The organism is Lysinibacillus sp. NPDC098008 (assembly GCF_044760715.1).
In the GTDB taxonomy this organism is placed as follows: Bacteria; Bacillota; Bacilli; order Bacillales_A; family Planococcaceae; genus Lysinibacillus.
The window spans coordinates 1-57,671 of record NZ_JBIWBA010000022.1 but is presented as its reverse complement, the minus strand read 5'-3'; the positions used below and the strand labels follow the sequence as shown (position 1 = coordinate 57,671).

Sequence of the window (57,671 nt, the reverse complement as noted above, 5' to 3'; positions counted from 1 at the left end):
TTTACTTTTATTAAATTTACCGTTAAATAATACACTTGTTATGCCTCTAGCATGTAAATACCATTGCAAATAAATTTGAGTGGCACGATATTCTGTAAAAATAATAACCTTATCCTTCACCTGCTCAATAATTTCAAGTGTCTTTTCTGCCTTTGCATTGACCTCTAAAGCCATTAATTTTGTTAAAATTGCTTCAATGTCCTGTGGTTGTGCATAGTCTTCCAGCATATTTGTTAATGTAAGAGCTGTCGCTTCCTTACTGCTACACATTTCCTTTTGTAATGTAATTAATGCAAAGGAGCCTGTGCCTGTTAGTGTGCCAAGCATATCGTAAACCTCTTGCTCTTCCTTCGTAAATGTAATCGGCACAATTTGCACACAGCGGTTTGTCCATTCAATACCTGTATCTTCTCGCAGGTTTCTAACCATTACTTGATTGACCAGCTCCTTTAAATAATCATTATGCTCTAAATGATGCTTGCTGGCTGAAAAGGCGGATTGGAATGTATCATAATTTCCTAAATGACCAGGCTTTAATAAGGAAATTAAATAATATAATTCAAAAACATCATTTTGAATTGGTGTAGCTGTAAGTAATAAGCAAAACTTTTTCTTTAAGCCTTGTACAAATTCATAAATTTGCGTTTTATTATTTTTTAATTTATGTGCCTCATCAATAATAATCATGTCATAATCCTGCTCATAAATACGTTCTTTATGTGGGCTCTTTTTGGCAGTATCCATGCTCATAATTAAGACATCATAGCGCTCAATTGGACAATTTTTTTTATAAGCAACGGCTGGTATATGAAATTTAGTATTTAGCTCTTCAATCCATTGATTAATAAGAGAGGCAGGGGCTAAAATTAAGGCTCTTTTAACAAGCCCTCGAATAAGGTATTCCTTTAAAATTAAGCCCGCTTCAATCGTTTTCCCTAGACCTACTTCATCTGCTAAAATAGCCTTGCCATTCATGCGCTCAATAACCGTTTCAGCAGCTTCTAGCTGGTGCTTTAGCGGCTTTAAATTAGGCAAATAGTTGGTTGCCTGTAATCCTGTAAAATCAGGAATCAATTTCATTTTTACTGTATCATAGCTCATCTTATATAATGTCCAGCTCTGCCATTGTTCAAGATGATTTAATCGATTAATAAAGCCTTCTTCCCAGTCAGATGACCTTTCGATTATCATAATCATCACCTCATATTATTATTTCTAGCTTAGGTTATCCAAAAAAGAGAAAGCTATGTTCTTTCTATATAAAAAAACACCGAATGAACATTATTTTTTCATTCGGTGTTTTTCAATATGATCATTTATTTTAAGCTTTCTTGTAGTAGCTTGCGATTACGTTGTTTGAAAATATCGTTATGCGAGGATACAATACCGCCCTCAGAGGCATCCGGTTGAATATACTTTTTCGCACTATTTACAGCATGAAGTGCATCATGGAAGGCTGCGGCGATTAAATGAATTTTTCCATCATGATGTAAAATATCTCCTGCAGCAAAAAGACCGGGAATAGAAGATTCACTATTAATGGAGCCTGCAATAAAATAGTCATTTTGACGCTCAATGGCTAACGGGCTATTGTCTAACAGCTCCTTATCACGTACATAACCATGACTAATAACTACTTCATCAATAGGAATTTCTGTGACAGTACCCGTTTTATGATTTGTTAAAGCAACAGCCTTAATCATGCCTGCTTGATCATCTGCAATTAATTTTGTAATTTCAGAGTTATAATGACACTCAATTGTACTATTTATTAGCTCTGTAATTTGAGCTTCATGGGCAGATAACTGATCTTTACGATATGTTAAATAGACCTTTGAGGCTACTTCCATTAGCTCTAGTGCCCAATCAACAGCTGTATTACCACCACCCGAAATAATAACAGCTTTATCCTTAAATTTTTCATAGGATTTGATTGTGTAGTTTAAATTGGATACTTCAAAGCGCTCGGCACCTTCAATTTCAATTTTTTGTGGATTTAAAATACCACCACCAATAGCAACAATAACTGTTTTTGAATAATGAATATTTCCCGATTCAGCCGTGATTATAAAAATACCCTCTTCGTTTTTAGCAATGGACAGCACTTTCTCATCTGTATAAATAGCAGGATTAAATGTTAATGCCTGCTCTACTAATTGCTGAATTAATTGCCCTCCTGAAATAGGTGTAACACCACCAACATCCCAAATCATTTTTTCTGGATACACATGAATTTTCCCACCAAGCTGTGACTGTGATTCAATAAGCTTTGTTTTCATTTCACGTAAACCACAATAAAAGCTTGAATATAACCCCGCTGGCCCTCCCCCAATTATCGTTACATCATATAGTTCTTGTTCTAACAACGCTAAGCACACCCTTCGTTTGATTTATAGTTATTTCAACAGCAGCTCTTGCATTACTGTACTTATTGATTCCTTCTATTTTCATTATACGATAATGATAATCATTATCAACTATTTTTATGAACAATATAGCTATATTTTGAAGATATTTAATAAGTTTAATGCTTTTTGATACACTATTAGAAAAAGATGCGAGCAAGAAAACTACAGGGGGAACATTATAAAATGGCAGAAAACATTAAAATTCTAGTCGATCCTTATATCGAAGGAGGCAATGTTATTTATTCTAGCTTCCATCTTTCCTTACAAATTGGCGCGATTATTGGTATCTATACAGATGTTTCAAAAATACATACATTAATGCACTGGTTTCTAAAACGACAAGATACCTTTACCTCTTTTCGTGAAAGTGCCTTATATGAACGTCTTACTGTATACGAATATATCCAGTTTTTTGTAAAGCTTTTTCATTATAAAAATGATGAAATAGAAAATTTATTAAAGCTTTTTAACCTTACCAAGCAAAAAAATAATCGTATTCATAAGCTTACTTATAGTGAAAAGCAACGATTAAAGCTATTAAATACCTATCTTAATCAAGCACCTATTCAAGTTTTAGAGGAACCATTCCAAAATATTGATGAATTTTCTAAGCAAAATATTTTGGAAATATTCGAGGTTATTCAAGCACAACAAAAAAGCATCCTTTTATTATCAAATAATTTAGAGGACTTAATGATGTCATGTAGTGAAATTTATCGATTAGATACAACAGGTTTACATATTTTAGATGTGAAAGAAGAGGACTCTGAACAAGCACCTCAACCTCCTGAGCATATACCTATTCGCTTTGATAAAATCCCTACAAAGAAAAACGACAAAATTATTTTATTTAACCCACCTGAAATTGATTATATTGAAAGTGTTGAGGGAGTTGTTTTGGTGTATGTTGTGGGAGAGGCATATCCATGCACTTTATCCCTTAATGAATTAGAGCAAAAATTGACAGCATTTGGCTTTTTTAGAAGCCATCGTTCCTATATTGTCAACCTACAAAAGGTTCGAGAAATTATTACTTGGACACGCAATAGCTATAGTTTGGCACTCAATAGTACTGACAAGACTGTTGTGCCATTGTCGAAAAATAAACTAGCCAATTTAAAGAAAATACTCGGAATTTAGTAGATTTCCCAGGAAATAATCGACTCCTGTTACCTTCATTATTGTTTCATTGAAGATCAATTTTCTGCCTTTCAACTGAAATTTACTGTAAGGCTCTTATTTGTTGTTTATAGTGTAGACATCCACAACAAACAGGAGGTTTACCTATGAACACAATAGTCAATGTACAGCATTTGAAAAAAACATTTCAGAAAGAAACAGCATTACAAGATGTTTCTTTCACCATTCAAAAAGGAGAAATATTTGGCTTTCTTGGACCCAGTGGCTCTGGTAAAACAACTACCATTAAAATATTAACTGCTCAAACTGATAAAACATCTGGAAATGTTTTACTGTTCGGGCAGCCAGCTAAAAATATGAAGCAACAGCAAAATCGTCAACGGTTTGGCATTTTATCAGATAATAGTGGTTTATATACAAGGCTTTCAATTGAGGAAAATTTGCAGCTTTATCATGAACTCTACCAGCTACCAGCAACTGCTGTAAAAGAGGCTTTAGATTTTGTAAACTTATATGCTGATCGTAAAAAGAAGGTCAGTCAGCTTTCAAAGGGAATGATTCAACGTGTTACACTTGCCCGTGCTATTATGCATAAGCCTGAATTATTATTTTTAGACGAGCCTACCTCTGCTCTCGACCCTGTGAATACGCAGCATATCTACAATGGCTTGCGCAAATTAAATGCTATGGGAACAACAATTTTTTTAACAACACATGATATGAGTGAAGCTGAAATACTGTGTGATCGTGTAGCTTTCCTGCATAATGGGAAAATTCAAGCAATTGGTGCACCAAAAGCTTTAAAGCAGGAGTTTGGTGATGACTCCATTACAGTAGAGCTTAAAAATGGTACACAGCAGATAATTCATAACGGTGCACAGGATGCAGAGAAGCTGTATCAATGGATGCAAGCGAACGAAATTTCTCGCATCTATACAAATGAGCCAACATTAGGTGATATTTTTATGCAAATAACAGGGAGTGATTTAGTATGAATCTTTCAATAACACGTATTCAGGCAATTTTTAAAAAGGATTATAAGGAATTTTCACGTAATTATGCTGTATCCCTAATGGTATTGCTGCCATTAATGCTAGCTTTTATCTACAATAAAACTGGTACTCATACAATGGATACTCTTTTTCTGCCAATAAATATGGCCTTCGCAGTCGTAACAGCCTATGTACAATGCTGCCTGATTGCTGAGGAAAAGGAGAAAAATACACTTCGTGGTTTAATGCTCTCCCCTGCTTCACTTGGTGATATTTTAATTGGCAAAAGCTTATTTACATTTATTTTAACAATTATTGTTATAGCCTTAACAGCCTTTCTGGTAGGCTATGAGCCAGCTAATCTGCTGCTTATCGCTCTTGCATTCGTCCTTTCAACAGTGTTTTATATTGCATTAGGTACTATGTGCGGCTTATTCGCTAAATCGACAATGGAGGCATCCATTATTGTTTTGCCTGTTATTATTATTTTCTCCATAGGACCACTTGCTATGCTGCTTTCTTCTACTTATCCGATTCTAAAGATAGCAGAGTGGCTACCTAGCTCGCAATTATTACTACTAGCAGAAGCATTAGAAGGTCAATATTCCATGTTAGACGTCATCATTCCTATCATAACAATTATCGTTTGGTCACTGGTTACTTGGTTTATAACAGCAATTATCTATAAAAAAAGAATGGTCGATTAATGACCATTCTTTTTTAGTAATTGCTTTTCAAGCTGCTCAATCTCCTCTAATGTATCTGCATACCAAATCCCAACAAACCTAGAAGCAACGGGTTGTTCGAAGTAGTCACCATCATAGAAGGATAATGGTAATAAGATTCCCTGCTCCACCAATGCTTTAATGGTTCGATAAAAGGCGCTATTCTCCTCTGGTCTTTGTGCTGCATATGTCGCAAATTTATTGATAGGCTTGCCTAAAGCATCATGGAACATCAGCATTGAGGTAGAGCCATTTTGACGGAAATTCAAATCTATTGCCTGAACATCGCCAGCCTCTGTAACAATTAAATCAAAGCCTGCTACTCCCACAAAGCCTTCTGCAACGCCACGCTCCATAATATGGTGTCCCGCTTCAATTACTTTTTCAGGCACTTTTTCTACCATAATATTTCCTTCATAAATACCGTTATCATCAGTAATTTGCTGTGAAGCGCCTAAGTATTGAACACCTAGCTCCTCCGAATAAATAAATTGACAGCTATAATTATCCTTTGTCTGTAAAAGCTCCTCAATAATAATACTTTCTGTACCAGCCATTCGAAATTGCCGTAAACCTTCAGTCAGCTCTTCTTTATTATGACAAATAATTACTCCATAGCCTCCTGATGTTGGAGAGTCATCCCCTGGCTTCAAAACAACAGGCGGCTGCCAATTTTTAATGGCGTCTGACAGTCTATATGTTTCCACATTGACACGACTTGGTACAAATTTGCTATCAATTAAATGATCAATATATGCTTTTGTATTTAATTCATTAAACTTCTCTGCATCCATCCAATAGCATTGGCGCTCCATATGCTCTGGATCATGTATATACTGACAAACAATGGTCTTGCCCTCTGCACACCAAGCTTGAAGCTGTGCTGTATATTCTTCCTCTGTATCATAGCTATAAGACTGCTCAATCCATGGCAGCCCTGCTAATTGATGAAGCTCCTGTGCTTTTGCAGTTTGTGTGGCTCTATGCACCAATACAGGTATATCAGCAATCGCTACTTCCCTTGCGGTTAAAGCATCCAGTTTATGCTGATTGTCCATCATCCATGGATTATCACTATATGGTGTTCTAGGCGTGTAAACAGCATTATCACCATAAATTTGTCTTAATGTAAACTTTGGTTTCAAGTAGATTACCCTCTTTCAAGTTTTAGATACTCTACCCTACATGCTATTTTTTGACACTTTTCAAGCCGAAAAAAAGCCTTAAGTATTAATAAAATTCCATTTTAATCCTATTCATTGATATATTGCTGGAAGGCCTTTTGTAAATGCTGCTTTATCTGTGGCCATTCTTCCTTTGTTACACTATACATCACTGTATGCCGAGTGGTGCCATCCTTGCGTACCATATGATTGCGTAAAACGCCTTCTTTTATAGCACCAATACGTTCAATCGCCTGTTGCGAACGTCTATTATTATGGTCTGTTTTAATTTGCACTCGTTGTAAATGAAGCTGTTCAAAACAATATTGCAATAATAAATATTTACAGTTTGTATTTATCGCTGTACGCCAATAAGCAGGTGTTAGCCATGTATAGCCGATTTCAAGGCGCTGATGCTTCTTATCTATATCCATAAATCGAGTAGACCCTACAATGTCACCTGATTGTTTATCCACAATGACGAACGGAAATTCCTTTTGTTGTTGTTTTGCTATTAATGCATTTTCCACGAAGTTATCCACATCTTCCCTTTTTTCAATTGCTATGGGCATATAAGACCAAATTTCTGGATAACTCCCTGCCGTTAATAACCCTTCGCTATCGTTTAATTCCAAAGGCTTTAATTTAACAATATCATTTTCTAATGTAATAAATTCCATAATTCCTCACTCCTTCTTTATCTATTACACGATAAAATTGATATGATACATATAACCAATTTCAAAAAAACAAACCATACCAGAGGAGGTTTTCATTGTGGAATTACCTATTGTATTTACTGGCAAATCACCAAAATATATAGAAATCTATCAAGCAATCAAGCAGACAATTTTAAAGAAAAGGCTGCTTGCTCATGAACAATTACCTTCTAAACGGACACTTGCTCAAACGCTAAATGTGAGTGTACATACGATTAAGGAAGCCTATGAACAACTACTTGCTGAAGGTTATATTTACAGTAAGGAACGCGCTGGCTATTTTATCGCTCCCTTTGAGGTTGATTGGCTACAGCAAAAGCAACAGCCCCCCTCTATATCCGTGATGCCCACCGTGAATCATATTCAATTTGATTTTAATAATGGGCATGTGGATAACGAGGCTTTTCCTTATGCTATTTGGTATAAGCTAATAAAAAGGCATTTTACTGTGGATAATTTAACAATAAGCCCTTGGCAGGGAGAGGATGCTTTACGGACAGCCATCGCTCGGTATGTAGAACGCTCTCGTGGCGTTACTTGTGATGCTTCACAAGTCTTTATTTATAGCGGCACACAAAGTCAGCTTCAAGCCCTTTGTCACTTCTTTGGTCCAAAAACATGTGTTGGATTAGAGGAGCCTGGCTTTAAACGAGTACGTGCGGTTTTACAGCAATGTGGTCTGTCCACTAAGGCTATTTCTGTGGATGATGCAGGTATCACTATTCCGTCCGAAAATATCCACCTACTATACACAACACCAGCCCATCAATTTCCTTTAGGTATGATTATGACCATAGAAAGACGAGCGGCATTATTACACTGGGCTAGCTTAAACCAAGCATATATTATAGAGGATGACTATGATGCTGAATTTCGTTATAAGGGACTCCCTATTCCCTCTTTAGCTAAAATGGATCAGCTTCAGCACGTGATTTATTTTGGAACATTTTCAAAAACATTGCTACCAGCTTTACGAATTAGCTATATGATTCTACCAACATCACTCGTAGCGCCATTTACAGCCTTTTATCATGAACAAAAATCGGTCGTTTCAAGGGTTGATCAGCTTGTCTTAGCAGATTTTATGGAGCAGGGCTTGTTTGATAAGCATTTAGCTAAAATGCGGACAATTTATCGTAAAAAGCAGCAAGCATTACTAACAGCTATTTCAAGTTATTTTTCAGCGGAATTTCAAGTAATTGGGGAAAAATCAGGGCTGCATATTGTGATAAAGCTTCCTGATAGATTGTTAGAAACGAAGGCTATCGAGCTTGCCAAAGAAGCTGGAATTCGTGTCTATCCATGCGCTACCTCCTATCAGCATAAAACGGAGGAGGCAATGGTTATTATCGGCTATGGTGGGCTAACACTTCAGCAAATTAATGATGGCATTGCTCGTCTTGCATCTGTTTGGCAATAGCCTCTGTCATATCAAAATGTAAAGGGAGGAATTGAAATGAGGAAAGAAAATGAACTAATTACACTTTTCGATACTATTATTATGGACGATGATCGAATTAGACTAGCTGTTCTTGAAGGTTCAAGAACTAATACAAATATTCCAAAAGATAACTTTCAAGATTATGATATTTCATTCTTTGTCACAAATATAGAGCCCTATAAGAAAAGTGACCATTGGCTAAATGTATTTGGGGACATAATATTTATGCAAAAACCAGAAGATATGGAGCTATACCCATCAGAGTTAGGGAATTGGTTCAGCTATATTATGTATTTTAGCGATGGTATAAAAATAGATTTGACATTGATTCCTGTAAATGAAGTAGATCAATATTTCTCTGATTCAGATGGTTTAGTAGAAGTATTGATGGATAAAGATAAACGAATAAAAGAAAAAATTATTCCAAGTGATAAGAAATATTGGATTAAAAAGCCATCCGAGCGAGAGTTTGATGATTGTTGCAATGAGTTTTGGAACGTATCAGCTTATGTAGCAAAAGGCTTACTTAGAAAAGAGCTACTTTTTGCATTGGACCATTTCAACCAAATTCTTCGACCTGAGCTTTTACGGATGATGTCATGGGATATTGGAATAAGACAAGGATGTCATTTTAGTGTAGGTAAGAACTATAAATTTATTGGTAAATATCTTCCCGAAAAAGAGTTAGAGAAACTGGTTCAAACCTTTTCCCTAGCTGGTTATACAGATGCTTGGGATTCCTTTAATCTATGCTGTGAAATGTTTAGATTTTATTCTAAAAAAGTCGCATCCTTACTAGATTATACTTACCCTGATTATGATGAGAAAATGACGAATATTATCCAAAAATATTTATATGAATCTCCGTGAAGATGTTAGCTTATATCATCAATGAAACTTTCCTGCTATTTTTTCGTATGTACAGTTAAATGAACAAATAAGGGGATTTGATAACCATGGAGAATCGTGAGCTATTACAACAGCATTTACAAGAAATCAATGCATGGGAAAATGATCAAAAGGGTTTATGGTTTTGGGAGAAGCTAGGAAGAATACCGTTTAAAATACTCGATAAAATGACACCTGCCTTTATTCAAAATAAAATTGCCCTATTAGTCGATGAATTAGGCAGTTATATTCAGTCAGGTGGAAAATATTTAATTAGTGAACAAGCCATGCTACAAAGGATTCGCAAGCATTCCTCAACAGAGCATCTTTTAACCATTTCTGATGTTGGACAAATACCGTTAGAGGATATGATAGCGCTTAGTGAGCAATTACAAAGTGAGCGTGTGAAATTTGCGACAGTTCAAGGAGCTTCTACTGGCTTTGGTGGTATTTTTACATTAGCCATTGATATCCCTATGATTCTAGGCACAGCATTAAAAACATTGCAGGAAATTGCGATGATCCATGGCTATGATCCTAACGATAAAATGGAACGGATTTTTATTGTCAAATGCCTCCAGTTTACCTCTGCTGATATTGTTGGAAAAGAGGCGATTTTACAGGAGCTTTCAACGATGAATAGCTACGAAAAGACATCAGAAAATATGATTTCTCAGCTTCAAGGCTGGCAGGAGGTCTTTTATACGTATCGCGATCAGCTAGGCTGGAAAAAGCTGTTTCAAATGATTCCAATCGCTGGCATGATTTTTGGTGCTTATGCTAATAAAGGCATGATTCAGGATATTGCTGAAACAGGCATTATGCTCTACCGCAAAAGGCGTATTGTTGAAAGGTTAACTGAATTAGAAAATTAATAAAGAACGATGATGCTCTCATAAGTATGGAGCATCATCTTTCCTTAATTTATATTTTTATTAGTATTTTACCTTGATGCTGACGACTTTCCATGAATTCATGAGCCTGTCGCATTTCCTCTAGGGTAAAAATTTTAGCAATTGGCACTTGAAAGCCTTCTTCTTTTACAATAGCAAAAATAGCCTGCGCCACTTGCTGTAGCATTTCAGGTCTTTTCGCTCTTGTTGTACCCAAGCTGAAGCCTTTCATATTGCGACAGCTGCTATGTAAATCCGATGTTTTAATCGTTCCTGCCCTACCCCCGCTATTGCCAAATTGGACAAGTGTGCCATATGGTGCTAAACAATGTAAGCTTTCCTCTGTAATTACGCCTGCAATCGAATCAAAAACAATATCAACACCATTTGTATAATTATTAATAGATGCACTGAAGCTATCATAAGTAAATACTTGATGCGCCCCAAGCTCGTAAGCAATGGCTGCTTTGTCTAAATGACTTACTGTGCCTATGATTTGCCTTGCCCCAAGTCTTTTTGCCATTTGAATTAGCATTGCCCCGACTCCGCCAGAGGCAGCATGAATTAATACACTATCCTGCTCAGTAATGGCTGCTACTTGATGTGTTAAGATATACGACAAAAATAGCACAGTCGGTACAGCGGCTACTTTTTCTATAGGAACATCTTGTGGAATTTTAAATACTAGCTGTTCCTTTGCTACAACATACTCTGCATATGCTCCATTTTTCGGAAAGGCAATTACTTGATCACCCTTTTGAAAAGGACTATTTATATCGAATACGTCCTCTACAATACCTGCGACATCTAAACCAAGAATCATTGGAAAATTTGCCTTGGCTTTATTGCCTGTACGATTTTTAATATCAGCAAAATTTACGCTTGTAAAGGTTGTACGTATCAATACCTCGCCTTTTGCAATCGTAGGCTTTGGACATTCACAATATGTTAAAACATCCGCTGATCCAAATTCATTGATCATGATAGCTTTCATAAAGTTCGCCTCCTTATTATAGTAAAATTATAAACCAATAGATAGAACAAATGGAGTAATTTACATAAAAATCAAACCTCAGCAAAACATTTACAACGGCATTTCCTATGATTTTTTTGACAAGAATAGTAATAAAATCTGCTTTATGTTCTCTGGTACAGGCTATAGCTATAATAAGCCTATCCTTTATTATGCAAAATCCCTAATGCCTGAGCTTGGCTATGATGTTATACAGATCAACTACACGTTTGAACAGCAACAGTTTGAGCAGGAACCACTAGCTATTTCCAATATGGTATACAACAGCGTTAATACTATTGTAGAATATTGCTTGCAAACAAAGTCCTATACAAATGCAGTGTATCTAGGAAAATCATTAGGCACTATGCCGATTATAGATTTTTATATGCAGCAGCCTTCTGTGATTCCTGCTTACTATGTGCTATTCACACCAATGTTATCGCTGGAGCATACGATGGAAAACTTATGCAATAAGCAAGCATTTATAGCTATTGGTACAGCAGACCCCCACTACTCACAAGAAAAGCTAGCACAGCTTACGAATCATCATCTAGTCATATTAGAAGGAGCAGATTATTCTCTTGAAATTACAGATAATACAATGTTATCTCTACAACTTTGCCAATCTGCTTTCACACAATTACAAACATTCCTTCGAAAATATTAAATGCACTCTTTACCAAGTTTCCATACATATGCTACACTAGCAAAAATACAATGAAGAGAAGAGTACATAAGGCTGTTCCTCCCAGAGAGCTCAGGGTGCTGCAAATGAGCAGGAACGAATTATCGAAACAAGTCTCGGAGTAGCGCATTGGATTTCGGTTGAATGATGGTGTGACGGGAACTCCCGTTATAGAGTTACAGTATAAGCATGGAAGTTATGCCGTACTGAAAAGGCTATTATGGTAACATAATAGTGAACTAGGGTGGCACCACGTGACGATAAATTCCACAATCTCGTCCCTAAGACTATAGGTCTTGGAGGTGAGATTTTTTATTTTGCCAAAATAAAAGGAGGAATTTATGATGAAGAAAGCATGGCGCTATCCTGTTATTTTATTATGTAGTATTGGTATTTCTAGTGTTGGTGAATGGGTTTATTTTATTGCTTTAAACCTTATTGTGCTAAACCTTACACAATCCGCTCTTGCTGTATCTGGCTTATATATTGTGAGAGCTACTTCTTCTCTATTAACAAATTTTTGGGCAGGCAGCTTGATAGATCGTTTCAACAAAAAATATCTCATGATTCTTCTCAATATTTTTCAAGCTTTATTAATTGTGCTACTGCCCCTCTTTTCTAGCTTAGGATGGATTTATAGCTTAGTCTTTTCGATTACGGCCGCAAGTGCTATGTATCAGCCAACATCTACAGCCTATATCACAAAATTAATACCGGCTGCACAACGAAAACGCTTTAACTCACTGCGTAGCTTATTGGATTCGGGCGCATTTCTTACAGGACCGGCTATTGCGGGCTTACTTTTTACGCTTGGCACACCCCATATAGCCATCTACCTAAATGCAGTAGCTTTATTGTTATCCGCCTGCTTTACTATAAAAATGCCGAATATAGAAGTACACGAGCAATTTATTCGTCATACAACGAAAAAATTATTTTATCAATTATGGCTTGATGATTGGAAAATGGTGATACGCTTTAGTGTTAGTAACCCGTATGTCATGATAATCTGTTTGCTATTTAGTATGATGATTGTCTTTATGACAGCAACCGATTCTTTAGAGGCTGCTTTTGCTACTCAGATACTTGCTTTGTCTGAGGGGGAATATGGGGTTTTAGTTAGTATCGCAGGAGTTGGTGTCCTTATTGGCTCTGTTATCAATTCTGCTGTTGTTGAAAGAATTTCTACTGCTTGGCTTATTGGCATGGGGTCTGTTTTAACAGCTTTGGGCTATGTTATTTTTACCGCATCCTGGACATTCACTATCGCAACTTTTGGTTGCTTTCTTTTAGCATTTGCAACTGCCTTTGCGAATACAGGCTTTTATACATTTTATCAAAATAATATTCCACCTGAAAGCATGGGACGTATCGGCAGCATGTATAGCTTTTTTGAAGCATTTTTTAGTATTATCTTAACAATACTGTTTGGCATTGTTGCTGAATGGATAACCATTCGTCTTGTTATCGTTAGTGCCTCTTGGGTTATGTTAGTGGTGGCTGTTATTTTATTATGCTGCAATATACAGCCTGCAAAGAGGCACTTTTATCAAAATTCTTTTTAAAGCTTTAGCCAGATTGTGGCATACAATCTGGTGTTTTTTACTGCTCTGTTGGAAAATGCTTTACTTGCTCTACTGCCTCTAATAATTTTTTCGTTACAATTTCGGATTCATCAATATGGCTTGTTAACACACGGTTTGTTTCATCAAATAAGGCAGTCGTTGTCTTAAATTTATGCATCACATCTTCATTTGATAATTTTTGATCTTTAATATAGTCTAATAGCTCATTAATGCCTGTTTGCACATTCGTCATAATTTGCAATAAATTATCAATTTGAGTGGACGTTTTAGCACTTTTTTCAATTCCCTCAGATACTAGCTGCATATTATTTTTATTATCCTCATAGGCTAGTCCAATTTGTTCTTCAATTTTCTTTGTTAAATTAGCAATATCCTCTGTACTTGTTTTTGTACTTTCCGCTAATTTTCGAACTTCCTCAGCCACAACGGAAAAACCTTTACCATGCTCTCCTGCTCTTGCCGCCTCAATGGATGCATTTAAAGCTAGTAAATTCGTTTGATTTGAAATTTCACCAATAACGTTTACAATTTCTGCAATTTGTTTGGAGCGTTCGCTTAAATTGCTCATGCTTAACGACGTTTTTTGCGATTGCTCCCCTAATGCATCAATCAATTGCTCCACCTCATGAACAGCCTGTTTACTTTCCACTGATAATGTCATCATTTGATTAGAGGAAGAAATTAATGAGTTGCCCTTATCCAGCGCGCTTTCTGAAATTCTATTGGATTGAATTGTGCTATTTTCTACTTTATTAAATTCTCCTACGATTTCGCCAACCATTTTACCTAAAACAGCATGCTGATCATTGACCTTATTATGCTGTTCAATCGTTTCAATGATTTCTTTATGTAGCTCGTTTAAAAATATTTGAAATTCATGGTCCTTTTTATCCAGCTTTGCATTTAATTCATCAATTTTTGTTTTAAATTGCTCAACGTCCTCTTTTTTAGATTGAAATACTGTGAACATAGCCCTATCACCTCAAGTAAAATTTTCCTGTCTAATTAATTTTACTTATTTTCTTACTATTAATCAATGATGCCTATTTTAGATGACCGAAAAAATCCCCTTAAACGCAAAATTGCATTTAAGAGGATTTACTATTTTAGTATGCTAAGCCAAATAAAGCTTTAATATGTGTTAAGTAACGAATATTCGATGCTTCTTTCATTAATGTAGCAGGAAGACCTTTTAGCTCTGTGTTGCTAGCGCCAATTGTAGCTACAGCATCTTTACGACCTAGACTTGCAAGTGTACCAGAGTTTACTGCTGAGAATTGCTTCATATCTTGGTTTTTGTATTGTGCAAATACATTGTAGCCTGCACATTCACCCATTTGCCATGCAACTTGTGCTGTTGGCGCATATAATGGACGTCCGCCGTCAGCTGGTAATGCTACAGATGCGTCACCAATAACAAATACATCCTCATGTGATGTAGATTGTAGGAATTCATTAATTGTTGCCTTACCGCGGTCAACAGCAAGACCTGATTCACCTACGATTGGCAGTGGTGCTACCCCACCTGTCCAAACAAGTGTATTTGCTACAATTGGTTCACGGTCTTTTAGGGAAATCACATTACCCTCAACACCTGTAACAGGCGTACCTGTAATAAATTCTACACCGCGTTTTGTTAAGCTTTCAGTAGCACGCTGGATAAGAGTATCTGGCAGTACAGGTAAAATTTTCGGACCAGCCTCAACAAGCTTAATTTTAAGATCAGCAAAATTAACACCGTGTTTGGCAGCGATTTTCGGGAAGTTGTCCACGATTTCACCAACAAGCTCAACACCTGTTAAACCGCCACCACCGATAACGATTGTTGCATCTGCTTCATTTTTAGATTGTGCATATGCTTTAATGCGATCTTCGATATGTTTGTTAATTTTATTTGCATCATCAACTGATTTAAGAACCATTGAGTTTTCTTCTAAGCCAGGGATACCGAAGAATCCTGTTTGGCTACCTAAAGATACAACAAGTGTATCGTATGTTAATGTATAGCCATTATCTAAATCAACTTTTTTTGTATCTACATTGAAGTTTGTTACTTTTGCAATGTGTAAATCAATATCTAAACCTTTAAAGATTTTTTTAAGCGGCAATGCAACAGCACCTTCTGCAATTGTACCACCAGCTAAACGGTGAAGCTCAGTGATAATTTGGTGTGTTGGAAATTGGTTAACGACAGTAATTTTAGCTTCATCAGCTGATAGGTATTTACGTGCTGTTAGTGCAGTTAACACACCAGCGTAACCAGCACCTAGGATGACGATTTCTTTTGACATGATTAATTGATCCTCCGTCCTTACGAATTGAATTTACCTTTAGTCTTATTTACCTTTACGTTCTGCGTTTACTTGTAAGAAAGCATTAACAAAACGGAAAATATTTTGAACTTGCGGGTCCTTTAACATTTTCATAAGACCGAATAAACCAATTACTTCCTGGCTTTCAGATGCACGGTCTTTCGCTTCAATCGCAGTTGCTGCAAGGTTTTTGGCAGAACCTACTACAGGTCCAGCAATTTCTGATACTGCTCCAACAGTATCATTTTTAAGCACTTCGTCTGTTGCAACAGCTTGAGCAAACTCATATGATTTTGTTACTAATGTCATCATTTCAGTTAGCTTTGGTAATTGCTCAACTAATGTTGTAAGTGACTCCTGAACTTCAGGCTTTAATAATTGATCTAGTACATCTAATTGCTCTTTACTCACAGTTACTTGCTCAGCCTGTGTTTGGTTATTCGTTTCTGACATTTTGAACTCTCCTTTGCCATCACTAGTACTATTTTTTATTACTTACATGTAAAAAAGACCATTAAGGTAAAACTTAACAGTCGTTACAGCGTATATCTTACACATTCACCAGTCACAAGGGCTGGATAGCAATCGTATGACTTGTTATTAGCGTGTTTAACTTTATCGTGCAAAAAGCGCATCATAATACCATCCTTATCTTGTCTTGGTGACATTACAACCTTCATTATAAGACTGTTTGCCCATTATTTCAATGCGCTAATACACAAATTCGACAATATTTTCAAGCTCCTTTGTTTTGGTCAACGATTTGCTATTAAACTATCATAAATTTGACTTATTATGCAGCATCAAAGCTTGAACATTATGCTTGTTGATAAACCTTTATTTTACAGAGCATACTGTTCCCACATATAGATAAGATTGCCCTATATTAGAGCGCTATTAAAGTTAATCAATTGTACCGTCATTGGAACTTTACTTAAAAAACCCCCTAGAGATAACTAATTTATCTTAAGGGAGTTTCTACATATTATTTAGTTGGCTTTTTTAAATCCATAGTATTTGCTGCACTTTCAACTTTTACACGTTTTAAGAAGAATGCCAGCACTATGGCAACCGCTGTTAAAGCTGTCGCGATTAAGAAGGAATGTGTAATACCATCTAATAAAGCCGTTTGCATAATTTGGTCTTGCATTTGCTGCATCTGCTCTGGCGTAGGCGCAGCCCCTGATTGTGCTGCATTTGCTTTTGCCTCTGCCACTAATTCCTCTGCTTTCACCTTTGTACGATTATTCATAAATGTTACTAATATTGCACTACCAATAGCGCCTGACACTTGCTGCAATGTATTGTTAATCGCTGTACCGTGCGGATTCATAATTTGTGGTAGTTGATTTAAGCCATTTGTCATAATTGGCATCATAATCATCGACATACCAAACATACGAATTGTGTACATTGATACAATATATGTGTAGCTTGAATCAATCTCCAATTTTGTTAAACCGAATGTCGCGGCTGTTGTGATTACCAAACCAATAATTGCTAACACTCGTGGACCAAACTTATCAAATAATTTACCAGTGATTGGCGACATAATCCCCATTACAAGTGCCCCTGGCAGCATCATTAAACCAGCCTCAAACGGTTCAATACCACGAATAGATTGGACATAAGCTGGCGTTAAAATCATTCCTGAGAACATTGCCATCGAAATAATAACGGAAATCACAGATCCTAATGCAAACATTGGATATTTATAAATACGTAGCTCCAGTAGCGGTTCATCCATTTTCAACTGTTTAATAATGAAAATAATTAATGCGATAAAGCCAATTGTAATTGTGCCGTATACCCAAGGACTTGACCATCCTTTATCACCTGCTGTACTAAAGCCGTATAAAATACCACCGAATGCAACTGTTGATAACAGGACTGAAGGGAAATCTAAGTGTACTTCACGTGTTTCCATAACATTTCGTAGTTTCCAAACGCCAAATAATAAGCTAAGAATAGCAAATGGAATAATCATTTGGAAAAGCATACGCCAATCGTGATGTTCCACAATATAGCCTGATAATGTAGGACCAATTGCTGGCGCCATAATCATTACTAAACCAAAAATCCCCATTGCTGCCCCACGTTTTTCTTTCGGGAAGCTCGTTAGCATCACATTCATTAAAAGTGGTGACATACTAGAAGCACCTGCTGCTTGCACCATACGACCTGCTAGCAGCATACCAAAGTTCGGTGCGAAACCTGCCATAATTGTACCAATTGTAAAGATAGACATCGCTGTAATAAATAAATGTCTATTTTTAAAGCGTGTAACAAAGAATGCTGAAGCAGGAACCAAAATACCGCTAACAAGCATATAGCCTGTTGCAAGCCATTGTACCTTTGCATATGTGATACCAAAATCGTTCATAATTGTTGGTAATGCTACATTCAACAGTGTGTTATTTAGAAAAGCAACAAAAGCACCCACAAATAAAATGGCTATCATGCCATATGGGGGCTTTTTCATTATTTGCTCACTATCCATTTTTATCCCTCAATTCTTTCTTATGTTTTGCGATAAAATTTATTTTATACTCGTAGTCTATTTTTTTCAACAAATAAGTTTATAAATTTTATAAATGTTGATGTATAAGCGTTTATACTATAGAATAAGAGTATAATACTTTAAAAAAGGTGAGGTTATGAATAAAAGAAAACGACAAATTATTACAGCAGCCCGTGAACTTTTTATAAAAAAAGGATTCGTTGATACATCCATTAATGACATTATTAGTGCTGCTAAAATTTCAAAGGGTACATTTTATAATCACTTTGCTTCTAAAAACGAATGCTTAATCGCCATTCTAGATGAGGGACGTGAAGAAGCAAGCAATCGTCGCCATGAACTGCTTTATGGAAAGGACCCAACGGATTTAGAGGTACTAACACAGCAAGTTGCGGTGCTTATGCATGTCAATAAAGAGCTAAATTTAGTACAAATTTTCGAATCTATCTTCCATTCACGTGATGCCGAGCTAAAAAAAATTATTATTAACTACCATTTACAAGAAGTAGAATGGCTTGCTAATCGCCTTGTACAAGTATTTGGAGAAGAGATTAGCCCTATTAGCTATGAATGTGCTGTGCAAACATTTGGCATGATTAACCTCACATTACGTGCAGTCTTTATTGCTGATTATAAATACATCAATCGAGAAGCCATTGTACGTGTAGCATTACGCAATATTAGCGTAATTATACCTACTATGCTGGAATCAAAAGAAATTCTGATTAGTGTGGAAATGATTAATACCATTCAAAATGTCGTGAACTATAAAAATGTGACAAAGGAAATGGTGATTGAGCAATTACAAGGCTTCACAAAAGGGCTATCAAGTACAGATACACCAGAGGGCTTAGAATATGCACAGTTTTTATTAGAGGAATTACAGCAAGAAAAACCAAAGCTCTTTATTGTTGAATCATTGCTTACACCTTTCCGTAAAGCTTTCGCAGGCACAGAGCATGTAGGTGAAGCACGCGATATCGCCAACAGCTTATGGCGCTATGTCAAAATTGAACAACCGGCTGAGCGTTCACAAAATAGATAATCAATAAAAGGCGTTAAGATGACTTCTCTAAGGTAATTGAGGTCATCTTTTTTATGGTTAATGTCAAATATTCTAGTGCAGAGAAAAGAGGTTTCCACAGGCTTTCTTTATACCTGTCATCATTTTTACTTATTTAGAGTAGTTAATATTGTCAGTTGTTCCTATTAAATTATATAATAATTAAAAACTTTCAAATAAAGAGGCAATGGCTGATGAAAAAAGAATGGAATTTAATATTAACTCTAGTTGTTGTTTTAATTATTGCGGCTTTTTCAGTAATCAACGTAGATCGTGTAACCGTTAATTATTTATTTGGAGAAGCAGAATGGCCATTAATCCTTGTTATTATTGGCTCTGTTTTATTGGGCGCATTACTAGGTGGATTAATTAGTATGCTTAAAGTTTATCAGCTTCAAAAGGCTTTAAAAAAGGCTCAAGCTGAAATAGACCGTCTATCTTAAATACACATTGAACAATAGCGATGTTATTTCCTATTTAACCTTATAAATCGTTTTCATCTGTCCCCTACTGTATACTATTAGTACAACTATACAGCTTAGGGGGCATTTTGTTGTTACAGCGAATTATGATTACTGGCTATCGACCACATGAACTTGGTATTTTTAATGATAAGCATCCGGGCATTGCCATTATTAAAAAAGCAGTAGAGGATCGCTTACGTGTATTATTAGATGAAGGACTTGAATGGGTGATTATCAGTGGACAGCAGGGCGTGGAAACATGGAGTGCTGAAGTAATATGGATGCTACAAAAGGAATTTCCTCACTTGAAATATTCGGTTATTACCCCTTTTTTAGAACAAGAGAAAAATTGGCAGGACCCTAAAAAGGAAAAATATCAAACAATACTTGCCCAAGCCGATTTTGTGACAAGCGTTACCAAAAGACCCTATGAAGCACCTTGGCAATTTATTGAGAAGGATAAATTTATTATTCAAAATACAGATGGACTACTGCTTATTTATGATGAGGAAAATGAAGGATCACCAAAATATATTAAGCGTTTGACTGAAAAATATATGGAAACACATGACTATACGCTTTTCATTATTAATGCCTATGATTTACAAATTGTAGCGGAGGAAATACAGCAGCAGGATTGGTAGAAAAATATTGCTATAATTTTCTGATAATTATATACTAGAACCATAAAAACTTTCGCGAAGTTTTAGTTTTCATCAATTGTTCTTAATGGATGCTACTAATAATTCGAAAGGAGTTGTTGTCATTTGAATAAACAAATTGAAATGATTTTTGAAGCGTCTCCAGTGAATGTCGCTCACGATACGTATCGCAGAGAGTGTAGATATACACGTGGTATTCATATTGAAGAACAAGAGTTTCTGGCTATTTTAAAGACAATGAGCCCTGATGCACGTTTATATTTTGACTTCCATAACCCACGTAAAGAAATTAAAAAAGGCACATATTTAAATGGACACTCCGGTTTAGCCTACAATATTTATCATTACTACAAGCAAAATTATCATATCGAGGTTGCCGAGTTAATTAATGGTCAAGATTTTTATGTAAAAATAATATAACCTACACAAAAAAGCCCCTTTAAAGTTTTTTACTTTAAAAGAGGCTTCTTTTTATGTTATAGGTCTGATACTTGCGCACCTAATTCTTTATTATTATACATAGCTGTATCCAATTCTTTTGTTACACGTGCTGTTGTCACACCAGCAGTCATTGAACCACTAACATTTAAAGCTGTACGCCCCATATCGATTAAAGGCTCCACAGAGATTAATACACCCGCAAGCGCAACTGGTAAATCAAGCGCTGATAATACTAGAATTGCTGCAAATGTCGCACCACCACCAACACCTGCTACACCAAACGAGCTAATCGCTACTACTGCAATAACCGTAATAAGAAAGACGGGATCAAGCGGATTAATGCCAACAGTTGGTGCAATCATAATGGCTAGCATAGCAGGATAGACGCCTGCACAGCCATTTTGACCAATAGATAAGCCGAAGGAAGCAGAGAAGTTTGCAATACCTTCAGATACCCCAAGACGTCCTGTTTGCGTTTGAATATTCATAGGCAATGTGCCCGCACTTGAACGTGATGTAAAAGCAAATAACAATGTTTCTGCAGATTTTTTTACATACGTAATTGGGTTTAAGCCACTAAATGTCAAAATTAATAAATGTACAATAAATACAATAATTAATGCTACATAGGACGCAATGACAAATTTACCTAAGTTATAAATAGCACTAAAATCAGATGTTGCCACAGTACGAGCCATAATCGCTAAAATACCGTATGGTGTTAAACGTAAAATAATTGTTACAACACCCATGACAAGCGCATAAATAGCATCCAAGCCTTTTTTAATAGTAGCTGCTGTCCCCTCATCCTTACGTGCTACACGTAAATAGGCAAAACCTAAAAATGCGGAGAAAATAACAACTGCAATGGTAGATGTAGAACGTGCACCTGTTAAATCGAAGAATGGGTTTGCTGGGAATAGCTCAATAATTTGTGTTGGTAAATCTGGTGCTGCTAAGCCTGTTGCTCTTTCCTCAATATATTGACCACGTGCAGCTTCTGCATCCCCCTGCAAAATTTGCGTTGCATCTAAATCAAATACAGTTGCTGAAAAAATACCTACCGCTGCTGAAACAGCCGTTGTACCAATTAAAATCGCTAAAATAAGTGCCGCCATTTTCCCAAAGTTTTTGCCAATCTTCATTTTTGTAAAGGCAATTAAAATAGAGATAAATACCAATGGCATAGCAATCATTTGTAGTAATTTTACATAACCTGTACCGATAATATTGTACCAAGATGTTGTTTTCGTCAGTACCTCCGAATCAATACCATAGATAAAGTGAAGCCCTAGCCCAAGTACAATCCCTAAGCCTAGACCTGCAAAAACACGATTAGAAAATTTAACGTGCTTTTTGTTCATAACATATAAAATTCCAACGAACACAAGCAACACTGCTACGTTCAGAATGATTTGTAAGTTTGACACTGAAAGTCCCCCTAAGATGTTTTATCATAACGTATTCGAATTATATACCCTTAATTCCTATAATTCAAGTATGTTTTATTGAGATTAATAAATTTCTAAAATAAAACGCTTCCTTGCCTATGAGTATACCCGGAAAATTCAGTAACAATCACCCTATTGTAAAGAATTAGTTTTAGAGAAAATCATCTAAATATCCTTTTGAATGTATAGATAGTTTAATCACTAACACTGCAATTGGTGACAAATTATAAACTGCCCCTAGATTTTTTAATAATCTAGGGGCAGTTTATAGACATCCATTTTAAGCTTTATTTCTAGTCACAAACCTCATTTTAAAATCCTTAATTATGGTAAAAATTCAATTATTATAATAAATATAATATTCAACGATCGATATTTCTTCATAGGAGCTGCTCAAGCTATTCTATATAATCCAAATTGCTATAAAGCCATTTTGTTGACAAATTAAAAGTATTTCTTAAGGTCATACGTAGTTTTCTTTAATGCACGAAGTAGGTTTGTTGTTTATTAATTAAATAACAGCTACCTGTTATTTTTTTACACTGTTTTTTTACGTGTGTTACTACATTCGACAATTGTTCAACCGTGTCAAAGCATTGATATTCATTCGTAATAACAGCAATCGATAAAGAAGTGCATGTTAAAGGCTGTAGCTCCCCTGCTCTATTGGCTACCTGCACATATGTTAAATCCTCTAAATGATAAAAGCTTGAAATATTGGCATCAAAGTCAGCTATAATGTTTTGGCAAATTTTCTCTATATTATGATGCGGAAGAATAGCAACAAAATCATCGCCACCAATATGCCCTAAAAAATCTTCAGCATCGCATATATGCCTTTTTAAAATATCTGTTAAATACAATAAAATTTTATCACCCTTATTAAAACCGTATGTGTCATTGTATGATTTAAAATGATCTAAATCAAAGTATATTAAACTATATTCTGATAACTGTAATGCTTCCTCTAGCTTTTCATCGATTAATTTATTGCCTGGAAGACTGCTTAAAGGATTTAAGAAGCTTGCGATCGTTACCTGTATATCTACTAGCCTTAATAGTAATTCTCGAATACTAACTATTCCATTATATAAGCCATTTTTGGTGACAATAATATCATCATATAAATCTTCTGGAGGCCTAGACATTGCGAGCGTGCTAACTTCTGTAATAAGCATATTACGATCTACTATTAAAAAGTTTTCTTTAATAACAAGCTTGTTTTGCCGTTCCATAAATAAATTATAGCCATAGCGAGTGCCTATTTTTTGATAGAAATGTGTACGTGTAATATATCCAATTGGTTTTTCATCACGAACGACTACTACACTACGCAATGAAGGATTGCTTGTAAAAAGTTTGTCCACTTCTTTATTTTTCATAAATTCGTTTATACATGGACCTTTTTCAATGACTTCTCCTATCTTCATAGTCACCCATCCTTATTCTCCCTAATTGTATTTCCTCCGCGGGCTTTCCTATCATATAACCCTGTGCATAGTGGATACCTATACGGGATAAATATTCAAGTTCTTCATATCGTTCAATTCCTTCAGCAATAATTTTAGTGTTCGCCTGCTCCGCATATTCCATCAACAGGGTAACAAGCTGCTGTTGCTCCCTATTTTTATCAATAAACTGAATTAACGAACGATCCAGCTTAATAAATTCTGGCTTTAAATAAATAAGCGTTTTTAAGCTATTATAGCCTGAGCCTACATCATCTACAGCAATACGATAGCCTTGAGAGCGGTAATGAGATAACACACGTTCAAATTCCACAAAATCTACTACAGCACTACGCTCAGTTAATTCGAAAACTACTTGCTGAGGTTTAATACCAAGTTCTTTTAATAATTGTAATGTTTCCCCACTGTGATATTTTTTATCTATCAATACATTCGGATGGATATTAAGAAACACTAAAAAGCTTCTGTCCATCTTCTTTTCAGATAACCGCTCCTTGAAACGTTGTAAGGAAAGATTTCTACAAAAGCACTCAAATAGAAATACGCAATTTGTTTGTCCTACAAACTCATAAAATTTATCCACGCTAGAAAATAATTGTGAAGGTGTGGGACGATTTAATGCTTCAAATCCTATCGTTTGCTTTGCTTGTAAATCTACAATAGGCTGAAAGTATGTCTGCAAATCATTATGTTGAATAATTTGCTTTAATGCTTTTAAACGTTTTATATATAATGTGTTATGTCGATATTTTTCATATAAATATTTCAATAGGGAAACTATATTACTAGTTTTTATCCTATACCTTATAGCAGACTCCATTTTTGCACCTCTCCAATTAGTTATTATGGTTCATTGTACGCTTTCATTGTAAACAGACTGTGAATCAAGTGTAAAAAAGAAGTCTTCAGCACTATTTCTTACCTTACTTTTTCATAAATCCCTTTCAGGAAACATGCTTTTTATACTATTTCATTAGTATTAATAAAAAGTCTACTTATGTGGGACTGTCCGTTAAACAAGCAAATTTTTTATTTAGCATAGCTCATAATACTATTGGTCTTTTACTCATCAGTCCTTTTATAATAGGGAATAGCAGTTTATCTTAGTTCAGCAAATTCTTTTTGTATCGAAAGCATTAGCGACAGGTACAATTACGCTGAGGCGTAATTGATTACAGGAAAGGCTTGGTTTCATTATGAATGTAGAAAATTTTTTACAACTCCCCATTACAAAAAATTTTACTGTTGTTGCAGGTCACAATGGGTTACATAGAGCTGTTCACAATGTAGAAATTTTAGACTTTGAATTTTCACCAGATATTGACCCTGTACGAGAAACGATTTTCACACCAAATAGCGTTGTGCTAAGCAGCTTGCTATTCGCTAAGCAACAGCCTGACTATTTATTGAATGCTGTTAAAAATTTGGTGGAGCTTGGGGCGAGTGCCCTAGCCTATAAGCCTGTTATTTTTCAGCATTTGCCTGACGAGGTTTTAGCCTATGCAGAGGAGCAAAATTTCCCGATATTAAAATTTGGTGGAGATGAGTTTTTTGAGAAAATTATTTTAGAAACGATGGCCTATGCTAAAACACAGGATTATTCGTTCTTTTTAGAAACTATATTACGAAGGCTAATCGAAGAGGATATTACACAAGAGCAAGTTCAATCTATTTTACAGCAACTTAATAAACCCTTTGAAAAATATGTATTTGTAGCAAATTTACGAGCAGATACCTTATCTCACCCTAGCTGGATGCAACCCTTTTTCTCGTTAGAGTCACTCTTAAAATCAGGTCTGGTATGTACCTATAAACAGAGCATTTTTATTATTATGACGCACTCATCCCAGCAGTTTCAATTTGACAAGGTTTTACATGAATGGTTAGCATTATACGCCATCCCTACGGATACAATCACTTTCGGCTATAGTAGCTGTTATAATAGCCAAACTGGATTTCCTGTCGCTTTACGGGAAGCCTTTTTTGCTAGTATTCTAGCTAAAATTGATATGCTACCAAGCTATCATTATAAAAGCCTTGCATCTGATCGTTTATTTATTGAGCTTTATCGAAAAGAGCCAGCATTTGCAATGGAATATGTTACAGAGTTTTTAGACCCTTTACTGAATCATAAGGCAGACCCAGATTTAATGGAAACAGCTATCAACTATATTATTAAAAAGGGAAATATTAAGGAAGTAGCTGTAGCACAATTTTGCCATCCCAATACAATTCGCTATCGCATGACAAAAATACGTCAGCTAGTGGCACCTATAGATAATGATCATGTTTTTTATGAACGCCTTTCCGCAGCCGTTAAATTGTACTTATTACATAGCCTATTAAATGTTGAGTAATTGCTTTGGAATAAGTACAAAAAAAACGCCTGAATATTTAGAAATAAAATTAAATTATTTCCCTCTTTCTTATGCTATTCTAGTGAAGTTAGGAGGAAAGAAGAAAAATGAAAACCTATATAGCTGATGGTATGCTGCTGATTACTGCAATCGTTTGGGGTAGTGGATTTGTCGTAACAGCCATTGCCTTAGAATATTTCACAGCCTATCAATTGATGGCTGCTCGCTTTGCTTTAGCAACACTGATTTTAATTTTATTATTCGGTAAAAGATTAAAAAAAGCTTCGAAATCAGTTATTTGGAAAGGTGCGATATTAGGCGCAATTTTATATACAGCATTCGCGCTACAAACCGTTGGACTCGAATATACAACACCATCAAAAAATGCCTTTCTAACCGCTGTGAATGTTATTATTGTGCCGCTAATTGCGCTTGCGGTGTATAAACGCCGTATTGATGGCTATGAGATTATCGGTGCTTTTATGGCAATTTTCGGAATTGGACTTTTATCGCTTGAAGGCTCATTGACAATCAATATAGGCGACCTGTTATCATTGGCCTGTGCTGTTGGCTTTGCCTTTGATATTTTCTATACAAATCTCTTTGTAAAAAAAGAGGACCCTATTACATTAACCATTATCCAATTTATATCCGCTTCGATCATAGGGATAATCATTGTGATTGGACAAGGGGATATACCAACAAGCATCGAAAAAGAAGGTATGCTATCCATTGTATATTTAGCGATTTTCTCAACAGTCATTGCTTATTTATGTCAAAATATAGCCTATAAACATACATCCGCTACAAAGGGTGCTATTATCTTATCAATGGAATCATTCTTCGGCATGGCATTTTCCGTGCTCTTTTTACATGAGCTATTAACAGGACGTATGATTGCAGGTGCAGCGCTTATTTTACTTGCGATACTCCTTGCAGAAGTAAAGCCTGCACACCCGAAAAAGAAGCTGATGAAAATATAGTTTCAGTGTATACTGGAGCTATTTTTTTATATGCGGCTTGTCATCATACTTGTTGTAAGCCCTACAACTAACACCGTAATAATTGATAACAAAAACGTTGTTGAGGATAAAAGAAGTCCACCAATTACAATAACAATGGAATCAATAAAAAAGATAAGAACACCTACATTGATGCCTGTTTTGTCACAGATAAATTGAGCAATTAAATCTGTCCCACCAGTGCTTGTCTGAAATCGAAGCATTAAGCCAATACCAAAGCCTACGAGAATACCTCCACATATGGCACTATAAAGAGCATCTATTTGTACAATATTCCTTACTGGCTTTAGCAAATCAATAATAAAGGAAGAAGTAATTAAGCCATGCACACTATTGTAAAAATAGGCTCTATATTTAAACCAAGCAATAATAAAAATTGGAATACTAATGAGAATAATCATTAAACCAATTTTTAGCTTATATAAATAATGTAAAATAAGCGCTAGTCCCACAACACCCCCATCTAAAATTTCATGGGGTGTTAAAAACACATTAATGCCTAATGATAAAGCAATACTTCCTATTATAATAACAAGGCTTTTGGTCAAAAAATACATATTACCCCCCTCTGCAACTAAGCATGTCTTATAGTATGAAAGCAAATTATTGAACATGTTATAAAATCGCATAAGATACATAGACATTTTTTGAATGGTTTTGAAACCTATTGCTATATCTTCCGTATATACTTAAAAACAAAGGGAGCTGATAAAAATGGGACATGCTTTATTAGAGCAAGTTAAACAAACAAGGGTACATTTAAGAGAACAGCTATTAGCAACGATTTTTGAGGAATTTGATGGTCAACGTATGAGTTTAACAGAGGCTCAACGCTTGGAGAAATATCGAAAAATGCTGGAAAGTCCATTTCGTTTTTTCCGTGGTAGTGCATACTTATTTTATTTTGATGTGACAAAGATTGCTTCTATCTTCCACACACCTGATATAAAACCAACTTGGATTCAGGGCGATATGCATATGGACAACTTTGGCGCTTTTCAAAATGAAACAGGCAATATTGTATTTGATGTGAATGATTTTGATGAGGGCTATGTTGGCTCCTATTTATACGACCTTACACGTATGAGTGTTAGCATTGCACTTTATTTAGAGGAACAAGGTTTACATAACGCAGCCCAGGAAACAGCGATTCAAAGCTTTCTGAGCAGCTACCTTCAGCAGCTGAAACGTTTTCAGCGTCAGCAGGATGACCCAATGACAATGCTCTTTACAAAGGATAATACAAAGGGGCCTATTAAAAAGATGCTGAAAAAGCTGGAGAAACGCCAAAGCACTCAATTTGTGCAAGATATTACACAAATTAACGAGGATGGCAAGCATGTTTTTCAATGGAAGGAGGAAATACAGCCTGTTTCAGCAGAGGAATATGAAGCGATTTCAAATGCTTTAACCAACTATACAATTAAGGACATCGCCATTAAATATGGCTCTGGCACCGCCTCCATTGGTTTAAAACGCTACTATATTTTAGTAGAGGGTGATATTGTGCTAGAAATGAAGGAGGTTCGCACAGCTATTCCAGCTTACTTCCTACCATATCACGAGGATTTTTGGAATATATATAGTCATCAAGGTGCACGTGTTGTCGGTACACAAAAGGCTATGCACCATTTAGAAGATCCTCACCTTGCCTATGTAACACTGGATGGGCAAGAATTTTATATTCGTGAACGTTCACCATTTAAGAAAAAGGTAAAGCCAAAAAACTACAAAAGCTTAGAGGATTACTATACAACAACTGCAATTATGGGACAAATTGCTGCCAAAATCCATGCCAGAGCCGATATCGACTACTCACATGTGTTCACATATCATAGTGAAGATGAAATTTTAAAAGCTATTGGTAAAAACCATACAATTTTTATAGAGCATATTCTATTACAGGCTATGCACTACAAGCAAGTTGTCTATACAGACTTTGAGTTATTTAAAAACTGGGTCGAAGCTAATGCGTCAATTAATGCAGAGGAGTATTCACCCAATTCCTTAAGCTAGTCGCTCAATAACAAAGGAAAAGGGAGTCTAGATGTAGCGACTCCCTTTCTGCTAGTTATTTTTGTCTTGCCTTCATACGAGCAACTAAGAAGCCACCTTTAAATGATTTAGGCTCATAGGAAATAATAAAGGCATTCGGCTCAAATTGTTCGACGATTTGAAAAAGCTCCGCTTCACGATTTCGTTTAGTAAGGATTTCGTATTTATAGCGATTACTATCTCGCCCCTCACCAACATAGATTGTAACGGCAAACCCCTCACTACGTAGAAATTGTACAAGTTCTTCATTTTTATTTTGCGTATTAATGGTTGCATAGACATAGCCGATTGCTAGCTTACGTTCGATTTTAGCTCCTAAAAATATACCTAATCCAAAGCCAAATGCGTAAACAACCATCGCAAGCATACTTTGCTTTCCACTAAAAACAAGCGAAAGGCCAAATACATACACCAACATCTCCAGCATACCAAATATCGCAGCAAGGAAGGTGATGTTCTTTACCAAAAAGATGGTACGTAATGTTAAAAAAGGTACATAAACTAGCTGAAGAATTAAAATTAAAATTATACTTTGCATTGGCATAAGACCTTTCTAAAAGTAATGATTGTCTCAATTAGGCATGTTGATTAGCCTGTATTTTTATGTTCATTTCCGTTGTGGGAGACGCTTTTCGCAGGTGCAGGCTCCAATGAACAAGAATAGACTATCAAATAAAGCATTTTCTTGCAAACCCCACCTTTTCACAACTAGTATTTGTATCATTCACACATCTAGGTTTCAATGTATACAAGCTTCAATGATTTTATTCCATTCTCTTGTTACTAAACAATTAAAACGCTAAATTCCTTATTCCCCCTATCAATAATACAATTTATAACTAGGCGTGTTGATTAACCTTTATTTTAAAGAGGATACGAAAACCTTGTTCATTTCAGTTGCGGGCGCAGGCTCCAACTCATTTTTTCAGCGAGGGCTGAAAAAAATGGATGTTCCGTCTATGCTATTTTGCCTGAGTCGCTCCCTCCACTTCAGTGTTTACTTGCAACACACGCCTTTTTACAACCAATAGTGGTATCATCAACACGTCTGATTTGTAGCGTATCTATTTATTTCACATCCTCCCCCTTGTCTTTCTTATCGCATATATTTCTATATACACTAAAGCAATACCTTTATTTTTAGTTCATCCCGCAGCATTATATTTAGAATTTTCTACGTAAAAATACCACCTCCTTAATTATTAGGAGATGGTATAATTTTTCTTTGAATTTCCCATATAATAGGTCTTTCTATTTAGAAGCCTCAGCAGTTCCATCTTTAAAAATATATTGGGCAAATAATAATATGGTTATTCTATCCTATTAAAATAAACGAGCTTTCACTTTAAGATTTACTTTCATAGATTTAGCTCAAGCTATCAATTTAAGCGTCTCATATAGTTACTGAAACTATATAATTATATTAAAATAATAAATAATCATATTGGCTCATTTAGAATTTTTCATTCTTAATAGCTTTATGGTCTTTTACACGCAAAATTATATCCACCAATTTTTTGAGCTGCCATGGCATCAGTTGTTCCATCTAAACCAGCATTATCTCTTGAGTCAATTACTGGGTTCCCCCCCTGAGCAAAGCATTTATTCATATAATTCATTTTTTCTTTATGTGTAAGATATCGATCCCAGAAAAAATATCCAACAATAGAAACAAAACCAATTCCTACAAGCCATGCGACTACACCATATTTTGTAAGTTCCCCTTCTTCATCTTCTTTGTAGATTACATCACCATCATAATTCTCCATGTCTATTCCTAATTCTAAAAATTTAGTATTAACCTCTTCAGAAGTTAAGGTTTCTAAATATTCGTAGTAATTTATTTCTTCATTTGTAAAATTATACTTTTCTTGAGCGATTTTATCATCAAATTCTAATTTTTTTGTGTTAAAATTATACAATATTAGTTCTGTTAGAGCTTCTCCTTTACTATTTAGTTCACTAGCATGTGCAAAGTTTGGTAAAGCTGTAGAGATAATCAAAGTGAATATCAAACTACAAATAAAAATATTAACTTTTTTCATTGAACATTCATCTCCTTTAGTTTTTAACCCAATATAATACATATAAGTATAATAAAGGGTTTAATTTATTATACATAAATTCCAAATAAATGTATATTATATATAAACCTAAATTATTTACTAATTCCTTTAACATTTCTTAAAAAACTGTTAAATTTGATTTTGATAGAGATCTCTTATAAAAAGATGAATCTTATAGCAACATTTATGAATCAGCTTGGATGTCGGTAAATAATTCGGTATAAAGTTGAAAGCGAGGTGTTTTATTTGTATTTCTCAAATATTCAAATTTTAATGCTTGTATTTGCTTTTATTATTGGAGTTCTGGGAGCTATAAAAATGTATCAAATTAAAAAAGAATATTTAGTGAGGCAGAAAGAATTAGAGGTAGAATCTGAAAAAATTGAATTGGAGAGGCTAAAAATAACAGCTACACCTGAGGAAATTTCCAAATAATCTATTTTATTTTTAGGTATTGTTATGCTATTAAACCTTCCATATAGAAACATACTAACATTAGTAGTACAAACCAATGCCATGGTTTGTGCTACTATTTTTTTATAGTAGAAGTGAAGAAAAGCCGACCAGCCTCTGGGACCAATTAGGAGGCCATATATAAAACTGGCTAACTTCACACCCTTATAGGAATCAGTTTAGTATGTTGGGTCCTAAGAGATTGTGTATAAAAAAGTGGAAACGATAAGGTACTGTGAAGACTGCTATGATTGGTAAGAAGGAGGCTGGGACAAAAGGAAAAATGTTAGACCATTTCCAAGTTTGGTCTAACATTTTTTTGCGTTATTAGAACGCATATACTTTAATAAATCACAAAAATAACATTCATTTTTTACTTTTTCTCAATAAAATGAGTTATGTCCTAGCCTCTATTTTTTAAGCTTCCCCATGCATCGGGTCTTTTTTATGCTTAGGCCCAATCATGTTGAATAAAATATTTAGGATAATCGCTGTGACTGAACCACAAACAATACCGTTAGATGTTAAAATAGACACTTTTTCTGGTAGTGCATCAAAAATGCCAGGAACAACGGATACACCGACACCTAAACTTACTGCAATCGCTGCAATCATCGCGTTTTCTGCTGATTCGTTCATAACTGGTACAAGCATGCCCATACCTTGTGTAATGACCATGCCAAACATCGCAAGCATCGCCGCACCTAGTACGGATGTTGGAATAATTGTTGTTAACGCTGCGATTTTTGGTAGGAAGCCAAGTGCTACTAGTAATCCACCTGTAATGTAAATGACTTTACGATCTTTAACACCTGACATACGTGTAAGTCCCACGTTTTGTGAGAATGTTGTATATGGAAAGGCATTGAAAATACCACCAATTACAGAAGCAAGACCCTCTGAACGATAGCCACGTGCTAAATCTTTAGAGTCTAATTTTTTATTACAAATATCACTTAATGCAAAATAAACACCTGATGATTCCACTAGAGATACCATTGCTACAAGCGTCATTGTTAAAATAGCTGTTACATCAAATGTTGGCATACCGAAGTAGAATGGCTGTACCATATGGAAGACGTCTGCCTCTGCTACTGGATTAAAATCAACTTTGCCCATAACTGCACCTAAAATTGTACCAGCCACTAAGCCGATAAGGATAGAAACAGCACGGACAAATCCTGTAGAAAAGCGATAGACAACTAAAATAATGACTAATGTAATAAATGCTAGGGCGATATTAGAGCCTGATGCAAAATCCTCTGCACCTTGCCCCCCTGCCATATTATTTAAAGCTACTGGCAATAAGGAAATACCAATAATGGAAACGACTGACCCTGTTACAACTGGTGGGAAAAATTTCACAAGCTTTCCAAAGAAGCCTGCAATAATCATAACAATTACCCCTGAAGCAATTATAGAACCATAAATATCCGTAATACCTTGCTCAGGATTTGTACCAATTGCGATAATTGGACTCACTGCTGTAAATGTACAGCCTAGCACTACTGGCAAACCAATACCAATAAATTTCCCTGAATAAACTTGTAACAGTGTTGCAACACCACACATCATAATATCAATTGCCACTAAGTAAGTCATTTGCGCTGCATCAAAGCCAATCGCTCCACCAATAATTAATGGTACTAAAATGGCGCCAGCATACATGGCAAGCAAATGTTGAATCGCTAGCGTTGTGGATTTAAAGGTATTCATTACGCACGGGCCTCCGTAGCGAATGTCACTTTACCATCTTCAAGAGAATTTATAATGGCCAATGACTCTACACGCACACCTTGCTCACGCAATAATTTACCGCCATCTTGGAAGCCCTTTTCAATCACAATTCCAACACCAACAACATGAGCGCCAGCTTGTGCAGCAATATCCAATAAACCTTTTACCGCTTCTCCATTTGCTAAGAAATCATCAATAATTAAAACATTGTCATCTTCATTTAAGAAATTACGAGATACTGAAATATCATTTGTTTCATTTTTTGTGAATGAATGTACCTTTGATGAAAAAAGATTATCTGATAATGTTAAAGATTTACGCTTACGTGCAAATACAACAGGTGCTCCGATCTCTAAGCCAAGCATAACAGATGGCGCAATTCCTGAAGATTCGATTGTTAAAACCTTTGTAATGACTTGATCAGAAAAACGATTTGCAAACTCATGACCGATTTCCTTCATTAGCATTGGGTCAATTTGGTGGTTTAAAAATGAATCAACCTTTAATACGGATGAGGATAATACTTTACCCTCTTGCATAATTTTGTCGTGTAGTAATTTCATAATTTGTTATGTCCTTCTTTCCTTCAAATTAATAAAAAACGCTGAATACTTAGTTCCATTCAGCTACGAGTGGAGCAAAGCATTCAGCGTCAAAACGTCGAAACGAATAGAAAACATCAGCTATCTGTGAAGTTCTCTAAACACATTGCTACCCATAGTCGATTTATTTACGGTAAATCGGTAGAAACTCGCGAGCCTTATTCTCGCTATTATATGAGTGAATTTGTATAAAAAATGAGAATGGCCAATTTCTGATATAATCTTTTATCTTCTATGAAAAAGAGTTTGATTTTTCGGAATTTAATGGCATTCTACAACTTTTGAATTGTAAACGTTCGTGTTTTCAATCAACGTACTGATTATAGCAGACTCTTTTCTAGCTTGCTAGTATTATTTTGATAAATAGAAAGGTATGTTCATAATGACGGCATTTTTGTGAAATAACAACAAAAACAAAGGGCTATTAGAAAAGACAAATGCCTTCCCAACAGCCCACTTTCTATATTAATCGTCAATATCTTGCTCAAAATCTATAATTTTTCCTGTAATTGCATCCACGTCTACATCATATTCATATTGACCATCTCTAAATTCAATTTCATAAATACCATCATCATCTAGCTCAATTTTTGTTACTGTACCTTTTGCTTTTGTTTGTGCAGCTTTAATCGCCTGCTCTTGTGTAATTGTTTTGGTAGATGCTGGGAGAGTATCGTGATCATCCCAGTCATCGTGATCATCATCATCTCGGCGCTCTTTTTTCTGTTTTAATAGTTCTCCACTATAGGCATCAAATTTCAAGTCATGCTCTTCTGTATCAGTGTGCACCTCTACCTCATAAATAGAACGATCAAGCTCAATATCTGTTACCGCCCCATCAACTACTGCTAAAGCCTTTTTCTCTATTTCCTGCATAGATAATACCTTTTTTTCCTCTGCGTTACCTGATAATAATGTTGTAGACCCAATAGCCGCTCCAATACCAAGAGTAGCCACTAATGCTGGAATTACAATTATTTTTTTCATGTCCATCTCTCCTTTGTTTTATCTATTCTTAGCTTAGCAAGCAAAGATGATAAGACTATAAGAGAAACATTAGAATTTCATGAGAATGGCTCATTGGTCGTCATCCCATGTAATTGACATAACCTTCCCTGAGATTGCATGAATTTGAAAAGTAGCTTCATCATTCTCTGTTTCAATCTCGATTAAATAGTAACCACCGTCTGCTGTTTCTTCAAAATCAACCGAATCCACTTCCCCATTTAATTGCTGCTGTGCGATTTGAATGGCTTGCTGTTGTGAAATAATATGTTCTGCTACAGGCTGCTTAGATGGTTCTATAGCTCGTTCTGCTACAATTTCACCTGAATAGGCATCCACTGTTAATTCCTTTTGCTTGTCCTCTTGTTCAACACGTACTGTATATATATTATCTGTTAATATAATGCTTTCTACATCGCTATATTCTTTTTTCACTAGCTGCCTTATTTCATTTTCTGTTAGCAACAATGGCCGTTGCGCTTCTTTCATGCTTAAATCTATTACTTGCTGTGTTATGGCATCAAACGTCACTGCGTATATTACTTGCTCTCGTGTCAACAGCATTTTATAAGTATCCCCTTGCTTTTCCACATCTGTTACTTGTGCATGGTAAATTGTTTCGATATGCCCAACAGCCTCAGCTTCACTCAGTGGTTCATTATGAAAATAACGATATTGAATAAGCCAAATAATTCCGCCACCCAAAAGAATAATAACAGCAATTATCAAAAGCCATTTTTTCATTGCTGTCCCTCCTTTGGTATACATAGGGTAAAGCTTGAGCCTTCTCCTAGTGTACTTTTTACATCTATTGTAATACCTAGCTGCTCTGCAAGCTCATAAGCAATCGCAAGCCCCAATCCTGAGCCACCCGTCTTACGATTACGATCTTCTGCTACTCGATAAAAACGCTCAAATAAATGCGGGATATGCTCTGCTGGAATACCAGCACCAAAATCCTGAATCGTAATATAGACGTGGTCAGTCGTTTCCTTAGCCAAAATACGAACTTCATCCTCACTATATTTCCGTGCATTATCCAGTAAGATAAATAGTAGTTGCTTTAATATTTTTTCATCACTATCAATAAATTTTGGAATATGTGTATCGACTACAAATGTTCGATGATAAGCCTGCTGCATTTGTATAGCTACTTTATTTAAAAATGGTGCAAGCTCAATCCTTGTAATATCAACATCTAAATGCTCACTATTTTTAGCTAGCTCTAACAATTGCAGCACCATTTCATGCATACGAGCGGATTCATTCACAATCGCTTGTAAGGATTCCTGTGCAACCTCCCGATTGTCAAAACCTCTTCTTAGCAGTAATTTTGCATAGCTTTCAATAACCGTTATGGGTGTCTTTAATTCATGAGAGGCATTTGATACGAAGTCTTGTTGTTTTTGATAGTGCTGCTCAAGCTTCTCCATCATCATATTGAAGGTACGGTTAATATTCGTTAATTCATCACCGCCTTTAGCTGGAATGTCCATTTTTTCATATTTTCCTGTCATTGCACTTTTACGCATTGTAGTATTTAAACGCTCTAATGGTAATAAAATCAGTCGCCCAAGCATTAAGCTTGCTAAAAAAATTGGCATCGCTGCAATAACGGATACAACGACCAATATTACCTTTAATAACTCCAATGTGCTTGCTACTGCTTCCATAGATTGTTGCAATGTTATCGCCACAACTGTACCATCAACCCAAATAGCTGGCATTGTGTAGGTGATGGAAGGAGCATCAGGCATTTCGAGTGTAGCCTGAACCTTTGTTTTTAAACGCTCTCCCTCATAAATATAAACAGCACCATCTGTTGGCATATAGGCTCGTAATACTTGCTGTAGATTTGTTTCGGCATTTAGTTGACTTAATGTGGAGCTTAGCTCATTTGCACGCGCTTGGAGCTGCTGATATTCTGTTTGATAGGCAAATTTCTCATATAAAAAATAAATGCCACTATTCGTTGCTATTAAAATAACAAGCATTAGCAATGTTGTGAGCAGATGAATCTTTGTTTTAAGTTTCATGACTTTGTTCCTTTAGCACATACCCAACACCACGAACAGTTTGAATAAGCGGTGTTACATTTGCTGCCTCAAGCTTTTGACGAACATAACGAATATAAACATCCACAACATTTGTATCTCCGTAATAATCGTAGCCCCAAACAGCCTCTAGTAGTTGCTCCCTCGTTAGCACCTGCCTTGGATGTTTTAGTAAATGTAGCAATAAATCATACTCACGAGGGGTTAGTTGAATTTCCTTACTATAATAAAACACCTCTCTTGTTTGTACATTGATAGTTAGCTTGCCAAATGTAAGAGCGTCTTGCTTAGGACGAGCGTTTTGGGAAAAGCGTAAAGCATTGCGAATACGAGCAAGTAATTCCTCAATTTCAAAAGGCTTTGTTACATAATCATTTGCTCCTAAATCCAAGCCCTTTACCTTATCCTCTACCTCACTTTTAGCAGTTAGCATAATAACAGGTGTCTGTGATTCTGTTGCACGAATACGTTTTAGTACATCAATCCCACTCATTTCAGGCAGCATAATATCTAGTAAGATTAAATCCCACTGCTGCTCACGGTATAGCAGCAATCCTTCTGTCCCTGTATGTGCCATTTCTGCCTCATAGCCTTCAAATTGAAGCTCAAGCTGTAGCACTCTCGCAATATTTTCTTCATCCTCTATAATTAAAATTCGATGGGTCATGTCGAATCAGTCCTTCTTCTTTTCTTTCATCGTAAACGATGCAAGAGGTCAAAGTCTAATTAAAAAATGATGAGAAATAAATTAAGCTTCTGTATCTAAAAATCTCATCCAAATAGCTCTGGATGAGATTTTTCGTTATAGCTTTAAGGCTCTATATAAAAATGTTGCAAATTCTGCACGTGTCACAGGGTCATTCGGTCTAAAATTACCTTGATCACCTATCGTGATACCATTGGCTGCGAGAATGGCAATATAATCATATGCCCAATGTGTTGGTGGCACATCGTTAAATGCCTCTTTTTCATCAGCTGTTAAATCAAAAGCCAGTACCAATACTTTTGCCATTTGAGCACGTGTCATATTAGCTGTTGGCTGGAAGCTGCCATCTATACCATCAAACAGCCCTGCCTGTTGCACCTGATTGATTACCTCAAAATAGCGATGACCTTCAGGAATATCATGAAATGCTAGTGCCTCTTTTTTTGGTTCTAGCTTCAATGCTCTTGTTAGCATAAGAGCGACATGCTGACGCTGAATCGGCGCATTTGGCTGGAATGTGCCATCTGGATAGCCTGTAATAATGCTCTTCTTTGCCATCTCCTGAATCATCGTCCATGCCCAATGCTCCTGAGAAATATCTGAGAAGCTAATAGCTACCTCTGGCTGGGGTGTGGGCTCTGGTAGTTGTGGCTCTACTGGCTCTTCTGGTATAGGCTCTGGCTGTTCAGGTGCTGGTGTGGGCTCTTTAGGAATTGGCTCTGTTGGTGTTGGAGTTGGATTACCGCTTCCCCCACCACCCGATGAACTATTCGCTAACCATTTAGCATATAACGTAAGATTGGCTGTTACTACATCTGTGTTAAAATTCCATGGTGTTGTGAATTGGGCATCCTTATACCAGCCTACAAATGCATGTCCTGCTTTTGTTGGAGCTGCTGGTTTACTTATTTGCTGGTTGTATATTGCTGTTATAGGAGGGATAGCTGTACCTCCATTTACTTGAAAGGTGATAGTATAGTCATTCGCTGTCCATTTTCCATACAAAGTGAGAGGCTCTGTCACTTTATCTATCTCGAAGTTCCATGGTATTGTCAGCTCTTTATCCTTATACCAGCCTGTAAATGTATAGCCTGCTTTAACTGAAGAGATAGGTTTTTCCAGCCTATCTCCATATTGCACATTACTAGTGAGTAATTCAAAGTTTGTTTGAAATTGCACAGTATAGATATTTTTCACCCATTGTCCGTATAGCATGATATCCTCTGTTACCTTATCCTCCGCAAAATTCCACAGTGCCGTGAATTCTTTATCTTTATACCAACCTGTAAATGTATGCCCTATATTCCTCAAGGGTACAGGCTCTTCTAGCTTATCACCATATCGTACATAACTAACGATGGATTCAAAATCTGTGCGAAATTGCACAGTATAGGTATTTTTCAGCCATTTTGCATATAAGCTTATATCCTCCATTACCTTATCTACTGCAAAATCCCACGGTGAGCTAAATTCCTCATCCTTATACCAGCCTAAAAATGTATAGCCTGCTTTAGTTGGGTCTAGCGGCTTTGTTAGCAGCTCTCCATCTAATACTTCAACTGTTGTTATGTCTGGGTCTGTATGAAATACGACAGTATGTGGTTTTTTCGTCCATTTTCCATATAAAATTAGATGCTCTGTTACCACATCTGTATCAAAGTTCCATGGCACAGTTAGCTCTTCATCTTTATACCAGCCCACAAATAAAGAGCCTTTTTTTATTGGGGCTGCTGGTGCCGACGCTTTTTCTCCAGCAAGTATTTTCTGTTCATCAAGGGCTGTACCGCCATTTGTGTCAAACATCAGTGTATATGTTAGCGCATTTCCCTTTGCATAAATTCTTGTCGGTTGTGTAATATTGCCATCCCACGGCGTAGCCCATACTAAATCCTTATACCAACCATCAAATGTGCTACCTTGGTTTCCAAATGTATTAGGTTGCAACACTAATGGATGATAAAAGCGAACCCACTGTAACTGATTATAGGCAAATGTCCAATCCCCTATATGTGTAACTGCTTCAGGAATAGTTACATCTTTTAAAGAATTACCATAAAAAGTATAGTTTCCTATACTGGTTAAATCATCTGGAAGAATAATCGTTGTTAATAGATTTTGATAAAAGGCATAGTTCCCTATACTTGTCACACTACTTGGAATGACTACACTTTCTAATTTATTTTTCGTAAATACACCGTTCTCTATTCTTGTTATGCCATCAGGGAGTGTCACTGATGTGAGCTGGTTATTTGCAAATGACTCTGATCCTATTTTTTTCACGCTATCAGGAATATCCACCATCGTTAACTGGTTGTTAAAAAACGCCAGATTCCCTATACTCTCTACGCTATTTGGAATGGTCACAGTCGTTAGCTGATTCATTAAAAATGCTCTATCTCCTATTTTGGTCACACTGTCAGGAATAGTTACGCTTGTCACATTTTTATTAAAAAATGAGGATTCCCCTATGATAGTAACAGGCTGTCCGTTAATAACAGCAGGAATATCAACATGCCCACCACCCCACAAATAGGCTGCAATGGTGATGCCTGTATCGTTTTGTATTGTATAAAACTCGGGTTTACTAAAGGGCATTATATCATTGCTTATACTGGTATCTTCACCATCATTTACTTCATGCTCGTTTGCATAAGAAATCGAAATTTGTTTCCATTGCAAAAAGAACAATATAAGCATCACTATAATCGTTGTAGTCTTCTTCATGCATCCCCTCTCCTTCATCTAAAAAATCAAATATTCTTTCCCTCTCATATTAAAAAAATAAAGCTAATGCCACCATTGAGGAATGTTAATTGTTTTCACGTCAAAAAAGTCCGCTACCTAGAAACGATAGCGGATGATTTTATGACATTGGTTTTAATAATATTGCCTGTGCGCGGTTTTTAACACCTAACTTACTATAAATCCCTGAAAGATAGACACGTATTGTACCTTCTGATAAAAATAGCTGCTCGGCTATTTCCTTATTAGAAGCACCTTCCGATAATAATAAAAATATTTCCTGTTCACGAGTGGAAAGGGTTGCGAATGCTGGGATTTGCTTATGCTGTTGAGCGCACTCTAGCAAATGCTTAGCATAGCTTATGGAAACCTCCCCCCATGCCTTATAAGAGGGCTGCTGTCGAATAGCGGCATAGTTTTTTAATAAAGCATATGTTTGAGGCTCATCTATAAATGTTCTAATATATTGATACGGCTCAGCTAATTTTAAGGCTTGATGTAATGTCCATAAGGCTTCCTCTATTTTTCCTTGCTTTGCTAGACAAATCGCCAATAAAACCATAGCTTCAATACAAGTAGATAGCTGTCCTTGCTGCTCTGCCTGCAATTTCACTTGTATCATAAGCTGCTGTGCCTCTAAAGGCTGATCCTTCATCAGTAAAATTCGTGCTTTGACAAGTGCATAGAATGGCGAATCCATCACCTCATTTTCATTAACCTTGGCTAGCTCCTGCTCTGCTTGAACAATATGGTTTTCGCGTAAAAATACAAGTGCCTTCATCACTCTTATCACATCTATCCAATAACGCTCTCTGACAATTTCCATTGCATGGTCTAACACAGCTTGCGCTACGAGATATTGACCATCGAAAACAGCAATTTTACTTTTTAACATGTACATCGGCACTAATAATCCTGCATCTTGGAATTGATGGCCAGCACGTAAAGCCCCCTCTAGCTCTATTGATAGCTCTTCAAAGCGATGCCACTCATATAATTTTTCCGCACGCATGCCATAGCTATAGCCTGTCATACTTAAATCCTTAAACTCACCAGTTCGAAACTTCGCAAAAAAGGACATTGCTTGCTCATCTGAAAGCAGTTTCCCTTTAGAGCCTATATTTGTTCGAAACAGCATATGCTCCTTTTGATTATATTGTATAAAAATAGCGTCCCATTTTGAACCAACAGGCTTTCTCTCTAGCCTTTGCCGAATGTATTCTGCCCCTTGTGCAAGGTTTCCATTTTTCATAACAACAATATAGGCTTTCACCCCTAAAAAATCATCTACAGCAGAGGTATATTCAGCTTTTTCCATCCATTGATTTGATTTATTCTTTTGTTCCAGCTCCATTATTATTTGATAGGCCTCATCTAAATTGTGCAATACAGCAAGTGTATAGGCATACATCACCAGTAGCTCTGGATGGATTTCGCAGCCATTGGTCAATAAAGTATCTATCCAATTTATATAGGTTGTGGCATGACCACAGGAAAGAAATGTAACAATATGCTCATAAATCCATTGTTCTCCATAAGTGAAAATCTCACCGCTTAATGCAAGCTCTATAGCAGATAAAAAATGACCGTTATTATATAAGGAAACAGCAGCTTTTTCATATAGTGCGGAAATATCTTGATGAGAAAATTGTTTATGCAGCTCTTGTCGCAATGTTTGCCTAAATAAATTATGGTATTTATAAACCTGCTGCTGTGCTTCAATTCTACTAATAAATAATCCCTGTTTTTCAAGTTCTACTAAAACCTGTTGAGCATCACGACGATTCGTTAGAAGGTTACAAGTATCAGGAGTTAGTTGCTCCAGCAATGAGGTATAAAGAAGGAACATTCGGAGAGATGGATCAAGCTTGGCAAGAATCTCTTTTACTATATATTGTGCCATATATGAATTGCTTTCTTTTAATGGTTCATCACCATCATCGCTAAATTCGGCTAAATTTTCTAATTGTAAACCGATAGCCCAGCCCTCTGTTCTGTCAAAAACCCGTTGTAGCTCCTTCGTATCTATTTTTCTATTAAGCCTATTATAAAAATCCTTTATCTCCTCATACGTAAAAAGAAGTTGATCTACACCGATTTCTACTAAACAATGGTTTAATCGCCACCTTATAATAGGAAGTGAAACCGTTGATCTGCTTGCTAGGTAAATACAGCAATGCTCTGGTAAGAAATCAATAAGCCTAGTCATCATTTGATGAATTGCTACATTGTGAATATGATGATAATCATCAATCATTATATGAACCTTTTTGGTAACTCGTGATAATTCATGCAATAAAGCATCTACTAAATGTGCTAATGGTAGCTGTGGTTGAGCATGGAGTATGGCAGTAATACGAGCTGTTGATTCTATAGGTAAGGCATGACTAATCGCATGCATAAAAAATTTCCAATAGCGCATCGGGTCATTATCCGTTCGATCCACCGTATACCAAGCAACGGCTGTATTAAGCTGATGAAACCAGCTACTTATTAAGGTCGTTTTACCATACCCTGCTGGCGCCTGCACTACTATAAGCTTTACCTGTGCTTGTTGAAAAATAGCCATTAAACGTTCTCTCTGAATAACTTGCTTACTTATTTTAGGTATAGTCGTTTTTGAGGCTAATAAAATAGTAGGCATCTTTTCACCCCCTTCTGCTTTATAAGTTTAATAGCCCAGCCATTCTTTCGCCCACACAATTGCCTTCATACGAGATTTCACGCCTATTTTAGCGTATATCTCTGTTAAATAAACACGAATGGTTCCCTCTGTAAGCTGTAAGCGCTGAGCAATCTCATTATTAGAAGCACCCTCAGCAAGCAATTGTAAAACATCTCGTTCCCTCGGTGTAAAGCTATCGTACCATTCATCTGTGTAATTATTTTGCTGCAATAGTTTGTAAACATATGCTAAAGGTACTGATTGAAAGGCATCCTGTTTATTATGCTGACGTATACGCCAATATTTATGAAGCAACGAAAGTATGGCTTCCTCATCTAAAAAGGTTCGACAATAGCCATATAAAGCTCCTTGTTCAAGGGCATCATGTAAGATTGCTAAAGCAGCTTCCTCTTTTCCTAGTTCAAAGTGGCATGCAGCCTCTACTAAACTCGCTTCAATCAATGTACCCACTTGCTTTTCCTGAATCGCCCCCTCTTTCATACGAATAGCGATTTGCAGCGCTTCCTCTATTTGATTTTTAGCATAATATATTTTGCTTTGAACAAATAAATAAAATGGATTTCTTCGTGCTATTTTATAATTAATAAAATCAGTCACTCTAAAAAACTCTTGCTGCGCATATGAAATATTCCCTTCCTGTAAATAAGCCTGCGCCTTCATTATATATAACACACCAATCCAGTATGGCTTATCTGTTTTCTTCATAGCCTCATGCAATAATATATATGCCTCTTCAAATTGTTTGTTCGTCATATAAATACGAGCCTTCAATAAATACATTGGTATAAACAATCCTGGGTCCTGAAAATGTAAACCGTATTGTAAGGCGGTTTCTAGCTCTTTACTTGCCCTCTCTCTATCATTTATTTCATACAATATTTCTGCCAACAGCCCATAGGTCACGCCTGTTATATTTCGTTCCTTTATTTCACTGTCACATAATACTTGAATAAGAGCATCTATTTTTTCTACTGGTAAAAATCTTCCTTTCATGCCTGCCATTGTACGTAAAATTTTAGGCTCAAATTGATTATATTTTAAGGAAATACGATATAAAGATGATTTTTCCTTTCTTACATTGACACGTGTTTGTAAGCCTACTTTGGCTTTTTCGAGATTCCCATCCTTCATATAAGCAACATATGCATTAATAATTTCAAAGATTTTTGATACAGCGATAAATTTAAAGCTATCCATCCATTGCAAGGCATCTTGCTTAAAAAGTAGCTCCTTAATAATTTCATTCGCCCTGTCTATTTCATGCATCGAAAACAATGTAGTAATATATAAAACAAGTAAATTAATATCTACAGAAAACTGTGCATGTCTTAATACTTGCACCCATTGCCTAAATAATAATGTATGCCCCTCAGCAAATATTTCCACCAAATAGCACTGAATCCACTCGTGCGCTAGCTCATATAGCTCCCCATTTAAGGCAAGCTCAATTGCAGCTACATAATCTCCCCTTTGACATAGATTTGTAGCCGCTTCCCAATAAATAGCAGTAACGGTTTCAAATGAATAACGTTTTCTAAGCTCATTCTGCAGGGCCTTTCTAAATAATGTATGGTAATGATAAACAGATGGATGGCCTGCAATTTGTTCAATAAATACACCATTTTTCTCTAATTCTATAAGTTTTGCTAAGCTGTTTGCTTCGTTTGTTATCACAGTGCAAACACATGGCTCTAAATCATTTAATATTGAGGTACGAATTAAAAAATCCTGTAGTGCTACTGGTAACTCTGTCACAATTTCCTGCATAAAAAATTCATCAATATACGTCCCATCATCGTTTGACAATCTAATAAGCTGGATACCTGCTATCCACCCCTCCGTTTGCTTTAACAAGGGCTTCAATGCATTAACCTGCTGCTCATCATTAGAAGAAGAATAGTAGAAGGCTTGTAACTCCTCTAAGTCAAAGCGTAATTGACGGATCCCCACCTCTAACACCCATCCCTTTACACGCCAATTTGCTAGCGGTAGCTCTAGGTGACTTCGAGTTGTTAGGTAGATATGTATATTAGCTGGTAAATACTCAATGAAGCGAATAAGAAGTTGATAAATTTGGGGATGCTGAATTGCTTGGAAATTATCTAAAACAATATGCAAATTTTCTATATAGCTCTAACGTATTTAATAATTTATCTATAACTGTTTCTAGCGTAATTCTTTCATCTAAATAATTTAGCTCTTGTTTTAGGCTTAATGATAAAGTATGTATTAAATATTTGACAAAACGAATGGGCTCATCATCATTTCGATCAATTGTAAACCATGCCACAGGTTCCTTTCTATATCCAAACCACTGACTAAGAAGCGTTGTCTTACCATAGCCTGCTGGTGCTTGTATAATAATTAACTTCTTCAGCCGGTTGTTAGTAAGAATGGCTAATAATTTCTTTCTCCTGATAGCATTTGGGACGGTGCGAGGCATTGTTATTTTTGATTTTACCCAGACCATATCCATTCTTTTCACCCCTTCTTCTTAATTCATTAGTTCGATATACTTTTGAATTTTCCTGCCATGTTATTTAAAGGGTATCATGCTGACAAGCAAATTACTTCACAATTTTAACTGCTAGCGTTAGAATACTACTATATTATTTTCCTGTAGGAAACTTTATTTCCTTTGGGATATTTTTTGAAACGAGGGAACATTATGGTATACAAACAAGCAACAAAATCGTCTGCTGAGGCGGTTTTAGATGGAGATATACAAGGCTGGCGACGCTTTTTACCGTTTCTTGGCCCAGCTTTTATAGCAGCCGTTGCTTATATTGACCCTGGCAATTTTGCTACAAACATTACAGCAGGCTCTCAATATGGCTATTTATTGCTTTGGGTCATTGTCTTTTCAAATTTAATGGCTGTGCTCATTCAATCCTTATCAGCAAAGCTTGGTATAGCGACAGGTAAAAATCTACCTGAAGTAGCGCGTGAACATTTTTCTAAAAAAACATCTATTTTCTTATGGATACAGGCTGAATTAGTCATTATCGCTACTGACCTTGCTGAGTTTATTGGGGCAGCATTAGGGCTTTATTTATTATTCAATATTCCTATGCTACCTGCAGCCATTATTACAGCCGTGGGATCATTTGCGATATTAGAATTACAACGAAGAGGCTTTCGAGCATTTGAGGCGGGCATTTCCGGTATGGTGTTAATTGTCGTGCTAGCATTTGCCTTCCAAACTTTTTTAGCACAGCCAAATTGGAGCGATGTAAGCATTAGTATGTTGACACCACGATTTGAGGGAGTAGATTCTTTATTACTAGCAACAGGTATTTTAGGTGCAACAGTAATGCCACATGCGATTTACTTACATTCTTCATTAACTCAAAATCGTATTGTAGGTCGTAATGAAGTTGAAAAAAGACGTATTTTCCGTTTCGAGTTTATCGATATTCTTATCGCTATGCTGATTGCTGGCGCTATTAATATGAGTATGCTTATTATCGCGGCAGCAGTATTCCATACACAAGGCGTTGTAGTGGAGGATTTAGATATTGCTTATAATGGCTTAAAGGATGCGCTTGGTCCAATGGCAGCCATTTCCTTTGGTCTTGGTTTACTGATTGCAGGGCTGGCTAGCTCCTCTGTCGGCACATTAGCAGGTGATGTCGTCATGCAGGGCTTTATTCAAAAAAGAATCCCACTTTATTTACGTCGAGCTATTACCATGCTACCTCCACTAGCCATTATTGCTTCTGGGGTTAATGCAACCTATGCCTTAGTTCTAAGTCAGGTCATATTATCCTTTGGGATTGCCTTCGCCCTTGTCCCACTTGTTATGTTTACAAGTAAACGAAGCATTATGGGCAGCCTTGTTAACCATCGTCTAATAACGGTTTTAGGGTGGCTTGTAGCTGCTATTGTTGTAGTATTAAATGTTTATTTATTATGGGAAACAATCTTTGGTTAAAAAACCGGACACAACAATCTTTGTGTCTGGTTTTGACATTTGTGTTTCAATGCCTTAAACATCCATCTTGTCAATTTTTCGAAATGATATATATGCCACACCTGCTAAAATAATGGGGATAAAAAGTAGCAGTCAAGGAAAGGTTCTCTCTATTAGATGATACAATGGATACCGTACAAATAGATGACAACGGAACATCTTCTCTTATTAGTAAAATACGCTTTTCCAGCTTCATATACCCTCTTCTAACATCTCTAGTATGTTTTATTTATTTTGTACGCTAAGTAGCATCACATTAAATTAATTCAATACTACACATAAAGCTGAATTTTTCGTTATATATTTTATGCATAAAACAAGAATTGAAATATGGGACAGATTTCAAGGGAGTCATGGACTCAACAGAGGAAATTACTCTATTTTAGAAACCTATTTTCCTTATTATAGGAATGATACTACATCTTTTCTAAAGTCATTAATGTAATAAAATAAAGGGCTGGGTTCCATGCTGATTCCTCGGCATGCTCTTGAAAAACAGTTGACATTGCTCATAACGCAAAGCAACAATGCCATTATCCTTTCTCTATAAAGACGTAAGGAATTGATGACAAATAAAGAAACACAAGCTATGATTATTGTAAATCTTATATCATTAAGGGGGGACTGGCATTGAAACTTCGCGTATCTGCTATTCAGTATCATCTACATGATATTCGTTCCTTTGACGAATTCGCACAGCAATGTGAGCATTATGTAAAAACAGCTCAAGAATATGAGGCGGATTTTGTGTTGTTTCCAGAGCTTTTCACAACACAACTACTGTCCATCGGTAATGACAAGAGAGAGCCTCTTGAAATCACAGCTTTACCTGCTTTTACAGCTCAATACAAGACCTTATTTACTACGCTTGCAAAGACAACCAATACACATATTGTAGGGGGCACACATATTATTGAGCGTGAGGGCCGTTTGTACAATGTTGCCCATCTGTTTTATCCTGATGGAAAAATTGAAGAACAAGCAAAATTACATATTACCCCCTTTGAAATAGAGGGATGGAATATGGCAGCGGGTGAACAATTGCATGTTTTTGATACAGAAAAGGGAAAGATCGCTATTTTAACTTGCTATGATATTGAATTTCCAGAAATCGTGAGAATGGCAAAAGCAAAAGGCGCAGATGTGATTTTCTGTCCTTCCTGTACAGATGACCGACACGGTTTCCATCGTGTACGTTATACTAGCCATGCACGCGCTATAGAAAATCAAGTATATGTTGTATTAACCGGTACAGTAGGTTCCATTTCTGTTGATTTGATGCGTGCCAATTTTGGCCAAGCAGCAATTATTTCTCCAAACGATATCCCCTTTCCACCAAAAGGGCTTCTCGCAGAAGGTGAACTCAATCATGACATGCTGGTGACAGCTGACCTTGACCTCAATTTATTGTATGAAGTGCGAGAAAAGGGCTCTGTCACAACATGGCGAGATCGACGAACAGATTTGTATATTGATTGGGAAAAGGATGGAAGTCATGACCTATCGAAGTGAGGTATATGTCTTTGATGGTGATAAGCCCATTCCTGCTATTATTCGTAATTACACAAAGTCAGATTTTGCCGCTATGATACGCTTGCAAGCTGCCTGCTTCCCTCCACCTTTCCCTGCTGAATTATGGTGGAACGAACAGCAGCTTGAAAATCATGTCACACTGTTTCCAGAGGGAGCAATTTGCGTGGAAATCGCAGGAGAAATTGTTGGCTCCATGACAACATTATGTGTTCAATTTGACCCTAAACATCCACAGCATAGCTGGGCAGAGATGACAGATAACGGCTATATTCGCAGCCATGATCCAACAGGCAATACATTGTATGTAGTGGATATTTGCATAAGCCCTGAGTATCGAAGGCTTAATTTAGGCAAACAAATGATGCAAGCAATGTATCAAATTGTTGTTGAACAAAAACTTGATCGACTCGTTGGCGGTGGGCGTATGCCTGGATACCATCAATACGCAGAGCATCTGACGGCAGCTCAATATGTTCAGTCAGTCGTCAATGGTGATTTAACGGATCCTGTCTTAACATTTTTATTGCGCTGTGGACGCATGCCGCTCGCACTTGTCGAAAATTACCTAGACGACGAGGCATCCTTAAATTATGCTTTATTAATGGAATGGCAAAATCCTTTTATCTTGACTTAGCAAATTCTTTTTGTATCGAAAGCAAAGCGTCAGCAGCAGATGCTTTATGTACCGAAAGCATTCGCGATAGGTACAATTATGCTCAGGCGTAATTGATAGTAAGGAGGAAGTAGCAATGGAATATAAACGTATTACAACAATTGAGGATCCGCTTTTTGCAAAAATGCATATATTATTAGGAGAAATTTTCCCGCCTGAAGAGGTTCTGGCATTTGATTTATGGAAAGAGCCTTTGGAAGACCCAAGCATTCGCGTTTTTGTCGCAGTCCATGAAGGCGCTGTTGTCGGGGCTACTGAATATCGTTACTATCCTGCATGGAATATAGCGATGACTGATTTCACAATTATCGGTAAGCCTAACCTAGGTATTGGGCGTTACCTGGCAGTAAATCGTAGTGCGGATTTAGAGAGATTGGCAAAAGAGCAAGGCAAAGTACTATATGGTATGTTTGCAGAAATATATAATCCCTATGAGCGTGAAGATTTTGCATTTGGCGGAGTTATGGCGATGAATCCATATGTTCGCCGCGAGGTACTATCGCACCTTGGCTATCAGCGTCTTGATTTCCCTTACGTCCATCCTTCTTGGAAAAATGACGGGGAGGCGGTAGAAGGGCTTGATTTATGTTTCATGCCAACAGACGCTACTATAACAGAAATTGAAGCGAGTTTAGTTGTAGATTTTATCACGGATTATTACACAGTCTTGCCTAATAAACCACAGCGCTGGCTCGACATGGTTGAGGACTTGAAAAAAAGAAAAACAATTCTACTTCAGCCATTATAATTCATTTCAGCCCCTATCCTCTTTCATGGACAGGGGCTGAAATTGTGTGCATACTTGGCACCTAACGTAAATCACATTGTTCAAGTGGAAGTATTTTCGTTTTATACTTAATCTTATAGCCAAACCATAGCAGTAAAAATAGCGGTATCCCAATATAAGAAACTAGAACGCCATACCAATCAATTTTACCACCCATAAAGGCTGTGTAATTTTGACCTACTACAACAATCATACAAACGGTAAAGGCAAAGAGCGGTCCAAACGGGTATAGTTTAGCTTTATATGGTAGAAGCTTTGGGTCTAAGCCTTGTGCCTCGAAAGCACGACGGAAGCGATAATGGCTAAAGGCAATACCAAGCCATGCGATAAAGCCAGACATCCCTGAAGCATTTAACAGCCAAATATAGACAACGCCATCTCCGAAAAATGATGCTAAAAATGCTAAGCAACCTACAGCTAATGTTGCAAGCAATGCATAGATTGGAATTCCTCGACGGCTTAGCTTTGTAAAGAATTTAGGTGCATGTCCCTCCACTGCTAATTGCCATAGCATACGCGAAGCTGCATATAGCCCTGAATTACCTGCCGATAACATAGCCGTTAAAATAATGGCATTCATAAGAGAAGCAGCGAAGGCAATACCTAAACGATCAAACACTAACGTAAACGGTGATACAGCAATATCTTCTGACAATAAACGCTCATCTGTAAATGGGATTAATAGCCCTATTGCAGCAATCGCTAAAATATAAAATAAAATAATTCGCCAAAATACTGATTTCACTGCCTTTGGAATATTTTTGCCGGGATCATCTGTTTCACCAGCCGTTACGCCAAGTAGCTCTGTTCCTTGGAATGAAAATCCAGCGGCAAGAAAAATTCCAAATGTCGCAAGGAAGCCACCATGAAACGGCCCATCACTAATAAAGAAATTCGTAAATCCTACAGGTGCTTGTCCACCCAAAATTCCAAAAATCATTAAGATGCTAATAATAATAAATACAATAACAGTTGCTACTTTAATCATCGCAAACCAATATTCACTCTCACCATAGCTCTTAACGGATAATAAATTAAACGTTAGCACAACTGCAATAAATAATACTGTCCATAATGCTGATGAACTCTCTGGGAACCAATATTTCATAATTAAGGATACAGCTGCAATTTCTGCTGCAATAGTAATTGCCCAGTTATACCAATAATTCCATCCTAATGCAAAGCCAAGAGCAGGGTCTACAAATTTTGTAGCATACGTACTAAAGGAACCTGATGACGGCATATAAGCAGCCATTTCTCCTAAGCTTGTCATTAAAAAGTACACCATCACACCAATTAAAGCATAGGCAAGCAATGCTCCCCCAGGACCTGCTTGTGCAATGGCTCCTCCGCTAGCTAAAAATAACCCTGTGCCAATTGTTCCACCTAAAGAAATCATTGTAATATGGCGACTTTTTAATTCCTTTTTCAGCTTCGGCGTTTTATGACCAAGCTGATTTACTTTTATTTCACTCACGATATAGCTTCCTTCCTATTAATGAGGCAAAAAAATGCCATCACATAAACACTGTGATGGCTAAGTTAATCCTCAGTTTCTTTAAATGATAGCTCAACACGTTGTGTCAACGTGACAGTTCTGTTCCTTTCGGAAACAGCCCCAGCATAAGGTTTTCAAGTCCCCTTACACTTCGGCAGTATTTCCTTTCAACTAATCTCTTCAATGCTTGTCATCTCCATTAGTTTACTAATAAATACCGCGACCTCTACCTCAATACAAACATGAGGCATATAATTATTAAATTTATGATGTTTATTATATTAACATAAGACCTTTGCCGTTTCAATACAATGTTAAATGTTCAATTTTTTATGAATTTTCTACTATTTTTAATCCTGTGATAAAGTGTTATAGTAGTCCAATTAGAATGGTTATGAATAGGAGGAGCTTATTTTGACAGAAAATAATCATTCCACTAATTATCCAAGTAAAAAAATTAGCTGGAAAGGAAGAACATTACTATTAGTTTTAGGAGTCATCTTTATAGCGTCTACATTGCGAATGCCATTAACGGTTGTTGGCCCAATTGTATCCTTTATACGTGATGACCTTGGTATTTCTAATGTATTAGCAGGCTTTCTAACAACGATTCCATTACTTGCTTTCGCTGTTGTATCGCCATTTGCGCCAGTTGTAGCACGCAAATTAGGACTTGAGCTCACACTATTATTATCTACTATTTTATTAGCACTAGGAATTGTTCTACGCTCACTTGGCACAACAGGGTTGCTTGTCTTTGGTACTGTACTTATTGGTGTAGCAATAGCCTTTGGTAACGTACTAATTCCAGGGTTATTAAAATTGAAATTTCCCTATCATGTAGGCTTACTCATGGCATTTTTCACAATGTCCATGAATTTAACCGCAGGCGTTGGGGCAGGCATTAGCTATCCTATTGCTAACTCCTCATTGGGCTGGCAAGGAGCATTAGCCATTGCACTGGTGCTTGTTATAATCACTATTGTCATATGGTTACCTCAATTAAAAGCAAATAAGCCTGAATCCGTTACTGCCTCTAAAAAGTCAGATACACCACCATTATGGAAATCACCTGTTACATGGGCAGTAACGGGCGCAATGGGCTTGCAGTCTTTACTATTTTACACAACAGCAGCTTGGATTCCTGAAATCTATATTGCACAAGGGTTATCTCCTGATAAAGCTGGCTGGATGTTTTCGATTATGCAATTTTCACAAGTTCCGATGGCATTAGCTGTACCCATTTTTGCCAGTAAAATGGCTTCACAGCGACCTCTTGTCTTAATGTTTACAAGCTTTTATTTAGTGGGCTTTGTAGGTGTTGTGATGGCATGGACAAGTCTAGGGGTATTATGGATGATTTTGCTAGGTTTAGCAGGTGGTGCTTCATTTGCATTAGCAATGATGTTCTTTACGCTTCGTACTCGCACTGCGTTTGAGGCGGCAGATTTATCAGGCTTTGCACAATCACTCGGTTATTTATTTGCTGCTATTGGCCCTATTCTTTTTGGGTACTTACATGATTTATTCGGTGGCTGGAATATTGCAGGCTGGCTCTTTGTCGTTGTCACAATGGTACTTTTCCTATGTTCAATGAGAGCCTCTAGAGATGAATATGTTCATTAAAGAAAAGCAGCTGGGAAAATACATTACGCTCCCCAGCTGCTTTGCTGTTTAAGTAAGGCTAATAATTCAGCAAGACTGTCTGCTACTTCTCTATTATCGGTAGTAGCAATAGCTGTAAAAATCGGAGTAGCCTCTTGTAAAAGTAAATAACTAAAATAATAATAGCCTAAAAATGCCTGCTGTTCATAACCTTTAGGCAAATCTTTATCCCACTCTAGTTCATCATCTTCCTCTGACCATAAATACTGGGTATTTAGCAGCTCCTGCATGGTGGAAACAGTATTTGCTGGGTTGAGGGAATCTTTTGTAATAACGGATGCTACACTTAAATAAAGTTCTATTTCTTGTAAAGTCACATCCTCTTTATTTTTGCCAGTAAGTCGTTTTAAAGGAATTAACAAAGTCCATGGCGTTGCCTGCCAAAGTGTACCTTGATGCTCAATTAATGTGGCTAGCTGTTGATATTGCTCTTGCTCAATTAGTTGAGGAATAGTCGTTCCTCTGCCATAAGCCGTTGTCAATTGCTGCCACGGGATATTTGGAATATGCTCGTTTAGCATACTGACTCACCCTCTCTTAGAACATAAAGTATATTTAGTGTAACAGCATCTTTATTAATTTAATAGAAAATTAGGCTATCAGGATAGTCCGATAGCCCTTCGGCGATTAATAGCATGGCTTTTGATAAAAATAATTTGGCGTATGATAAACATTCACATATGGCTTATGAAAAATATGAGTAGTTGCAGGCGATAACGGTGGAATTAACCATGTCCAATTACCTGTAACCTCTCTCCCTACTGATGCCTCTGCCTCTTCAAATAATTTAAACTGTTGCGCTGCTGTATGATGATCCACAATGCTCACTCCATCTTCTTTAAAGGAATGAAGCACTGCAATATTAAGCTCAACTAGTGCACGGTCACGCCAAAGAGAAGCTTGCTTTGTTGTATCAAGGTTAAATATCTCCGCAATTGCTGGAAGCATATTATAGCGCTCATAATCTGCTAAATTACGCGCTCCGATTTCCGTACCCATATACCAGCCATTAAATGGAGCTGCCTGAAAATCAATACCTGCCATTTGAAAACGCATGCTTGAAATAATAGGTACAGCATACCATTTCATTCCTAATTTTTCCATCTCTACTGACTCTGGGTGACGAATTGGCACTTCTAAAATATAGTCTTTAGGGATTGGAAATAATTGTGGTGCACGTTCATCCACCTGTATCACAAGCGGAAGCACATCAAAGGCAGTTCTGTCGCCTTTCCAGCCTAACGATTCACATATTTTAGTAAACGGAATAGAATGTGCATCACCAATAACACCTGAATCCGTTTCATAACCTGCATAGCGTATTAGCTGATGATTCCAAATTCGCACCCTTCCTGATGCAAATACTGTAATAGTCGGACGGATTTTCCCATTATTTGTAGCGTACTGGATATGTTCTAGTAATTTTTGAAAAACTTCCTGCTCGTCTAGAACATTGCGTGCATCTACTACATGTAGCGACTGCCAAAATAGACGTCCAATACATTTATTACTGTTACGCCATGCCACTCGTGCACCAAAAACTATTTCCTCTGTTGTAGGATTATATTCACCTGCTGCTGCAATTTGCTGCAATCTATTTTCTAACCAAGTATTTGAGTGATTTTGCTCTGCTTGATAAAGCTTTAAAAATTGCTGTATCTCCTGTCTATTCATAGTCCAATTCCTCCATCTACCCTCATATTAGAGGAAGGAAAGTGCTAGCACCATGAAAATATCTTTTAAAAAAACATACATATTTTATATATGAAATAGTTTGTTCAAAATTAAAGCTAGTTGTTATGTTATTTTATATAAAATTAAACAATGGAAAAGCCTAGGCACAAATTGAATGCCTAGGCTTTGAATTACGATGACATGTATAGATTAGCATATTGTACTAAACAATTTCTGAACAAAATAGTTACTACCTGCCCAACGAATATCATAAATATCCATATAGAAATGTACCTCGGCTATTTGGCATTTGCCGAAGTCATTGTAATTTGACTATTGTCGATGATGGGACTCATTTATGACAGTTAAATTTTTTAAATACAGACATATTTTATCCAGCATCATCTTTTTCTATAGCCGACCTGTAATTATTAACATATTTATCGTAGAATCAATTTTTCTAAGAGAGGGCAGTCAATATATTATTAAGTAAATATATATGAACAGCTCTTTCCATTAGTTATCCTAATACTTATTAAATTTCCTCATTACTATTCACAAGTATAAAGACAAATAAAAAAGCATGTAACATATACTTATGCTACATGCTTGATGACCCGTACGGGATTCGAACCCGTGTTACCGCCGTGAAAGGGCGGTGTCTTAACCACTTGACCAACGGGCCGTGGCTCCGAAGGCAGGACTCGAACCTGCGACAACCTGATTAACAGTCAGGTGCTACTACCAACTGAGCTACTTCGGAATAATGATGATTGATGGGCCTAAATGGACTCGAACCATCGACCTCACGCTTATCAGGCGTGCGCTCTAACCAGCTGAGCTATAGGCCCTTGGAGCGGGTGATGAGAATCGAACTCACGACATCAGCTTGGAAGGCTGAGGTTTTACCATTAAACTACACCCGCAAATAATGGTGGGTCAGGACGGAATCGAACCGCCGACACTTAGAGCTTCAATCTAATGCTCTACCAACTGAGCTACTGACCCGAGAAATGGAGGAGGTAGAGGGATTCGAACCCCCGCGCGGTGTTACCCGCCTGTCGGTTTTCAAGACCGATCCCTTCAGCCAGACTTGGGTATACCTCCAAAAATATTAAAATATATGGTGGAGCCTAGCGGGATCGAACCGCTGACCTCCTGCGTGCAAGGCAGGCGCTCTCCCAGCTGAGCTAAGGCCCCATCATTTTAGAAAATGGTCGGAATGACAGGATTCGAACCTACGACCCCTTGGTCCCAAACCAAGTGCTCTACCAAGCTGAGCTACATTCCGAAAACACATTTTATTGGCGCGCCCGACAGGAGTCGAACCCATAACCTTCTGATCCGTAGTCAGACGCTCTATCCAATTGAGCTACGGGCGCTTATTATGTAATAACAATGAGCCATGAAGGACTCGAACCTTCGACCCTCTGATTAAAAGTCAGATGCTCTACCAACTGAGCTAATGGCTCATAAAAGAAAAAATGGCTGGGGTACTAGGATTCGAACCTAGGCATGACGGAATCAAAATCCGTTGCCTTACCGCTTGGCTATACCCCAACATTAAAATGGGGCGACTGATGGGAATCGAACCCACGAATGTCGGAACCACAATCCGATGCGTTAACCACTTCGCCACAATCGCCACTATATATGATAACAGCTACATATGAACGAGTACCTCAAGACCTGGCAGGGGCAGTAGGAATCGAACCCACACCAAAGGTTTTGGAGACCTCTATTCTACCGTTGAACTATGCCCCTAAAAATGGTGGAGGGGGACGGATTCGAACCGCCGAACCCTAAGGAGCGGATTTACAGTCCGCCGCGTTTAGCCACTTCGCTACCCCTCCAAGGGAATGATGCCGGCGATAGGAGTCGAACCCACGACCTACTGATTACAAGTCAGTTGCTCTACCAACTGAGCTACACCGGCATATAATATGGCGGTCCCGACCGGGATCGAACCGGCGATCTCCTGCGTGACAGGCAGGCATGTTAACCGCTACACCACGGGACCATAATGGTGGAGGATGACGGGCTCGAACCGCCGACCCCCTGCTTGTAAGGCAGGTGCTCTCCCAGCTGAGCTAATCCTCCACATAAAAAATAAGCGAAGCGACGTCCTACTCTCACAGGGGGAAGCCCCCAACTACCATCGGCGCGAAAGAGCTTAACTTCCGTGTTCGGTATGGAAACGGGTGTGACCTCTTTGCCATTATCACTTCACTTATTCAATTGAAAGAATTATTCTTTCAAAACTGGATAAACGGTGCATTGAATTGCGTCAAACTGGTTTTGGTTAAGTCCTCGATCGATTAGTATTCGTCAGCTCCATGTGTCAC

48 protein-coding genes, 17 tRNA genes, 1 rRNA gene, 2 riboswitches and 1 other annotated feature (1 of these 69 running past the window's edge) are annotated in these 57,671 nt (G+C 36.9%); of the genes, 20 read left to right on the top strand and 46 right to left on the bottom strand.

Annotated elements, in window-relative coordinates; all coding sequences use genetic code 11:
• Both ACIQVU_RS16450 and ACIQVU_RS16445 read right to left on the bottom strand, forming a co-directional pair.
• Positions 1-1,197 carry the 5' portion of a DEAD/DEAH box helicase gene (locus tag ACIQVU_RS16450; RefSeq protein WP_340804047.1) on the bottom strand. It extends 318 nt beyond the left edge of the window, so the window shows 1,197 of its 1,515 coding nt (coding positions 1-1,197); it begins with the start codon at positions 1,195-1,197; its stop codon lies off the left edge, out of view.
• Positions 1,198-1,316: 119 nt separating this feature from the next.
• Positions 1,317-2,366, bottom strand: a complete 1,050-nt coding sequence (locus tag ACIQVU_RS16445; protein WP_340804046.1) for an NAD(P)/FAD-dependent oxidoreductase — start codon at positions 2,364-2,366, stop codon at positions 1,317-1,319.
• A 225-nt stretch (positions 2,367-2,591) separates the two neighbouring features.
• Here ACIQVU_RS16445 and ACIQVU_RS16440 point away from each other — a divergent pair, with 225 nt between their 5' ends.
• The 3 genes from ACIQVU_RS16440 to ACIQVU_RS16430 all read left to right on the top strand — a co-directional run bounded on the left by ACIQVU_RS16440 (position 2,592) and on the right by ACIQVU_RS16430 (position 5,247).
• Positions 2,592-3,548, top strand: a complete 957-nt coding sequence (locus ACIQVU_RS16440) for a LytTR family transcriptional regulator DNA-binding domain-containing protein (RefSeq protein WP_402896360.1) — start codon at positions 2,592-2,594, stop codon at positions 3,546-3,548.
• 146 nt (positions 3,549-3,694) lie between these two features.
• Positions 3,695-4,543 carry an ABC transporter ATP-binding protein gene (locus tag ACIQVU_RS16435; RefSeq protein WP_340804043.1) on the top strand — a complete coding sequence of 283 codons (849 nt, stop codon included), beginning with the start codon at positions 3,695-3,697 and terminating at the stop codon, positions 4,541-4,543.
• A complete protein-coding gene (locus ACIQVU_RS16430; protein WP_340804042.1) occupies positions 4,540-5,247 on the top strand; it encodes an ABC transporter permease in 708 nt (235 codons plus the stop codon). The genes ACIQVU_RS16435 and ACIQVU_RS16430 overlap by 4 nt, the downstream gene beginning before the upstream one ends.
• Here the strand turns inward: ACIQVU_RS16430 and ldmS are convergent.
• Both ldmS and ACIQVU_RS16420 read right to left on the bottom strand, forming a co-directional pair.
• Positions 5,244-6,410 carry an L-aspartate--L-methionine ligase LdmS gene (gene ldmS, locus ACIQVU_RS16425; protein WP_402896357.1) on the bottom strand — a complete coding sequence of 389 codons (1,167 nt, stop codon included), beginning with the start codon at positions 6,408-6,410 and terminating at the stop codon, positions 5,244-5,246. The two genes, ACIQVU_RS16430 and ldmS, sit on opposite strands and share 4 nt — an antisense overlap.
• A 107-nt stretch (positions 6,411-6,517) precedes the next feature.
• On the bottom strand, positions 6,518-7,108 hold the full coding sequence (locus ACIQVU_RS16420) for a GNAT family N-acetyltransferase (protein WP_340804039.1): 591 nt from the start codon (positions 7,106-7,108) through the stop codon (positions 6,518-6,520).
• Between the two features lie 97 nt (positions 7,109-7,205).
• Between ACIQVU_RS16420 and pdxR the strand changes: the two genes are divergently transcribed.
• The 3 genes from pdxR (at position 7,206) to ACIQVU_RS16405 (ending at position 10,351) form a co-directional block, all read left to right on the top strand.
• On the top strand, positions 7,206-8,567 hold the full coding sequence (pdxR, locus tag ACIQVU_RS16415) for a MocR-like pyridoxine biosynthesis transcription factor PdxR (RefSeq protein WP_340804038.1): 1,362 nt from the start codon (positions 7,206-7,208) through the stop codon (positions 8,565-8,567).
• Positions 8,568-8,603: 36 nt separating this feature from the next.
• Positions 8,604-9,458 carry an aminoglycoside 6-adenylyltransferase gene (gene ant(6) / locus ACIQVU_RS16410; RefSeq protein ID WP_340804037.1) on the top strand — a complete coding sequence of 285 codons (855 nt, stop codon included), beginning with the start codon at positions 8,604-8,606 and terminating at the stop codon, positions 9,456-9,458.
• Between the two features lie 86 nt (positions 9,459-9,544).
• Positions 9,545-10,351: an EcsC family protein gene (locus ACIQVU_RS16405; RefSeq protein WP_340804036.1), complete on the top strand. Its 807-nt coding sequence runs from the start codon at positions 9,545-9,547 to the stop codon at positions 10,349-10,351.
• 49 nt (positions 10,352-10,400) lie between these two features.
• Here ACIQVU_RS16405 and ACIQVU_RS16400 read toward each other — a convergent pair whose 3' ends face one another.
• Positions 10,401-11,363 (bottom strand): quinone oxidoreductase family protein, encoded by a 963-nt coding sequence (locus ACIQVU_RS16400; protein ID WP_402896354.1) that lies wholly within the window; start codon positions 11,361-11,363, stop codon positions 10,401-10,403.
• A 145-nt stretch (positions 11,364-11,508) separates the two neighbouring features.
• On the opposite strand from ACIQVU_RS16400, the gene ACIQVU_RS16395 reads away from it, so the two are divergent.
• Both ACIQVU_RS16395 and ACIQVU_RS16390 read left to right on the top strand, forming a co-directional pair.
• Entirely contained in the window at positions 11,509-12,051 is a 543-nt protein-coding gene (locus ACIQVU_RS16395) for a hypothetical protein (protein WP_402896352.1), read from the top strand.
• A 41-nt stretch (positions 12,052-12,092) separates the two neighbouring features.
• Positions 12,093-12,355 (top strand) — a binding site (T-box leader).
• A gap of 58 nt (positions 12,356-12,413) precedes the next feature.
• On the top strand, positions 12,414-13,634 hold the full coding sequence (locus tag ACIQVU_RS16390) for an MFS transporter (RefSeq protein ID WP_402896350.1): 1,221 nt from the start codon (positions 12,414-12,416) through the stop codon (positions 13,632-13,634).
• A 37-nt stretch (positions 13,635-13,671) separates the two neighbouring features.
• Here ACIQVU_RS16390 and ACIQVU_RS16385 read toward each other — a convergent pair whose 3' ends face one another.
• The 4 genes from ACIQVU_RS16385 to ACIQVU_RS16370 form a co-directional block, all read right to left on the bottom strand.
• On the bottom strand, positions 13,672-14,625 hold the full coding sequence (locus ACIQVU_RS16385) for a methyl-accepting chemotaxis protein (RefSeq protein ID WP_340804032.1): 954 nt from the start codon (positions 14,623-14,625) through the stop codon (positions 13,672-13,674).
• 136 nt (positions 14,626-14,761) lie between these two features.
• Entirely contained in the window at positions 14,762-15,946 is a 1,185-nt protein-coding gene (locus ACIQVU_RS16380) for an NAD(P)/FAD-dependent oxidoreductase (protein WP_340804031.1), read from the bottom strand.
• 45 nt (positions 15,947-15,991) lie between these two features.
• Positions 15,992-16,420, bottom strand: coding sequence for a DUF1641 domain-containing protein (locus tag ACIQVU_RS16375; RefSeq protein WP_340804029.1), 429 nt, complete (start codon positions 16,418-16,420; stop codon positions 15,992-15,994).
• Between the two features lie 532 nt (positions 16,421-16,952).
• Complete coding sequence (locus ACIQVU_RS16370; protein ID WP_340804028.1) at positions 16,953-18,467, bottom strand: DHA2 family efflux MFS transporter permease subunit; 1,515 nt, start codon at positions 18,465-18,467, stop codon at positions 16,953-16,955.
• 157 nt (positions 18,468-18,624) lie between these two features.
• Here ACIQVU_RS16370 and ACIQVU_RS16365 point away from each other — a divergent pair, with 157 nt between their 5' ends.
• The 4 genes from ACIQVU_RS16365 to ACIQVU_RS16350 all read left to right on the top strand — a co-directional run bounded on the left by ACIQVU_RS16365 (position 18,625) and on the right by ACIQVU_RS16350 (position 21,097).
• On the top strand, positions 18,625-19,533 hold the full coding sequence (locus ACIQVU_RS16365) for a TetR/AcrR family transcriptional regulator (RefSeq protein WP_340804027.1): 909 nt from the start codon (positions 18,625-18,627) through the stop codon (positions 19,531-19,533).
• A 212-nt stretch (positions 19,534-19,745) separates the two neighbouring features.
• Positions 19,746-19,994 carry a LapA family protein gene (locus tag ACIQVU_RS16360; RefSeq protein ID WP_340804026.1) on the top strand — a complete coding sequence of 83 codons (249 nt, stop codon included), beginning with the start codon at positions 19,746-19,748 and terminating at the stop codon, positions 19,992-19,994.
• A 125-nt stretch (positions 19,995-20,119) separates the two neighbouring features.
• Positions 20,120-20,659 (top strand): SLOG family protein, encoded by a 540-nt coding sequence (locus tag ACIQVU_RS16355; protein ID WP_402896367.1) that lies wholly within the window; start codon positions 20,120-20,122, stop codon positions 20,657-20,659.
• A 123-nt stretch (positions 20,660-20,782) separates the two neighbouring features.
• Positions 20,783-21,097: a hypothetical protein gene (locus ACIQVU_RS16350; RefSeq protein ID WP_340804024.1), complete on the top strand. Its 315-nt coding sequence runs from the start codon at positions 20,783-20,785 to the stop codon at positions 21,095-21,097.
• A gap of 56 nt (positions 21,098-21,153) precedes the next feature.
• Here the strand turns inward: ACIQVU_RS16350 and ACIQVU_RS16345 are convergent, their stop codons facing one another.
• From ACIQVU_RS16345 to ACIQVU_RS16335, 3 genes are all read right to left on the bottom strand, one after another.
• Positions 21,154-22,548: an L-cystine transporter gene (locus tag ACIQVU_RS16345; protein WP_402896346.1), complete on the bottom strand. Its 1,395-nt coding sequence runs from the start codon at positions 22,546-22,548 to the stop codon at positions 21,154-21,156.
• Between the two features lie 500 nt (positions 22,549-23,048).
• Positions 23,049-23,999 carry a GGDEF domain-containing protein gene (locus tag ACIQVU_RS16340; protein ID WP_340804022.1) on the bottom strand — a complete coding sequence of 317 codons (951 nt, stop codon included), beginning with the start codon at positions 23,997-23,999 and terminating at the stop codon, positions 23,049-23,051.
• Positions 23,977-24,858, bottom strand: coding sequence for an EAL domain-containing protein (locus ACIQVU_RS16335; protein ID WP_402896344.1), 882 nt, complete (start codon positions 24,856-24,858; stop codon positions 23,977-23,979). Before ACIQVU_RS16335 ends, ACIQVU_RS16340 begins: the two co-directional genes overlap by 23 nt.
• A 376-nt stretch (positions 24,859-25,234) precedes the next feature.
• On the opposite strand from ACIQVU_RS16335, the gene ACIQVU_RS16330 reads away from it, so the two are divergent.
• Entirely contained in the window at positions 25,235-26,395 is a 1,161-nt protein-coding gene (locus tag ACIQVU_RS16330; RefSeq protein ID WP_340804019.1) for a PucR family transcriptional regulator, read from the top strand.
• A gap of 107 nt (positions 26,396-26,502) precedes the next feature.
• Positions 26,503-27,378 (top strand): DMT family transporter, encoded by an 876-nt coding sequence (locus tag ACIQVU_RS16325; protein ID WP_340804018.1) that lies wholly within the window; start codon positions 26,503-26,505, stop codon positions 27,376-27,378.
• A gap of 26 nt (positions 27,379-27,404) precedes the next feature.
• Here ACIQVU_RS16325 and ACIQVU_RS16320 read toward each other — a convergent pair whose 3' ends face one another.
• Complete coding sequence (locus ACIQVU_RS16320) at positions 27,405-27,974, bottom strand: YitT family protein (RefSeq protein ID WP_340804017.1); 570 nt, start codon at positions 27,972-27,974, stop codon at positions 27,405-27,407.
• Positions 27,975-28,131: 157 nt separating this feature from the next.
• On the opposite strand from ACIQVU_RS16320, the gene ACIQVU_RS16315 reads away from it, so the two are divergent.
• Positions 28,132-29,433 carry a DUF2252 domain-containing protein gene (locus ACIQVU_RS16315; RefSeq protein ID WP_402896341.1) on the top strand — a complete coding sequence of 434 codons (1,302 nt, stop codon included), beginning with the start codon at positions 28,132-28,134 and terminating at the stop codon, positions 29,431-29,433.
• A gap of 55 nt (positions 29,434-29,488) precedes the next feature.
• Here the strand turns inward: ACIQVU_RS16315 and ACIQVU_RS16310 are convergent, their stop codons facing one another.
• The 12 genes from ACIQVU_RS16310 to ACIQVU_RS16255 all read right to left on the bottom strand — a co-directional run bounded on the left by ACIQVU_RS16310 (position 29,489) and on the right by ACIQVU_RS16255 (position 45,999).
• Positions 29,489-30,010, bottom strand: coding sequence for a DUF2179 domain-containing protein (locus ACIQVU_RS16310; protein ID WP_340804015.1), 522 nt, complete (start codon positions 30,008-30,010; stop codon positions 29,489-29,491).
• Positions 30,011-30,950: 940 nt separating this feature from the next.
• On the bottom strand, positions 30,951-31,517 hold the full coding sequence (locus tag ACIQVU_RS16305) for a hypothetical protein (protein WP_340804013.1): 567 nt from the start codon (positions 31,515-31,517) through the stop codon (positions 30,951-30,953).
• A gap of 891 nt (positions 31,518-32,408) precedes the next feature.
• Entirely contained in the window at positions 32,409-33,707 is a 1,299-nt protein-coding gene (locus ACIQVU_RS16300; protein ID WP_340804012.1) for a nucleobase:cation symporter-2 family protein, read from the bottom strand.
• The gene (locus tag ACIQVU_RS16295) at positions 33,707-34,291 is read right to left on the bottom strand and encodes a xanthine phosphoribosyltransferase (RefSeq protein ID WP_340804011.1); all 585 of its coding nucleotides are present in this window, start codon (positions 34,289-34,291) and stop codon (positions 33,707-33,709) included. The genes ACIQVU_RS16300 and ACIQVU_RS16295 overlap by 1 nt, the downstream gene beginning before the upstream one ends.
• 135 nt (positions 34,292-34,426) lie before the next feature.
• A riboswitch (purine riboswitch) is annotated at positions 34,427-34,528 on the bottom strand.
• Between the two features lie 267 nt (positions 34,529-34,795).
• Positions 34,796-35,317 (bottom strand): PepSY domain-containing protein, encoded by a 522-nt coding sequence (locus ACIQVU_RS16290; protein ID WP_340804009.1) that lies wholly within the window; start codon positions 35,315-35,317, stop codon positions 34,796-34,798.
• Between the two features lie 90 nt (positions 35,318-35,407).
• Complete coding sequence (locus tag ACIQVU_RS16285; protein ID WP_340804008.1) at positions 35,408-36,079, bottom strand: PepSY domain-containing protein; 672 nt, start codon at positions 36,077-36,079, stop codon at positions 35,408-35,410.
• A complete protein-coding gene (locus tag ACIQVU_RS16280; RefSeq protein ID WP_340804006.1) occupies positions 36,076-37,371 on the bottom strand; it encodes a HAMP domain-containing sensor histidine kinase in 1,296 nt (431 codons plus the stop codon). The genes ACIQVU_RS16285 and ACIQVU_RS16280 overlap by 4 nt, the downstream gene beginning before the upstream one ends.
• On the bottom strand, positions 37,361-38,056 hold the full coding sequence (locus ACIQVU_RS16275) for a response regulator transcription factor (RefSeq protein ID WP_340804005.1): 696 nt from the start codon (positions 38,054-38,056) through the stop codon (positions 37,361-37,363). Before ACIQVU_RS16275 ends, ACIQVU_RS16280 begins: the two co-directional genes overlap by 11 nt.
• A gap of 135 nt (positions 38,057-38,191) precedes the next feature.
• Positions 38,192-40,819 carry an InlB B-repeat-containing protein gene (locus ACIQVU_RS16270; protein ID WP_402896336.1) on the bottom strand — a complete coding sequence of 876 codons (2,628 nt, stop codon included), beginning with the start codon at positions 40,817-40,819 and terminating at the stop codon, positions 38,192-38,194.
• Between the two features lie 139 nt (positions 40,820-40,958).
• Positions 40,959-43,481, bottom strand: coding sequence for a winged helix-turn-helix domain-containing protein (locus ACIQVU_RS16265; RefSeq protein WP_402896334.1), 2,523 nt, complete (start codon positions 43,479-43,481; stop codon positions 40,959-40,961).
• Positions 43,482-43,508: 27 nt separating this feature from the next.
• Positions 43,509-45,641 carry a winged helix-turn-helix domain-containing protein gene (locus ACIQVU_RS16260; protein ID WP_402896332.1) on the bottom strand — a complete coding sequence of 711 codons (2,133 nt, stop codon included), beginning with the start codon at positions 45,639-45,641 and terminating at the stop codon, positions 43,509-43,511.
• A complete protein-coding gene (locus tag ACIQVU_RS16255) occupies positions 45,622-45,999 on the bottom strand; it encodes a hypothetical protein (RefSeq protein WP_402896330.1) in 378 nt (125 codons plus the stop codon). Before ACIQVU_RS16255 ends, ACIQVU_RS16260 begins: the two co-directional genes overlap by 20 nt.
• A 192-nt stretch (positions 46,000-46,191) precedes the next feature.
• Between ACIQVU_RS16255 and ACIQVU_RS16250 the strand changes: the two genes are divergently transcribed.
• The 4 genes from ACIQVU_RS16250 to ACIQVU_RS16235 all read left to right on the top strand — a co-directional run bounded on the left by ACIQVU_RS16250 (position 46,192) and on the right by ACIQVU_RS16235 (position 50,450).
• Positions 46,192-47,457, top strand: a complete 1,266-nt coding sequence (locus ACIQVU_RS16250; RefSeq protein ID WP_340804001.1) for an Nramp family divalent metal transporter — start codon at positions 46,192-46,194, stop codon at positions 47,455-47,457.
• A gap of 669 nt (positions 47,458-48,126) precedes the next feature.
• Positions 48,127-49,008, top strand: a complete 882-nt coding sequence (locus ACIQVU_RS16245; RefSeq protein WP_340803999.1) for a carbon-nitrogen hydrolase family protein — start codon at positions 48,127-48,129, stop codon at positions 49,006-49,008.
• Complete coding sequence (locus ACIQVU_RS16240; protein ID WP_340803998.1) at positions 48,992-49,663, top strand: GNAT family N-acetyltransferase; 672 nt, start codon at positions 48,992-48,994, stop codon at positions 49,661-49,663. The genes ACIQVU_RS16245 and ACIQVU_RS16240 overlap by 17 nt, the downstream gene beginning before the upstream one ends.
• A gap of 115 nt (positions 49,664-49,778) precedes the next feature.
• Positions 49,779-50,450: a GNAT family N-acetyltransferase gene (locus tag ACIQVU_RS16235; RefSeq protein WP_340803997.1), complete on the top strand. Its 672-nt coding sequence runs from the start codon at positions 49,779-49,781 to the stop codon at positions 50,448-50,450.
• A 61-nt stretch (positions 50,451-50,511) separates the two neighbouring features.
• On the opposite strand, the gene ACIQVU_RS16230 is transcribed toward ACIQVU_RS16235, so the two are convergent.
• Positions 50,512-51,966: an amino acid permease gene (locus ACIQVU_RS16230; protein WP_340803996.1), complete on the bottom strand. Its 1,455-nt coding sequence runs from the start codon at positions 51,964-51,966 to the stop codon at positions 50,512-50,514.
• A gap of 81 nt (positions 51,967-52,047) precedes the next feature.
• A riboswitch (Lysine riboswitch) is annotated at positions 52,048-52,224 on the bottom strand.
• 177 nt (positions 52,225-52,401) lie between these two features.
• Between ACIQVU_RS16230 and ACIQVU_RS16225 the strand changes: the two genes are divergently transcribed.
• The gene (locus ACIQVU_RS16225) at positions 52,402-53,613 is read left to right on the top strand and encodes a CynX/NimT family MFS transporter (protein WP_340803995.1); all 1,212 of its coding nucleotides are present in this window, start codon (positions 52,402-52,404) and stop codon (positions 53,611-53,613) included.
• 23 nt (positions 53,614-53,636) lie between these two features.
• On the opposite strand, the gene ACIQVU_RS16220 is transcribed toward ACIQVU_RS16225, so the two are convergent.
• The 20 genes from ACIQVU_RS16220 to rrf all read right to left on the bottom strand — a co-directional run bounded on the left by ACIQVU_RS16220 (position 53,637) and on the right by rrf (position 57,555).
• Positions 53,637-54,173: a hypothetical protein gene (locus ACIQVU_RS16220; RefSeq protein WP_340803993.1), complete on the bottom strand. Its 537-nt coding sequence runs from the start codon at positions 54,171-54,173 to the stop codon at positions 53,637-53,639.
• A gap of 106 nt (positions 54,174-54,279) precedes the next feature.
• Positions 54,280-55,326 (bottom strand): nitric oxide synthase oxygenase, encoded by a 1,047-nt coding sequence (locus ACIQVU_RS16215; RefSeq protein ID WP_340803991.1) that lies wholly within the window; start codon positions 55,324-55,326, stop codon positions 54,280-54,282.
• A 613-nt stretch (positions 55,327-55,939) separates the two neighbouring features.
• Positions 55,940-56,011: transfer RNA gene (locus tag ACIQVU_RS16210), tRNA-Glu, on the bottom strand.
• Position 56,012: 1 nt separating this feature from the next.
• Positions 56,013-56,089, bottom strand: a tRNA-Asn gene (locus ACIQVU_RS16205).
• A 14-nt stretch (positions 56,090-56,103) separates the two neighbouring features.
• A tRNA-Ile gene (locus ACIQVU_RS16200) sits at positions 56,104-56,177 on the bottom strand.
• 1 nt (position 56,178) lies between these two features.
• A tRNA-Gly gene (locus ACIQVU_RS16195) sits at positions 56,179-56,252 on the bottom strand.
• A 6-nt stretch (positions 56,253-56,258) separates the two neighbouring features.
• Positions 56,259-56,334 (bottom strand) — tRNA-Phe (locus ACIQVU_RS16190).
• A 6-nt stretch (positions 56,335-56,340) separates the two neighbouring features.
• Positions 56,341-56,433 (bottom strand) — tRNA-Ser (locus ACIQVU_RS16185).
• A 17-nt stretch (positions 56,434-56,450) separates the two neighbouring features.
• Positions 56,451-56,526: transfer RNA gene (locus ACIQVU_RS16180), tRNA-Ala, on the bottom strand.
• Positions 56,527-56,540: 14 nt separating this feature from the next.
• A tRNA-Pro gene (locus ACIQVU_RS16175) sits at positions 56,541-56,617 on the bottom strand.
• 14 nt (positions 56,618-56,631) lie between these two features.
• Positions 56,632-56,708 (bottom strand) — tRNA-Arg (locus ACIQVU_RS16170).
• Positions 56,709-56,725: 17 nt separating this feature from the next.
• Positions 56,726-56,798 (bottom strand) — tRNA-Lys (locus ACIQVU_RS16165).
• A 13-nt stretch (positions 56,799-56,811) separates the two neighbouring features.
• Positions 56,812-56,886, bottom strand: a tRNA-Gln gene (locus tag ACIQVU_RS16160).
• A 9-nt stretch (positions 56,887-56,895) separates the two neighbouring features.
• Positions 56,896-56,971, bottom strand: a tRNA-His gene (locus ACIQVU_RS16155).
• A 45-nt stretch (positions 56,972-57,016) separates the two neighbouring features.
• Positions 57,017-57,090, bottom strand: a tRNA-Trp gene (locus ACIQVU_RS16150).
• Between the two features lie 5 nt (positions 57,091-57,095).
• Positions 57,096-57,179: transfer RNA gene (locus ACIQVU_RS16145), tRNA-Tyr, on the bottom strand.
• A gap of 10 nt (positions 57,180-57,189) precedes the next feature.
• Positions 57,190-57,262 (bottom strand) — tRNA-Thr (locus ACIQVU_RS16140).
• A gap of 8 nt (positions 57,263-57,270) precedes the next feature.
• A tRNA-Asp gene (locus ACIQVU_RS16135) sits at positions 57,271-57,346 on the bottom strand.
• Between the two features lie 4 nt (positions 57,347-57,350).
• Positions 57,351-57,426 (bottom strand) — tRNA-Val (locus ACIQVU_RS16130).
• A 13-nt stretch (positions 57,427-57,439) separates the two neighbouring features.
• Positions 57,440-57,555, bottom strand: a 5S ribosomal RNA gene (gene rrf / locus ACIQVU_RS16125).
• Positions 57,556-57,671: the final 116 nt, after the last annotated feature.

What these genes read in the sequence shown, in the direction of transcription:
- ACIQVU_RS16440 (WP_402896360.1), top strand. Translation starts at nt 2,592, where the DNA reads ATGGCAGAAAACATTAAAATTCTAGTCGATCCTTATATCGAAGGAGGC.
- ACIQVU_RS16435 (WP_340804043.1), top strand. Translation starts at nt 3,695, where the DNA reads ATGAACACAATAGTCAATGTACAGCATTTGAAAAAAACATTTCAGAAA.
- ACIQVU_RS16430 (WP_340804042.1), top strand. Translation starts at nt 4,540, where the DNA reads ATGAATCTTTCAATAACACGTATTCAGGCAATTTTTAAAAAGGATTAT.
- ACIQVU_RS16420 (WP_340804039.1), bottom strand. Translation starts at nt 7,108, where the DNA reads ATGGAATTTATTACATTAGAAAATGATATTGTTAAATTAAAGCCTTTG.
- ACIQVU_RS16405 (WP_340804036.1), top strand. Translation starts at nt 9,545, where the DNA reads ATGGAGAATCGTGAGCTATTACAACAGCATTTACAAGAAATCAATGCA.
- ACIQVU_RS16400 (WP_402896354.1), bottom strand. Translation starts at nt 11,363, where the DNA reads ATGAAAGCTATCATGATCAATGAATTTGGATCAGCGGATGTTTTAACA.
- ACIQVU_RS16395 (WP_402896352.1), top strand. Translation starts at nt 11,509, where the DNA reads ATGTTCTCTGGTACAGGCTATAGCTATAATAAGCCTATCCTTTATTAT.
- ACIQVU_RS16390 (WP_402896350.1), top strand. Translation starts at nt 12,414, where the DNA reads ATGAAGAAAGCATGGCGCTATCCTGTTATTTTATTATGTAGTATTGGT.
- ACIQVU_RS16385 (WP_340804032.1), bottom strand. Translation starts at nt 14,625, where the DNA reads ATGTTCACAGTATTTCAATCTAAAAAAGAGGACGTTGAGCAATTTAAA.
- ACIQVU_RS16380 (WP_340804031.1), bottom strand. Translation starts at nt 15,946, where the DNA reads ATGTCAAAAGAAATCGTCATCCTAGGTGCTGGTTACGCTGGTGTGTTA.
- ACIQVU_RS16375 (WP_340804029.1), bottom strand. Translation starts at nt 16,420, where the DNA reads ATGTCAGAAACGAATAACCAAACACAGGCTGAGCAAGTAACTGTGAGT.
- ACIQVU_RS16370 (WP_340804028.1), bottom strand. Translation starts at nt 18,467, where the DNA reads ATGGATAGTGAGCAAATAATGAAAAAGCCCCCATATGGCATGATAGCC.
- ACIQVU_RS16365 (WP_340804027.1), top strand. Translation starts at nt 18,625, where the DNA reads ATGAATAAAAGAAAACGACAAATTATTACAGCAGCCCGTGAACTTTTT.
- ACIQVU_RS16360 (WP_340804026.1), top strand. Translation starts at nt 19,746, where the DNA reads ATGAAAAAAGAATGGAATTTAATATTAACTCTAGTTGTTGTTTTAATT.
- ACIQVU_RS16355 (WP_402896367.1), top strand. Translation starts at nt 20,120, where the DNA reads ATGATTACTGGCTATCGACCACATGAACTTGGTATTTTTAATGATAAG.
- ACIQVU_RS16340 (WP_340804022.1), bottom strand. Translation starts at nt 23,999, where the DNA reads ATGAAGATAGGAGAAGTCATTGAAAAAGGTCCATGTATAAACGAATTT.
- ACIQVU_RS16335 (WP_402896344.1), bottom strand. Translation starts at nt 24,858, where the DNA reads ATGGAGTCTGCTATAAGGTATAGGATAAAAACTAGTAATATAGTTTCC.
- ACIQVU_RS16330 (WP_340804019.1), top strand. Translation starts at nt 25,235, where the DNA reads ATGAATGTAGAAAATTTTTTACAACTCCCCATTACAAAAAATTTTACT.
- ACIQVU_RS16325 (WP_340804018.1), top strand. Translation starts at nt 26,503, where the DNA reads ATGAAAACCTATATAGCTGATGGTATGCTGCTGATTACTGCAATCGTT.
- ACIQVU_RS16320 (WP_340804017.1), bottom strand. Translation starts at nt 27,974, where the DNA reads ATGTATTTTTTGACCAAAAGCCTTGTTATTATAATAGGAAGTATTGCT.
- ACIQVU_RS16315 (WP_402896341.1), top strand. Translation starts at nt 28,132, where the DNA reads ATGGGACATGCTTTATTAGAGCAAGTTAAACAAACAAGGGTACATTTA.
- ACIQVU_RS16310 (WP_340804015.1), bottom strand. Translation starts at nt 30,010, where the DNA reads ATGCAAAGTATAATTTTAATTTTAATTCTTCAGCTAGTTTATGTACCT.
- ACIQVU_RS16305 (WP_340804013.1), bottom strand. Translation starts at nt 31,517, where the DNA reads ATGAAAAAAGTTAATATTTTTATTTGTAGTTTGATATTCACTTTGATT.
- ACIQVU_RS16300 (WP_340804012.1), bottom strand. Translation starts at nt 33,707, where the DNA reads ATGAATACCTTTAAATCCACAACGCTAGCGATTCAACATTTGCTTGCC.
- ACIQVU_RS16295 (WP_340804011.1), bottom strand. Translation starts at nt 34,291, where the DNA reads ATGAAATTACTACACGACAAAATTATGCAAGAGGGTAAAGTATTATCC.
- ACIQVU_RS16290 (WP_340804009.1), bottom strand. Translation starts at nt 35,317, where the DNA reads ATGAAAAAAATAATTGTAATTCCAGCATTAGTGGCTACTCTTGGTATT.
- ACIQVU_RS16285 (WP_340804008.1), bottom strand. Translation starts at nt 36,079, where the DNA reads ATGAAAAAATGGCTTTTGATAATTGCTGTTATTATTCTTTTGGGTGGC.
- ACIQVU_RS16280 (WP_340804006.1), bottom strand. Translation starts at nt 37,371, where the DNA reads ATGAAACTTAAAACAAAGATTCATCTGCTCACAACATTGCTAATGCTT.
- ACIQVU_RS16275 (WP_340804005.1), bottom strand. Translation starts at nt 38,056, where the DNA reads ATGACCCATCGAATTTTAATTATAGAGGATGAAGAAAATATTGCGAGA.
- ACIQVU_RS16270 (WP_402896336.1), bottom strand. Translation starts at nt 40,819, where the DNA reads ATGAAGAAGACTACAACGATTATAGTGATGCTTATATTGTTCTTTTTG.
- ACIQVU_RS16265 (WP_402896334.1), bottom strand. Translation starts at nt 43,481, where the DNA reads ATGCCTACTATTTTATTAGCCTCAAAAACGACTATACCTAAAATAAGT.
- ACIQVU_RS16255 (WP_402896330.1), bottom strand. Translation starts at nt 45,999, where the DNA reads ATGGATATGGTCTGGGTAAAATCAAAAATAACAATGCCTCGCACCGTC.
- ACIQVU_RS16250 (WP_340804001.1), top strand. Translation starts at nt 46,192, where the DNA reads ATGGTATACAAACAAGCAACAAAATCGTCTGCTGAGGCGGTTTTAGAT.
- ACIQVU_RS16240 (WP_340803998.1), top strand. Translation starts at nt 48,992, where the DNA reads ATGACCTATCGAAGTGAGGTATATGTCTTTGATGGTGATAAGCCCATT.
- ACIQVU_RS16235 (WP_340803997.1), top strand. Translation starts at nt 49,779, where the DNA reads ATGGAATATAAACGTATTACAACAATTGAGGATCCGCTTTTTGCAAAA.
- ACIQVU_RS16220 (WP_340803993.1), bottom strand. Translation starts at nt 54,173, where the DNA reads ATGCTAAACGAGCATATTCCAAATATCCCGTGGCAGCAATTGACAACG.
- ACIQVU_RS16215 (WP_340803991.1), bottom strand. Translation starts at nt 55,326, where the DNA reads ATGAATAGACAGGAGATACAGCAATTTTTAAAGCTTTATCAAGCAGAG.